The 56,150-nt window shown below is 66.7% G+C and carries 51 protein-coding genes and 3 tRNA genes (1 of these 54 cut by a window edge); 27 read left to right on the top strand and 27 right to left on the bottom strand.

The window, feature by feature from the left end; all coding sequences use genetic code 11:
* Window positions 1–100: 100 nt before the first annotated feature.
* The 4 genes from puuE (at window position 101) to BLA15945_RS17640 (ending at window position 3,157) form a co-directional block, all read left to right on the top strand.
* Window positions 101–1,054: an allantoinase PuuE gene (gene puuE / locus BLA15945_RS17655; protein ID WP_059233891.1), complete on the top strand. Its 954-nt coding sequence runs from the start codon at window positions 101–103 to the stop codon at window positions 1,052–1,054.
* Complete coding sequence (uraD, locus tag BLA15945_RS17650) at window positions 1,051–1,572, top strand: 2-oxo-4-hydroxy-4-carboxy-5-ureidoimidazoline decarboxylase (protein WP_059233892.1); 522 nt, start codon at window positions 1,051–1,053, stop codon at window positions 1,570–1,572. Before puuE ends, uraD begins: the two co-directional genes overlap by 4 nt.
* A 62-nt stretch (window positions 1,573–1,634) precedes the next feature.
* On the top strand, window positions 1,635–2,648 hold the full coding sequence (gene alc / locus BLA15945_RS17645) for an allantoicase (protein WP_174993021.1): 1,014 nt from the start codon (window positions 1,635–1,637) through the stop codon (window positions 2,646–2,648).
* Window positions 2,645–3,157, top strand: coding sequence for an ureidoglycolate lyase (locus BLA15945_RS17640; protein ID WP_059233894.1), 513 nt, complete (start codon window positions 2,645–2,647; stop codon window positions 3,155–3,157). Before alc ends, BLA15945_RS17640 begins: the two co-directional genes overlap by 4 nt.
* Window positions 3,158–3,254: 97 nt before the next feature.
* Here BLA15945_RS17640 and BLA15945_RS17635 read toward each other — a convergent pair whose 3' ends face one another.
* Complete coding sequence (locus BLA15945_RS17635) at window positions 3,255–4,217, bottom strand: LysR family transcriptional regulator (RefSeq protein ID WP_174993020.1); 963 nt, start codon at window positions 4,215–4,217, stop codon at window positions 3,255–3,257.
* 152 nt (window positions 4,218–4,369) lie between these two features.
* On the opposite strand from BLA15945_RS17635, the gene BLA15945_RS17630 reads away from it, so the two are divergent.
* Complete coding sequence (locus tag BLA15945_RS17630; RefSeq protein WP_059233896.1) at window positions 4,370–4,774, top strand: RidA family protein; 405 nt, start codon at window positions 4,370–4,372, stop codon at window positions 4,772–4,774.
* 16 nt (window positions 4,775–4,790) lie between these two features.
* On the opposite strand, the gene BLA15945_RS17625 is transcribed toward BLA15945_RS17630, so the two are convergent.
* Window positions 4,791–5,606, bottom strand: coding sequence for an aminotransferase class IV family protein (locus BLA15945_RS17625; protein ID WP_174993019.1), 816 nt, complete (start codon window positions 5,604–5,606; stop codon window positions 4,791–4,793).
* A 133-nt stretch (window positions 5,607–5,739) separates the two neighbouring features.
* Between BLA15945_RS17625 and BLA15945_RS17620 the strand changes: the two genes are divergently transcribed.
* Both BLA15945_RS17620 and BLA15945_RS17615 read left to right on the top strand, forming a co-directional pair.
* Window positions 5,740–6,660, top strand: coding sequence for a LysR substrate-binding domain-containing protein (locus BLA15945_RS17620; RefSeq protein WP_174993018.1), 921 nt, complete (start codon window positions 5,740–5,742; stop codon window positions 6,658–6,660).
* A gap of 71 nt (window positions 6,661–6,731) precedes the next feature.
* A complete protein-coding gene (locus BLA15945_RS17615; protein WP_174993017.1) occupies window positions 6,732–7,142 on the top strand; it encodes an ACT domain-containing protein in 411 nt (136 codons plus the stop codon).
* Window positions 7,143–7,235: 93 nt separating this feature from the next.
* Here the strand turns inward: BLA15945_RS17615 and BLA15945_RS17610 are convergent, their stop codons facing one another.
* Complete coding sequence (locus BLA15945_RS17610) at window positions 7,236–8,429, bottom strand: urate hydroxylase PuuD (RefSeq protein ID WP_059233900.1); 1,194 nt, start codon at window positions 8,427–8,429, stop codon at window positions 7,236–7,238.
* Window positions 8,430–8,481: 52 nt separating this feature from the next.
* A complete protein-coding gene (gene uraH, locus BLA15945_RS17605) occupies window positions 8,482–8,835 on the bottom strand; it encodes a hydroxyisourate hydrolase (RefSeq protein ID WP_011352401.1) in 354 nt (117 codons plus the stop codon).
* A gap of 509 nt (window positions 8,836–9,344) precedes the next feature.
* Between uraH and BLA15945_RS17600 the strand changes: the two genes are divergently transcribed.
* Window positions 9,345–10,757, top strand: coding sequence for an 8-oxoguanine deaminase (locus BLA15945_RS17600; protein ID WP_059233901.1), 1,413 nt, complete (start codon window positions 9,345–9,347; stop codon window positions 10,755–10,757).
* 107 nt (window positions 10,758–10,864) lie between these two features.
* Here the strand turns inward: BLA15945_RS17600 and BLA15945_RS17595 are convergent, their stop codons facing one another.
* A complete protein-coding gene (locus tag BLA15945_RS17595; RefSeq protein WP_006490213.1) occupies window positions 10,865–11,794 on the bottom strand; it encodes a LysR substrate-binding domain-containing protein in 930 nt (309 codons plus the stop codon).
* Between the two features lie 220 nt (window positions 11,795–12,014).
* Window positions 12,015–12,224 (bottom strand): dodecin, encoded by a 210-nt coding sequence (locus BLA15945_RS17590; protein WP_011352399.1) that lies wholly within the window; start codon window positions 12,222–12,224, stop codon window positions 12,015–12,017.
* Between the two features lie 135 nt (window positions 12,225–12,359).
* Here BLA15945_RS17590 and BLA15945_RS17585 point away from each other — a divergent pair, with 135 nt between their 5' ends.
* The gene (locus tag BLA15945_RS17585) at window positions 12,360–13,253 is read left to right on the top strand and encodes an NAD(P)-dependent oxidoreductase (protein ID WP_174993016.1); all 894 of its coding nucleotides are present in this window, start codon (window positions 12,360–12,362) and stop codon (window positions 13,251–13,253) included.
* Between the two features lie 66 nt (window positions 13,254–13,319).
* On the opposite strand, the gene BLA15945_RS17580 is transcribed toward BLA15945_RS17585, so the two are convergent.
* From BLA15945_RS17580 to BLA15945_RS17565, 4 genes are all read right to left on the bottom strand, one after another.
* Window positions 13,320–13,766 (bottom strand): hypothetical protein, encoded by a 447-nt coding sequence (locus BLA15945_RS17580; RefSeq protein ID WP_027784713.1) that lies wholly within the window; start codon window positions 13,764–13,766, stop codon window positions 13,320–13,322.
* Window positions 13,767–14,099: 333 nt separating this feature from the next.
* Entirely contained in the window at window positions 14,100–14,531 is a 432-nt protein-coding gene (gene mscL, locus BLA15945_RS17575) for a large conductance mechanosensitive channel protein MscL (protein WP_059233903.1), read from the bottom strand.
* Window positions 14,532–14,754: 223 nt separating this feature from the next.
* Window positions 14,755–15,918: a tetratricopeptide repeat protein gene (locus BLA15945_RS17570; protein ID WP_174993015.1), complete on the bottom strand. Its 1,164-nt coding sequence runs from the start codon at window positions 15,916–15,918 to the stop codon at window positions 14,755–14,757.
* A gap of 84 nt (window positions 15,919–16,002) precedes the next feature.
* Window positions 16,003–16,683 carry a PspA/IM30 family protein gene (locus BLA15945_RS17565; protein WP_059233905.1) on the bottom strand — a complete coding sequence of 227 codons (681 nt, stop codon included), beginning with the start codon at window positions 16,681–16,683 and terminating at the stop codon, window positions 16,003–16,005.
* 443 nt (window positions 16,684–17,126) lie between these two features.
* Here BLA15945_RS17565 and BLA15945_RS17560 point away from each other — a divergent pair, with 443 nt between their 5' ends.
* Window positions 17,127–19,649, top strand: a complete 2,523-nt coding sequence (locus BLA15945_RS17560) for a penicillin-binding protein 1A (protein ID WP_059233906.1) — start codon at window positions 17,127–17,129, stop codon at window positions 19,647–19,649.
* Window positions 19,650–19,734: 85 nt separating this feature from the next.
* Here the strand turns inward: BLA15945_RS17560 and BLA15945_RS17555 are convergent, their stop codons facing one another.
* The 4 genes from BLA15945_RS17555 to mfd form a co-directional block, all read right to left on the bottom strand.
* Complete coding sequence (locus BLA15945_RS17555; protein ID WP_174993014.1) at window positions 19,735–20,169, bottom strand: DUF3574 domain-containing protein; 435 nt, start codon at window positions 20,167–20,169, stop codon at window positions 19,735–19,737.
* A gap of 145 nt (window positions 20,170–20,314) precedes the next feature.
* Window positions 20,315–21,334: a threonine/serine dehydratase gene (locus BLA15945_RS17550; protein WP_174993013.1), complete on the bottom strand. Its 1,020-nt coding sequence runs from the start codon at window positions 21,332–21,334 to the stop codon at window positions 20,315–20,317.
* Between the two features lie 60 nt (window positions 21,335–21,394).
* A complete protein-coding gene (gene argE, locus BLA15945_RS17545) occupies window positions 21,395–22,615 on the bottom strand; it encodes an acetylornithine deacetylase (RefSeq protein ID WP_059233909.1) in 1,221 nt (406 codons plus the stop codon).
* Between the two features lie 105 nt (window positions 22,616–22,720).
* A complete protein-coding gene (gene mfd / locus BLA15945_RS17540; RefSeq protein ID WP_059233910.1) occupies window positions 22,721–26,191 on the bottom strand; it encodes a transcription-repair coupling factor in 3,471 nt (1,156 codons plus the stop codon).
* A 107-nt stretch (window positions 26,192–26,298) separates the two neighbouring features.
* On the opposite strand from mfd, the gene ispD reads away from it, so the two are divergent.
* Together ispD and ispF are read left to right on the top strand one after the other, a co-directional pair.
* Window positions 26,299–27,009 carry a 2-C-methyl-D-erythritol 4-phosphate cytidylyltransferase gene (gene ispD / locus BLA15945_RS17535; protein WP_059233911.1) on the top strand — a complete coding sequence of 237 codons (711 nt, stop codon included), beginning with the start codon at window positions 26,299–26,301 and terminating at the stop codon, window positions 27,007–27,009.
* 29 nt (window positions 27,010–27,038) lie between these two features.
* Window positions 27,039–27,524, top strand: coding sequence for a 2-C-methyl-D-erythritol 2,4-cyclodiphosphate synthase (gene ispF / locus BLA15945_RS17530; protein WP_174993012.1), 486 nt, complete (start codon window positions 27,039–27,041; stop codon window positions 27,522–27,524).
* 135 nt (window positions 27,525–27,659) lie between these two features.
* On the opposite strand, the gene BLA15945_RS17525 is transcribed toward ispF, so the two are convergent.
* The 4 genes from BLA15945_RS17525 to ompR form a co-directional block, all read right to left on the bottom strand.
* The gene (locus BLA15945_RS17525) at window positions 27,660–28,187 is read right to left on the bottom strand and encodes a carboxymuconolactone decarboxylase family protein (RefSeq protein ID WP_011352388.1); all 528 of its coding nucleotides are present in this window, start codon (window positions 28,185–28,187) and stop codon (window positions 27,660–27,662) included.
* A gap of 76 nt (window positions 28,188–28,263) precedes the next feature.
* Window positions 28,264–28,812, bottom strand: a complete 549-nt coding sequence (locus BLA15945_RS17520) for a peroxiredoxin (protein ID WP_011352387.1) — start codon at window positions 28,810–28,812, stop codon at window positions 28,264–28,266.
* Between the two features lie 189 nt (window positions 28,813–29,001).
* Window positions 29,002–30,363 carry an ATP-binding protein gene (locus BLA15945_RS17515; RefSeq protein ID WP_059233913.1) on the bottom strand — a complete coding sequence of 454 codons (1,362 nt, stop codon included), beginning with the start codon at window positions 30,361–30,363 and terminating at the stop codon, window positions 29,002–29,004.
* 40 nt (window positions 30,364–30,403) lie between these two features.
* Entirely contained in the window at window positions 30,404–31,138 is a 735-nt protein-coding gene (ompR, locus tag BLA15945_RS17510) for an osmolarity response regulator transcription factor OmpR (RefSeq protein ID WP_006478565.1), read from the bottom strand.
* A 258-nt stretch (window positions 31,139–31,396) separates the two neighbouring features.
* Between ompR and BLA15945_RS17505 the strand changes: the two genes are divergently transcribed.
* From BLA15945_RS17505 to BLA15945_RS17495, 3 genes are all read left to right on the top strand, one after another.
* Window positions 31,397–31,675 (top strand): hypothetical protein, encoded by a 279-nt coding sequence (locus BLA15945_RS17505; protein WP_059233914.1) that lies wholly within the window; start codon window positions 31,397–31,399, stop codon window positions 31,673–31,675.
* Between the two features lie 133 nt (window positions 31,676–31,808).
* Window positions 31,809–33,311, top strand: a complete 1,503-nt coding sequence (locus tag BLA15945_RS17500) for a DUF1800 domain-containing protein (protein ID WP_174993011.1) — start codon at window positions 31,809–31,811, stop codon at window positions 33,309–33,311.
* 67 nt (window positions 33,312–33,378) lie between these two features.
* Entirely contained in the window at window positions 33,379–34,599 is a 1,221-nt protein-coding gene (locus BLA15945_RS17495) for a DUF1501 domain-containing protein (RefSeq protein ID WP_059233915.1), read from the top strand.
* Window positions 34,600–34,609: 10 nt separating this feature from the next.
* Here BLA15945_RS17495 and hpnD read toward each other — a convergent pair whose 3' ends face one another.
* On the bottom strand, window positions 34,610–35,443 hold the full coding sequence (hpnD, locus tag BLA15945_RS17490; RefSeq protein ID WP_059233916.1) for a presqualene diphosphate synthase HpnD: 834 nt from the start codon (window positions 35,441–35,443) through the stop codon (window positions 34,610–34,612).
* 237 nt (window positions 35,444–35,680) lie between these two features.
* On the opposite strand from hpnD, the gene BLA15945_RS17485 reads away from it, so the two are divergent.
* A tRNA-Leu gene (locus BLA15945_RS17485) sits at window positions 35,681–35,767 on the top strand.
* 182 nt (window positions 35,768–35,949) lie between these two features.
* Entirely contained in the window at window positions 35,950–36,246 is a 297-nt protein-coding gene (locus BLA15945_RS17480; RefSeq protein WP_059233917.1) for a hypothetical protein, read from the top strand.
* A gap of 105 nt (window positions 36,247–36,351) precedes the next feature.
* On the opposite strand, the gene BLA15945_RS17475 is transcribed toward BLA15945_RS17480, so the two are convergent.
* From BLA15945_RS17475 to BLA15945_RS17460, 4 genes are all read right to left on the bottom strand, one after another.
* Window positions 36,352–36,582 carry a hypothetical protein gene (locus tag BLA15945_RS17475; protein WP_059233918.1) on the bottom strand — a complete coding sequence of 77 codons (231 nt, stop codon included), beginning with the start codon at window positions 36,580–36,582 and terminating at the stop codon, window positions 36,352–36,354.
* Window positions 36,583–36,692: 110 nt separating this feature from the next.
* Complete coding sequence (locus tag BLA15945_RS17470) at window positions 36,693–37,802, bottom strand: class II histone deacetylase (protein WP_174993010.1); 1,110 nt, start codon at window positions 37,800–37,802, stop codon at window positions 36,693–36,695.
* 16 nt (window positions 37,803–37,818) lie between these two features.
* Window positions 37,819–39,027, bottom strand: coding sequence for an MFS transporter (locus BLA15945_RS17465; protein WP_174993009.1), 1,209 nt, complete (start codon window positions 39,025–39,027; stop codon window positions 37,819–37,821).
* 21 nt (window positions 39,028–39,048) lie between these two features.
* Window positions 39,049–40,095 carry a porin gene (locus BLA15945_RS17460; RefSeq protein ID WP_174993008.1) on the bottom strand — a complete coding sequence of 349 codons (1,047 nt, stop codon included), beginning with the start codon at window positions 40,093–40,095 and terminating at the stop codon, window positions 39,049–39,051.
* A gap of 302 nt (window positions 40,096–40,397) precedes the next feature.
* On the opposite strand from BLA15945_RS17460, the gene BLA15945_RS17455 reads away from it, so the two are divergent.
* Window positions 40,398–41,546, top strand: coding sequence for a helix-turn-helix transcriptional regulator (locus tag BLA15945_RS17455; protein WP_174993007.1), 1,149 nt, complete (start codon window positions 40,398–40,400; stop codon window positions 41,544–41,546).
* A 100-nt stretch (window positions 41,547–41,646) separates the two neighbouring features.
* A complete protein-coding gene (locus BLA15945_RS17450) occupies window positions 41,647–42,645 on the top strand; it encodes a 2-dehydropantoate 2-reductase (RefSeq protein WP_174993006.1) in 999 nt (332 codons plus the stop codon).
* A 172-nt stretch (window positions 42,646–42,817) separates the two neighbouring features.
* On the opposite strand, the gene BLA15945_RS17445 is transcribed toward BLA15945_RS17450, so the two are convergent.
* Window positions 42,818–43,267 (bottom strand): MarR family winged helix-turn-helix transcriptional regulator, encoded by a 450-nt coding sequence (locus BLA15945_RS17445; protein WP_174993005.1) that lies wholly within the window; start codon window positions 43,265–43,267, stop codon window positions 42,818–42,820.
* Between the two features lie 62 nt (window positions 43,268–43,329).
* Complete coding sequence (locus tag BLA15945_RS17440; RefSeq protein WP_059233925.1) at window positions 43,330–44,475, bottom strand: glycerate kinase; 1,146 nt, start codon at window positions 44,473–44,475, stop codon at window positions 43,330–43,332.
* Between the two features lie 400 nt (window positions 44,476–44,875).
* Between BLA15945_RS17440 and tig the strand changes: the two genes are divergently transcribed.
* The 7 genes from tig (at window position 44,876) to BLA15945_RS17405 (ending at window position 53,663) form a co-directional block, all read left to right on the top strand.
* Window positions 44,876–46,222 carry a trigger factor gene (gene tig / locus BLA15945_RS17435; protein ID WP_059233926.1) on the top strand — a complete coding sequence of 449 codons (1,347 nt, stop codon included), beginning with the start codon at window positions 44,876–44,878 and terminating at the stop codon, window positions 46,220–46,222.
* A 140-nt stretch (window positions 46,223–46,362) separates the two neighbouring features.
* Window positions 46,363–47,016: an ATP-dependent Clp endopeptidase proteolytic subunit ClpP gene (clpP, locus tag BLA15945_RS17430; protein WP_010092137.1), complete on the top strand. Its 654-nt coding sequence runs from the start codon at window positions 46,363–46,365 to the stop codon at window positions 47,014–47,016.
* Window positions 47,017–47,179: 163 nt separating this feature from the next.
* The gene (clpX, locus tag BLA15945_RS17425) at window positions 47,180–48,451 is read left to right on the top strand and encodes an ATP-dependent Clp protease ATP-binding subunit ClpX (RefSeq protein ID WP_006489345.1); all 1,272 of its coding nucleotides are present in this window, start codon (window positions 47,180–47,182) and stop codon (window positions 48,449–48,451) included.
* Window positions 48,452–48,648: 197 nt separating this feature from the next.
* Window positions 48,649–51,072, top strand: coding sequence for an endopeptidase La (gene lon / locus BLA15945_RS17420; protein ID WP_059233927.1), 2,424 nt, complete (start codon window positions 48,649–48,651; stop codon window positions 51,070–51,072).
* 204 nt (window positions 51,073–51,276) lie between these two features.
* Window positions 51,277–51,352: transfer RNA gene (locus BLA15945_RS17415), tRNA-Val, on the top strand.
* Window positions 51,353–51,375: 23 nt separating this feature from the next.
* Window positions 51,376–51,452 (top strand) — tRNA-Asp (locus BLA15945_RS17410).
* A 276-nt stretch (window positions 51,453–51,728) separates the two neighbouring features.
* A complete protein-coding gene (locus tag BLA15945_RS17405; protein ID WP_174993004.1) occupies window positions 51,729–53,663 on the top strand; it encodes a SurA N-terminal domain-containing protein in 1,935 nt (644 codons plus the stop codon).
* A gap of 68 nt (window positions 53,664–53,731) precedes the next feature.
* Here the strand turns inward: BLA15945_RS17405 and BLA15945_RS17400 are convergent, their stop codons facing one another.
* Window positions 53,732–54,400, bottom strand: a complete 669-nt coding sequence (locus BLA15945_RS17400) for an arylesterase (RefSeq protein ID WP_174993003.1) — start codon at window positions 54,398–54,400, stop codon at window positions 53,732–53,734.
* Here BLA15945_RS17400 and BLA15945_RS17395 point away from each other — a divergent pair.
* Window positions 54,399–55,100 (top strand): ABC transporter ATP-binding protein, encoded by a 702-nt coding sequence (locus tag BLA15945_RS17395; RefSeq protein WP_059233930.1) that lies wholly within the window; start codon window positions 54,399–54,401, stop codon window positions 55,098–55,100. The two genes, BLA15945_RS17400 and BLA15945_RS17395, sit on opposite strands and share 2 nt — an antisense overlap.
* 73 nt (window positions 55,101–55,173) lie before the next feature.
* On the opposite strand, the gene pgi is transcribed toward BLA15945_RS17395, so the two are convergent.
* Window positions 55,174–56,150, bottom strand: partial view of a glucose-6-phosphate isomerase gene (pgi, locus tag BLA15945_RS17390; RefSeq protein ID WP_059233931.1) — the 3' portion only. It continues 646 nt past the right edge of the window; 977 of the gene's 1,623 nt are visible here — the last part of the coding sequence; its start codon lies beyond the right edge, outside the window; the stop codon is at window positions 55,174–55,176.

Below are 56,150 nucleotides of genomic sequence, written 5' to 3'. Positions count from 1 at the left end.
ACTGGGCCGTCATCGCATCGGCTTGTGCGGTCGGCCTCCGGGCGCCGCGCAGTCGATGCGAACCCATTATTTCAGCCCGCTTTCGCCGCATTTCGAACCCATGTCACTCGATCCCAACTATCCTCGCGACCTGATCGGCTACGGCCGCCATCCCGTTCAGGCGAACTGGCCGGGGCGCGCCCGCGTCGCCGTGCAATTCGTGCTGAACTACGAGGAGGGCGGCGAGAACTGCGTGCTGCACGGCGATCCGGGCTCCGAGCAGTTCCTGTCCGAAATCGTGGGCGCGGCCGCGTATCCGGACCGCCACATGAGCATGGAGTCGATCTACGAATACGGTTCGCGGGCCGGCGTGTGGCGGATCCTGCGCGAATTCGAGAAGCGCGGGATGCCGCTGACGGTATTCGGCGTCGGCATGGCGATCGAGCGTCATCCGGAGCTCGCGCGCGCCTTCGTCGAGCTGGGCCATGAAATCGCGTGCCACGGCTGGCGCTGGATCCACTACCAGAGCATGACGCCGGAACTCGAAGCCGAACACATGCGCCTCGGGATGGAAGCGATCGAGCGCGTGACGGGCGAGCGCCCGCTCGGCTGGTATACCGGCCGCGACAGCCCCAATACGCACCGCCTGGTCGCCGAACACGGCGGCTTCCTGTACGACTCCGACAACTACGGCGACGACCTGCCGTTCTGGATGGACGTCAAGGTGTCGGGCGGCGGCACGTCGCCGCAACTGATCGTGCCGTACACGCTCGACACGAACGACATGCGTTTCGCGACGCCGCAGGGCTTCAACACCGGCGATCACTTCTTCGACTACCTGCGCGACGCATTCGACGTGCTGTACGCGGAAGGCGACGAGGCGCCGAAGATGCTGTCGATCGGCATGCACTGCCGGCTGCTCGGCCGGCCGGGCCGGTTCCGCGGGCTGCAGCGTTTCCTCGATCACATCGAGAAGCACGAGCGCGTATGGGTGACGCGCCGTGTCGATATCGCGCGTCACTGGCGTGAACATCATCCGTATCAGCCCAATCATCAAAACGAAGGGAAAGCATGAAGGCGATGCGCTACACGTTGGAACAACTGAACACGATGGCGCCGAGCGCATTTGTCGCGGCGCTGTCGGGGATCTTCGAACATTCGCCGTGGGTGGCCGAGGTCGCCGCGGGCGAGCGGCCGTTCGCGAGCATCGACGCGCTGCACAAGACGATGTCGGGTGCGGTGGAAGCAGGCGGCGAAGTGCGCCAGCTCGCGCTGATCAACGCTCACCCGGAGCTGGCCGGCAAGGCCGCCGTGCGCGGCGAGCTGACGGCCGAGTCGACGCGCGAGCAGAGCGGCGCGGGCCTCGACCAGTGCACGCAGGAAGAGTTCGACAAGCTGCTGACGCTGAACCGCACGTATCGCGAGAAGTTCGGCTTCCCGTTCATCCTCGCGGTGCGCGGCTATGACCGTCACGGCATCATCGCGAACTTCGAGTCGCGCGTGAATCATTCGCGCACCGAGGAACTGCGTGCGAGCCTGGACCAGATCTACCGGATCGCGCGCTTCCGCCTCGACGACCTGATCGACGCCTGACACCGCAATGCGGCCTGCTGCGTCGCAGCGGCCTGATCGCATCACTGAAACAAGGAAACATCATGGCTGTTCCGCTTCTCGATCCCAACGCACCCGATTTCACGCGGCGCTACGTGAATCTTGCCGACCCGCGTCTCGGTGCGCAGGCGCTCGAGGCCAGCGACGATTTCTTCGCGCCGAAGGACCGGATGCTGAACCCCGAGCCGGCCGTCTTCATTCCCGGCAAGTACGACGACCACGGCAAGTGGATGGACGGCTGGGAAACGCGCCGCAAGCGCACGACGGGCTTTGACTGGTGCATCGTCAAGCTCGCGCGCCCGGGCGTGATCAAGGGCTTCGACATCGACACGAGCCACTTCACCGGCAACTTCCCGCCGGCTGCGTCGATCGAGGCCGCGTTCGTGGCCGACGGCGCGCCGACGCATGCGACCGAGTGGGTCGAGATCGTGCCGTCGACGACGTTGCAGGGCAACAGCCATCACTACGTCGAAGCGAGCGACGCGCGAGCGTTCACGCACCTGCGCGTGAACATCTACCCGGACGGCGGCATCGCGCGCCTGCGCGTGTACGGCCAGCCGCAGCTCGACTGGGCCGGTGCGAGCGCGACCGAGCAGTTCGACCTCGCGGCGATGGAAAACGGCGGTTACGTCGTGGCCGCGAACAACCAGCACTTCGGCGTCACGTCGAACCTGCTGCTGCCGGGCCGCGGCGTGAACATGGGCGATGGCTGGGAAACCCGCCGCCGTCGCGAACCGGGCAACGACTGGGCGATCATCGCGCTCGCGCAGCCGGGCGTGATCCGCAAGATCGAAGTCGATACCGCGTTCTTCAAGGGCAACTACCCGGACCGCTGCTCGATCCAGGCCGCGTACGTGTCGGGCGGCACGGACAGCTCGCTGATCACGCAGTCGATGTTCTGGCCGGTGCTGCTCGGCGAACAGAAGCTGCAGATGGACAAGCAGCATTACTTCGAACACGGCATCGCGTCGCTCGGCCCCGTCACGCACGTGCGACTGAACATCATTCCGGACGGTGGCGTGTCGCGCCTGCGTCTGTGGGGGACGCTCGACAAATGAAGACGCTTGCAATCGAACCGCTGACCAAGGAAGCCTTCGCGCCGTTCGGCGACGTGATCGAAACGGAAGGGGCGAAGCAGATCCCGATCAACCTCGGCACGACGATCCGCTTTCACGATCTCGCGACAGTCGACGTGACCGATGAAGACGGCCGCACGCTCGTGAACCTGTTCCGCGGCCAGCCGCGCACGCTGCCGTTCGAGGTGAAGATGCTGGAGCGGCACCCGCTCGGCAGCCAGGCCTTCGTGCCGCTGAACGACCAGCCGTATCTCGTCGTCGTCGCGCCCGCGGGCGACCTCGATCCGGCGCAGATCCGCGCATTCGTGACGAGCGGCTGGCAGGGCGTCAACTATGCGAAGGGCGTGTGGCATCACCCGCTGATCGCGCTCGGCGGCGTCAGCGACTTCATCGTCGTCGATCGCGGCGGTGATGGCCTGAACCTGAACGAGCAGGATCTGCAGGAATCGCTGTGGCTCACCGACGAAGCGCTGCATGCGCTGACGGCCTGAGTCGCCGGCGTTCTCGCGACTGACAGGCTGTTTGCATGCCTGCCGAAACCCGCGCAAGGTGCGCGGGTTTTTTTATGTGCGGTCGCTGTCTCGCGATTCAGGTTGCCACGGCCTTGCGCGTGTCGCGCGAACCGCCGCCGCGACGCCGGTTCGCGATCGGCGCATGCTGCGCCATCAGGTCGGCGACCCAGTCGACGAATACGCGCAGCTTCGCGCTGACGTGCCGGTTCGGCGGGAACGCGACGTACATCGGCATCGGTTCGAGTTGCCACTGCTCGAACAGCGGCACCAGTTCGCCACGCGTGCGATACGCGCTGGCCATGTAGTCGGGCAGCCACAGGATGCCGAGCCCCGCGAGACCGGCTTCGAGATACGCATTGCCGTCGTCGACCGCGAGCACGTAGCGTCCGCGCACGGTGATCTGCTCGCCGTCGCGCGCCATCGCAAACGGCAATGCCTTGCCGGTGCGCGCCCACAGAAAACCGACGATGCGGTGATGCGTATCTTCGAGGTCACCCGGATGTGTTGGCGTGCCGGCGCGCGCGAGATAGGCCGGCGATGCGTACACGCCGAGCCGCAGGTCGCCGACGCGGCGTGCAACCAGCGATCGATCGGCCGGTTCGCCGCCGCGCACGACGCAGTCGACGTTCTCGCCGATCACGTCGACCACGCGGTCGCTCACGCCCATGTCGAGCTGGAGGTCCGGATAGCGCGCATGGAACGCGGGCAGCGCGGGGATCAGGATCAGGCGCGCGAACGGGCTCGGCACGTCCACGCGCAGCCGCCCCCTCGGCGACGCCGACGCAGCGGACAGGCTCGTTTCGGCATCGTCCATGTCGGCCAGCAGGCGCACGACGCGGTCGTAGTACGCGGCGCCGTCGGCCGTGACGACGACCTTGCGCGTCGTGCGATTGAACAGCTTCACGCGCAGCCGCGCTTCGAGCTGCTGCACCAGTTGCGTGACGGTGGTGCGGCTCATGTGCAGCGTGTCGGCCGCTTTCGTGAAGCTGCCGGCTTCCACCACGCGGGCGAACGCCTGCATTGCGTCGAATCGATCCATCGGGTCAGGGCTCCGCGTCGCTCGGACATTGTTTGGAGAGCGCAAACAGTGTTGGACAAGGTTGCCGGTTTATCCGCCGCGCAACGGTCCTTAAAGTGCCTTCATCGTTGAGACAGGGGCGGTGTCGCCCCGCAGACCGATGGAGGGGTTGAATGGCAAAGCGTAGCGTAGTTTTTCCGCCTGGTCGCCAGGCGCTGTATGACCGCAACCGTTATTCGCCGGCAGTGCGCTCGAACGGCTTCCTGTTCGTGTCCGGGCAGGTCGGCAGCCGCGACGATGGCTCGCCCGAGCCGGAACTGGGCGCGCAGGTCCGCCGCGCGTTCGACAACCTGAATGCGGTGCTGTACGCGGCGGGCTGCACGTTCGACGACGTCGTCGACGTGACGGTGTTCCTCGTCGATCCGGAGGCGACGTTCGAGCGGATCTGGGAGATCGTTCCCGAATACTGGGGCGATGCCCCGCATCCCGCGCTGACTGCCGTCGGCGTGACCTGGCTGTACGGCTTCCAGTTCGAGATCAAGGTGATCGCGCGGCTGCCGGAGGCTGTCGACGGTTGAGCAGGGCGTGCGCATGTCACGGCGCGACGGGCGGCTCCTGTTCATATGCGTGACGCAGCAGCACGGCGAGCGACGACGACTCGGGCAGCGCCGCCGTGCCGAGCCGGTGCACGGCGATTCCTGGTGTCCACGAATTCATCACGACGGCGCCGGCCATCGACGGCAGGTCGGACGGCGTCACTTCGCGATCGTGCTGCGCGATGCCGAGGCGCGCCAGTTGCCGCCGCAGGATGCCCATCGTGACGCCGCCGAGCATGTCGGCCACCGGCCATACGACCGCGTTGCCGTCCCAGAACGCGACGTTCCAGATCGAGCCTTCGCTGATGCGCCCGCGGCGATCGATGAACGCCGCATCGTCGAAACCCTGCGCGACCGCACGGCGCAGGAAGTGCGTCTTCGCGACTTCGCCGACGTGCTTGATGTCCGGCAGCACGCGCTCGTGTTCGAACAGCGCGAGATCGAGCGGGCCGGCCGGCCCCGACGACGGCGCGGCCGTGCGGACCAGCACATCGAGCGCTTCGTCATCGCGCGGCGCGACGAATTCGCCCGTCGTCGCGTGCACGGTCGCGGTCAGCGACAGCGCCGGCGGCGCGCGATCGAGCGCGGTGCGCAGGAACGCGCGAATCCGCTCGTCGGGCAGGGCACGACCGAACAGCGCGTGCGACGCGTCACGCAGCCGTGCGAGATGCAGGTCGAGCCCGCGCACGCGGCCGTCGCGTATCTGCATCGCGGTGAAATGCGCATGCCCTGCGAAGGCCAGCGCGGCGAGTGTTTCGCATGTAGCGGCCACGCCGTTGATCTGGGCGACGGACGGGAAGGGGGCAGCGGTCATCGACGAATCTCCAGGTTGGCCGCGCGCACGGGCCGGCGCACGGCATCTTCAAGAAAGCCTATTGTTTGCCGATTGATGGCGACATGAAAAACGAGTAGTTTTGTCACGGTCATCAAATTCTGTTTGAAGATCGATGGAACGCATGTGGCCTGGTACGCGCGCGCTGAGAACGTTCGATGCGGCGGCGCGGCACCTGAATTTTTCGCGGGCGGCCGACGAGGTCGGGCTGACGCCGGCAGCCGTCAGTCACCAGATCAAGGAGATCGAGGCGCAGCTCGGCATGGAGCTGTTCGTCCGTACGAGCCGCAGCATCCGGCTGACGCCGGCGGGTGCCGTGCTGGCTGCGGCGGCCGCCGATGCGCTCGCGGGCCTGCAGCACGCGAGCGCACGCGCACGGCGCATCGCGCGCGAGCAGACGGAATTGCGCGTGTCGGTCGGCGCGCGCTTCGCGACGCATTGGTTGCTGCCACGCCTGCCGCGCTTCAAGGCCGCGCATCCGGCGCTCGAACTGACGTTCGACATCACCGACCGGCTGCGCGATTTCGATGGCGACGATGTGGATGTCGCGATCCGTTTCGGCACCGGGCGTTACCGGGACGCATGTACGCAGCGCCTGTTCGGCACGTCGGTCGTCGCGATAGGCAGCCCCGCGCTGTTGTCGGCCGGCCCACCGTTGCGCAAGCCGCGCGACCTGCTTCGTCACACGCTTTGCCACGCCAACTGCGAAGTCGACGGTGTGATCTGGCCGCGCTGGTCGGCCTGGATGACCGCAGCGGGCATCGACGGTTTCGACGATAGCCGGTGTGTCGCGTTTCCGGATTCAGGCCACGTCGTGCAGGCTGTCATGGACGGTACGACGGTCGGGCTGGCGGAGCCGCACATGATCGCGCGCGATCTCGCGGACGGGCGCCTCGTACGGCTGTTCGACGTGAACGTCGAGGTGGCGCCGGGGCTCGCGTATCACGTCGTGTATCCGGAGCACACGCAGGGCGATCCTCGCATCGTTGCACTGTGCGACTGGCTTGCGGACGAGGTGGCGATGGTGCGTGCGTGACGCGATCGCCGCACGTGCTATCGTGCCCGCATCGCCACCGTACGACGTCCGGTTCCGGACGCGATTCTCCGATGAGCCAACCTGAAAACGACCTCGCGATCCTGCTGCGCACGATGCAGCCCGACCTGCATCCCGGCGCGTTCGCCTTCGTCGCGCTGCCGTCTGACGCAGACGTATCGTTATCCGAAGTAGTTGCCACGTTCCGTGAAACGGAAGGGCTGACGGTCGTGGTCGACGAGGAAGCGGCTGCCCGTTACGGCTGGCCCGTGCTGTTCCGCGCCGCATGGATCACGCTGACCGTCCATTCCGACCTCGCGGCCGTCGGCCTCACGGCCGCATTCGCGCGGGCGCTGGGTGCAGCGGGCATCAGCTGCAACGTGATGGCCGCTGCATACCACGATCACATCTTCGTACCGTTCGGCGACGGCCCGCGCGCACTCGAGGCGCTCGTCGCACTGCAGCGCGACGCGCTGCGCGGCTAGCGCACGAAACGCATTGCGCGCACGCAAAAAAAACGGGCCCGTCACCGGGCCCGCGAACGGAGAGGATTGCGCCGGCAACCGGCGCACGGCGGCTTACTTGACCGCGCCACCCTCGAACCAGGCGGCGAGCTTGGTCCGCTCGTCGTCGGTCATGTGCGTGACGTTGCCGATCGGCATCGCCTTCAGGCGCACGGCCTGTTCGTAGATGCGCTGCGCGTTCTTCGACACTTCGTCCGGCGTGTCGAACATCACGCCTGCGGGAGCGCTGCCCATCAGCGTCGGCTTCGACGAGTGGCACTCGACGCAGCGCTGCTGCAGGATCGGCATGATGTCGTTGATCACGATCTTCGGCGCGTTTGCAGCTTGCGCTTCCGGTGCGACCGGCTTGGGCATCGTCCAGACCAGCGCGCCCGACAGCAGCGCGACGCCGCCGATCGGCAGGTACCACAGCTGCTTGCCGCGGTGACGCATCACGAAGAACTGGCGAATCAGCGCGCCGGCCAGCATGATCAGCACGAGCACGATCCAGTTGAACTTGTTCGTGTACGTCATCGCGTAGTGGTTCGACAGCATCGCGAACACGACCGGCAGCGTGAAGTACGTGTTGTGCACCGAGCGCTGCTTGCCGCGCTTGCCGTAGATCGGGTTCGGTTCTTCGCCCTTGAGCATCTTGTCGACCATCTTGCGCTGGCCGGGGATGATCACGAAGAACACGTTCGCCGACATGATCGTCGCGAGCATTGCGCCGACGATCAGATAGGCGGCACGGCCCGAGAAGATGTGGCATGCGAGGTACGCTGCGACGACGACGTAGATCCCGACGCAGATGCCGAGCACGCGATCGTTGGTGCCGAGGACGCGGCACAGCGAGTCGTAGACGATCCAGCCGGCCGCGAGGAAGCCGAGTGCGGAAGCGACGGCGACGACGGGGCCCATGTCGAGCACGCTCTTGTCGATCAGGTACGTGTTCGGTGCGAGCAGGTACAGCACGAAGAACAGCGAGAAGCCCGACAGCCAGGTCGTGTACGACGGCCACTTCGACCAGTGCAGGTCATCCGGCATTTCCGGCGGGGCGACCGTGTACTTCTGCATGTTGTAGAAACCGCCGCCGTGGACGTGCCACAGCTCGCCGAACACACCGCGCTTGCGCTGGTTCGGGTCGGTCGGCGGTTTCAGGCTGTTGTCGAGCGCGACGAAATAGAAGGACTCGCCGATCCACGCAATGGCGACGATGACGTGCAGCCATCGCAGCGCGAGGTTCAGCCAGTCGGTGATGAAGCCTTCCATGAAACTCCTCCAGACTCAAATCGTTTGTTTGATGTGGGCGCTGATGCGTATGTCAGCTGCCGCGATAGGTGCTGTACGACCACGGCGACACGAGCAGCGGCACGTGGTAGTGCGAGCCGGTGTCGGCGATGCCGAAGCGGAGTACGACGCGGTCGACGAAACGGGGTTCGGGCACCTTCACGCCGAGCGACGCGAAGTAGTCGCCGGCATGGAACACGAGTTCGTATTCGCCGGCGGCGAGCGCGGCGCCTTCGAGCAGGGGTTCGTCGCAGCGGCCGTCGCTATTGGTCAGCACGGTCTTGATCGCGCGGCGCGATTCGCCGTCCAGCGCGTAGAGGTCCACCTTGATTGCAGCGCCGGGACGGCCGTGCGCCGTATCGAGTACGTGGGTAGTGAGCTTTCCCATTCGCAATTGTCCTTGTGTGAATGCGAGGTTCGGCGGCGACTCGATCCATTGACTGTGCGGCGGATCGAGGCTCCACGTCACGTGGCTACATACCCGTCGGCGAGATTGAAGCGAGCGCCGTGCAGGCATTGTAAAAAGGTTCCCCGCGCAAATACGGGCGCGATATCAAAGATAATGCGCCGCGCATGAGCGGCTGTCGACGGCACGCCGGGCGTGGCTTCCGGCGGGCTTTCAGGCGCTCGGGGAGGGCCTGCGCGGCGTACCATATCGGAACCCTGAAGCGCGGTATTCCGGATCGCGCATTGTGTGCGGCGCGCGCTTGGGCGATCCTCCCGCCGTGCGCGTCGGCCGGTGGCCCGCGCGTACCCCGAAGACGGCGAGCACGCCGGGTAACCGGGCCAGGGCGTTCGAACGGACGCAGGCACCGGAGCGTGCCGCGATTCAGCGTTCGAATGGCTGTGTGACCGCCTCCAGGACAGCCCCTGGGGGCAGACCGACGCGGAGAACGCATGAACCTCGAGCAGCACGCTGGCGCACGCGCGCCGAACACCTCCTCATCCCGCCCGAAAACCCTGCTGGTCAAGCACGCCGACGTGCTCGTGACCATGGACGACACGCGTCGCGAGCTGCGCGATGCCGGGCTCTATATCGAAGACAACCGGATCGTCGCGGTCGGCCCGACCGCCGAGCTGCCCGATACGGCCGACGAAGTGCTCGACCTGCGCGGCCACCTCGTGATCCCGGGGCTCGTGAACACGCACCACCACATGTACCAGAGCCTCACGCGCGCGGTGCCCGCGGCGCAGAACGCCGAGCTGTTCGGCTGGCTCACGAACCTGTACCGGATCTGGGCGCACCTGACGCCCGAGATGATCGAGGTGTCGACGCTGACCGCGATGGCCGAGCTGCTGCAGTCGGGCTGCACGACGTCGAGCGATCACCTGTACATCTACCCGAACGGCAGCCGGCTCGACGACAGCATCGGTGCCGCGCAGCGGATCGGCATGCGCTTTCACGCGAGCCGCGGCTCGATGAGCGTCGGCCAGCGCGACGGCGGGCTGCCGCCCGATTCGGTCGTCGAGCGCGAGCCCGACATCCTGCGCGACACGCAGCGCCTGATCGAGACCTATCACGACGAAGGCCGCTACGCGATGCTGCGCGTGGTGGTCGCGCCGTGCTCGCCGTTCTCGGTGAGCCGCGACCTGATGCGCGACGCGGCCGTGCTCGCGCGCGAGTACGGCGTGTCGCTGCACACGCACCTTGCGGAGAACGTCAACGACATCGCGTACAGCCGCGAGAAGTTCGGGATGACGCCGGCCGAATATGCGGAAGATCTCGGCTGGGTCGGCCACGACGTGTGGCATGCGCACTGCGTGCAGCTCGACGATGCGGGTATCGGCCTGTTCGCGCGCACCGGCACGGGCGTCGCGCACTGTCCGTGCTCGAACATGCGGCTCGCGTCGGGCATCGCGCCGGTGAAGAAGATGCGGCTCGCGGGCGTGCCGGTCGGTCTCGGCGTTGACGGCTCCGCGTCGAACGACGGCGCGCAGATGGTCGCCGAAGTACGTCAGGCGCTGCTGCTGCAGCGGGTCGGCTTCGGGCCCGATGCGATGACCGCGCGCGAAGCGCTCGAGATCGCGACGCTCGGCGGTGCGAAGGTGCTGAACCGCGACGACATCGGCGCGCTGAAGCCCGGCATGGCCGCCGATTTCGCCGCGTTCGACCTGCGCCAGCCGCTGTTCGCGGGTGCGCTGCACGATCCGGTGGCGGCGCTCGTCTTCTGCGCGCCGTCGCAGACGGCGTACACGGTGGTGAACGGGAAGGTGGTGGTGCGGGAAGGGCGGTTGGCGACGCTCGATCTGCCGCCCGTCATCGAGCGTCACAACGCGCTGGCGCACGCGCTCGTCGAGGCGTCGCGCTGAAGCAGGACTGAAGCCGTGCGGCGGCCGCCTTGCCGGGCGTGCCGCCGGCCGTCGTCGCGCCGCGAGGTTGTCGCGACGCGCCCCGCCGGCGCGGGCAGCGTGTGCCGTTACGGCTCGATCAGCGTGCGGGTGGCTTCGGCGACGAGGCTGCGCAGCCAGCGCACTTCGTCCGAGTAGTGGCAGCGTTCGTGCCACAGCTGGTAGTACTGCATCGGCGGGAAGTCGAGCGGCGCCGGCACGACCGACAGCGGCAGGAACTTCGCGTAGTGATCGGCGAACAGGCGCGTCGTCGTGAAGATCAGGTCGGACTTCACGAGCACGTACGGTGCGAGGTTGAAGTACGGCAGCGTGACGACCACGTGGCGCTTGAGGCGTTCGCGCGCGAGATGCACGTCGATCGCGCCGCGCTGGCCGACCGAGTACGGCGTCGGCGCGAGATGCGGTGCGTTCAGGTACTGGTCGAGCGTCAGCCCACCGCGCTTCGCGAACGGGTGCGTGTTGCTCATCAGGCAGACGATTTCGTCGACGAACAGGTTCGACAGGTGCAGCTGCTCGGGCGGCTCGGGCCAGTTGCCGACGACGATGTCGAGCTTGCCGTCTTCCAGCGCGAGCTCGTAGTCGAACGCGGGGCCGAGCGAATGGAACTCGAGCGTCGCGTTCGGCGCGGCCTGGCGGAAGCGTTCGACGACGGTCGGCACGAACAGCACGTTCAGGTAGTCGGGGCAGCCGATCCGGTAGCAGCGGATCGACGTGGCCGGGTCGAAGTTGTGCTGCTGGAACTTGATGCGCTCGATTTCACGCAACGCGTTCTGCACGGGCTCGAGCAGGCGCAGCCCGTATTCGGTCGGCACCATGCCGGATTTGCCGCGCACCAGCAGCGGATCGCCGGTGATGTCGCGCAGGCGCCGCAGCGCGGCGCTGATCGCCGGTTGCGACTGGTTCAGTTTGACGGCCGCGCGCGTGACGCTGCGCTCCATCAACAAGGTGTGCAAGACGCGCAAGAGGTACGTGTCGATCGCCTCGCGTTGCTGACTCATGATATCTCCGTTTTATATGGCTGGGCTGATCGAGGGGTAAGGGGGGTATATCGTTTTTAATATGAAGCCGGCCCAGCGTCAAGAGATGGATACCCGCAGACACCCGCCGGCCGGGCCACGACAAGGGGCCCGAGCGGGGTGGGAAGCGGGGAGCGCGGCGCCGCACGGATCCGTATTGCGCGGATCCGGATCGCAGCGCGGCGGGTGAGGCGGAGACGCGTCAGTCGTCGATGCGCATGCCGACCTTCAGCGTGACCTGCCAGTGCACGACCTGGTCGCCTTCGATGTGGCCGCGCGTTTCGGTCACCTGGAACCAGTGCAGGTTGTGCAGCGTCTTGCCGGCTTTCGAGATCGCGTTGCGGATCGCGTCGTCGCTCGATTGCTTCGACGAACCGGTCAGCTCGATCATCTTGTACACGTGGTCGCTCATGATGCGCTCCCTGGGATATCGGTCTGTATTGCCGGTGCAAGCCGCGGTCCCGAAGCGGTGCCGTGCGTGCCCGGCTTCTTGAGTGATAGGTATGATGGGCGGCAAGTGCAACCCATATTGGAGACGAGGAACATCGTGGAAGTCGGATTTTGCGGACCGGGATTGATGGGCGCGCCGATGATTCGGCATTTGCTGGCGGCCGGGCATCGCGTCAGCGTGTGGAATCGCTCGCGCGACAAGGCCGAGGCGCTGGTCAAGGACGGCGCGCAGGTGGTCGGCACGCCGCGTGAGCTGGCCGAACGCGTCGAGACGGTATGCGTGTGCGTGCTCGACGGCCGTGCGGTTGGCGACGTCGTATTCGGCGAGCACGGGCTGCTTTCCGGCGATGCCGCCGCGCGCCGTCTGAAGCGCATCGTCGATCATTCGAGCATTCCGCCCGCGGCGACGCGCGACTACGCGGCGCGCGCGGCTGCACTCGGCGTCGGCTGGGTCGATGCACCGGTGTCCGGCGGCGTGCCGGGCGCGCAGGCCGGCACGCTCGCGGTGATGGCCGGCGGTCGCGCGGCCGATCTCGACGCGGTGCGGCCGCTGATCGACACGTACGCGTCGCGCATCACGCACATGGGCGACGCGGGCGCGGGCCAGACGGCGAAGCTGTGCAACCAGGCGATCGTGACCGCGACGGTTACGGCCATCGCCGAGGCCGTCGGCCTCGCGCAGGCGAGCGGCATCGACGCGGCGCGTCTGGCCGAGGCGCTGGCCGGCGGCTGGGCCGACTCGGTGCTGCTGCAGACGTTCGTGCCGCGCATGACGTCGGGTGGTCATGCACCGATCGGCGCGCTCAGCACGTTCCAGAAGGATGTCGATGCGATTGCCGACGCCGCGCGCGACACGGGCGCGGTGATGCCCGTATCGGCCACGGTCCAGCAAGTGTTGCGGCTCGGCGCCGCGCAAGGGCTCGCCGGCGCCGATTTCGCGGCGTTCATCGACATCGTGCGGCCGGGCAACGGCCGTCAGCAGGCGTCGTGACGCACAAGCGGGGCACGTGAATGGCAGATGGGCCGCCCGGAGGCGGCCCATCGAATGGCAGGCGGATCAGCCGAGCGAGCGAGGTGTCGTGTCGCCGGCGTTCTGGCGGCCGAGGCCGCCGCGCAGGCTTGCCTTCGTGCCTGCACCAAACTCGGGCAGGATGCGCGCGCGCGCACGGCTTGCGAATACGAGGAAGCCGAAGCCGTTCGCTTCGTACCAGTAGCCGCCGTTCTCGAGACCGTCGAGCGGTTGCTCGAGTGCGTTGGCGATCGATTCGATGCAGCGCTTGCGCAGCTCGGCGATCGCCGGATAGGGCGGCTGGGCGCCGCGCACGCTGCACAGGAGCACGTCGAGACCGGGCAGCACGTGCGCATACAGGACGGGTTCGTCCTGCGCACGGGCGCGGGCAATCTTGGTGTCGAGTTGAGCAAACGGTTTCGAGTGGCGCAAGACCGCGAGGAATGACTCCTGGCCATCTTGCTGCGCACGCCGACGTTTTTTCGGGAAGGACATAAACACTCGCCTCAAAAACAATTGCAAGAAATGCGGCACTTTCATGCGACCCACTCCCGGCTATGTACGCCGCATGTCGATCCTTTATAGCACACGAAAATGCTGCATTCGTGCAGTACGACGATCAATGTCTCCCGTCGACCTGCTCGCCTTGATCGACACAGCCAGCGTCTTGGCGCCCGTACTGTCGTTTAGTCTCCATCATAGACCTGCTTTTCCCGCGCGTGCATTCGCCCGTCACAAAAAAGTGAGATGGGCCGCTTGCGGCGGCGCATCGCGCGCGCAATAAAAAGGCCCGCACGCGGCGGGCCTGGCGGGCGGAGCGCGCGGCGATCAGCGCTGCTTCAGCGAATCGCGGATCTCGCGCAGCAGCACGGTGTCTTCCGGCGTCGCGGCCGGCGCGGCTTCGTCCGGCTTGCGCAGCTTGTTGATGAATTTCACCATCAGGAAAATGATGAACGCGAGGATGACGAAATTGATCGCCACGGTGATGAACGAGCCGTAACCGAATGCGGCGACGCCCGCGGCCTGCAGGTCCTTGAACGAATCGGGATTACCCTTGAACGTCGGGGGGATGGTGCCGAGCAGAACGAACTTGTTCGAGAAATCCAGACCGCCGGTCAGCACACCGATGACCGGCATGATGAGATCTTTCACGACCGAATCGACGATCTTCGAGAACGCGCCGCCGATGATCACGCCGACGGCGAGATCCATCACGTTGCCCTTGACGGCGAACTCCTTGAATTCCTTGATGATGCTCATGAGCGGCTTTCTCCTGGTTGGGGCGAGGGGAAGCGTGCCGCGACGCGCGGGATTGCATTGCGTCGAATGAGGGTCGGTGGCACGCCGATGGCCGCATGATAGCGAACGCTCCCCATTGCCGGTAGTCCATCTTGAAATGATTGACAAATCCGCGCGTCGGCGCGGCCGGCCAGGCAGGGGAGCGTGGCGTGCGTGGCAGCGCGTGGCGACGCGCTGCGCAGGGTCAGGTGTTGTCGTCGGTCCAGCCGTCGTCGTTGCTGCCGAGGTCCATGCCGCCGCCGCCTCCGCCGTTGCCGTCGCTCCAGTTCGACGCGTCGCCGCGGCCGAGGTCGAAGCCCGGGTCGGCTTCCTGCCGGCGGCGCTCGCCGTCGACGATCACGTCGCGCTCGACCACGCGCTCGCGGCCGCCCGACATCGCCTCGCCGAGCAGCACGCCGGTCAGCAGCCCGCCCATCCCGCCGCCGAAACCGCCGCCTTGCTGGATCACGACGGGCGGCTGCTGTTGCGGATAGGGTTGTGGCGGGTAGGGCTGGCCCTGCGCGCCCGTCATGCGATCGGCTTCCTGCGCGTACACGGAGCCGCTGCCGTTCGCCGGCGCTGCGGGTTGCGCGGCCGGGTCGGGGCGGCCCTCGACACGGGCCTTCACGCTCGCATGGCGCTGTTCGAGCTCGTCGACGCGATACGGCGGCACCGGATTCTTGCCGTTCGACAGCGCCTCGACGAGCGTGCGCGCGTCGGTCTCGACCGCCTCGATTTCGCCCAGCAGCGCCGCGGCGCCGGGCGCCGTCGACAGCTTCGCGTCGAGTTTCAGCGGACGGATGTCGTTCAGCACGTCGGTCGCGCGCTTGAGCTGCGTGCGGCGTTCGTCGTCGGCACGGCCGTCGTCGGCCGTGCGTGCGCGCCGCAGCGTCCAGCGCAGCACCAGCGCGACGATCGCGACGATCAGCCCGAGGCCGATCCACATGCCGGTCGACGGACCGTGTTTTTCAGCCGGTACGGCGGGCGCGAGCGACGATTGCAGCGTGCCGGCCTGCGTGGCGGACGGCGCGTTGCCGCTCACGCGCGCGGCGTCGGCGCGAATGCGCGACTCGGTCTGCGCGAAGTGCGACGCGTCGGTGAAGCGCAGTTGCGGATCGAGCGTTTTCGCCTGCTGCAGTTGCGCGAGCGCGTCGGACGCGCGGCCTTCACGGTCCAGCACCTGCGCATACAGGTAGCGCGCATGCGCGTTGTTCGGATGGGCGTCGATGACTTGCGACAACTGCGTGTCGGCTTGCTGCCAGTTGCGCTGCGCGATCGATTGCTCGACCTGCTGCAACGACGGCACCGCAAACGCGGCGGACGACAGCACCATCAGCGAGAGGCCGAGTGCGGCGAGAGATTTCTTCATGGTCGAACCGGGCACCGGGGCCCGTCTCCTGACGATCGGTTCGCGCCGCGCGCCCGGGCGCGGCGCGGTTGCCCGCAGTGGCCGTTACTGCGCGGGCGTATCGAGCTGCTTCTTCAGCGCGGCGAGGCGATCCTCGACCGAGGGGCCCTTGTTCAGCGCGGCGAGCTTGTCGTCGAGCGCCTTGCCGCTCGACGTGTCGGCCGAATTCAGGCGGGCGTCCGAGCGGGCGTTCTGCAGCGCGACCTTGTCCTCGAGCTTCTGGAAATCCTCGGACAGGTTCTTGCCGCCGATGCCGCCCAGCGCGCTCGCTGCGACATCCTTCGCCTGCGCGATTTCCTGCTTGGCCTGCAGGATGTTCGAGCGCGCATTCAGGTCGTTGCGGCGCTGGCGCATGTCGGCGATCTGCCCCTTCAGCTTGTCGACCGACGGCTCGAGCGTCGTCAGCTCGGCCGCGAGCGCATCGCGCTCGGCTTCCGCGTTCGACTGCGCGGCGAGGGCCTCGCGGGCGAGCGCTTCGTCGCCGGACTGCAGCGCGCGCTTCGCGCCGTCCTCGTACTTCTTCACCTTGTCGTCGGCCGCATCGCGCTTGCTGCGCTGGGTCGCGACCTGTGCCTCGATCTCGATCAGCGAATTCTCGGCACGGCCGATGCTGTCGTCGAGCTCCCGCACGATCTGCCGTGCGTCGCGCGACGGATCCTGTACCGAATCGGCCGCATCGTTCAGCAGGCCTTTGATCGTGCGCGAAACAGAGTCGAAAAGCGACATGAAATCCTCCGTGGTTGATAGGCGCCGCGTGACCGCGGCAGTGCCCGCTGCGGGCCGGTTCCGACCCGCGTGAGCCGGTGAATATTAGACCACCGGCTCACTTAAATACGGCTTAAACGCGAGAGTTCAAGCGGCGCGTGTATCGGGATGCCGAACCTTTCGCAATTGAAAGAAAGAATCGGTAACGCGCGATATTGCGTGTCCATCATAGGCCGAGGATGCCGACAATACGTTCCGCAAATCACGGCATTGCGGGAATTTTTACAAAAAATCGCGAAGGCACCCGGTCGATTTCATTAAAATGCGCTGTCACGTCGCGGGAACGGATCGCCGCGCGGCGGGGTCTGTCGACGTGACAGCCGCATCTCGATGCACTCAATCTGATTCATCCGCTTGCATTTCCGCATGCGTCCGAGGGCGCCACGTACGCCCGCCATTCCGACATGCCAATTATCAAACGACCGCCTTCTTCTTCCGACAGGAACGAACCCCACTACACGCTGCGCCGTTCGCCGTCCGGAGCCTATTACCCCGATGACGACGATCGCGACGACGACCGCCGCGCGCAGCAGCGCAGCGGCGGCGGCGGGGGCCGCCGTCGCACGTTCGGCTCGCGCGTCGCGCTGTGGTTCGCCGGCCTGTTCGTGACGCTGGCGATCGTCGGCGCGCTGATCGTCGGCTATGCGCTGGTCGTGATGGCGCCGCAGCTGCCGTCGCTCGATGCGCTGACCAACTACCAGCCGAAGGTGCCGCTGCGCGTGTTCACGGCCGATCACGTGCTGATCGGCGAATTCGGCGAGGAGCGCCGCAGCCTCGTGCGCTTCCAGGACATTCCCGACGTGATGAAGAAGGCCGTGCTCGCGATCGAGGACTACCGCTTCTACGAACACGGCGGCGTCGATTTCGTCGGCATCCTGCGGGCGGGTGTGGCCGACCTGATGCACGGCGGCGCGCGCCAGGGTGCGAGCACGATCACGATGCAGGTTGCGCGCAACTTCTTCCTGTCGAGCGAAAAGACCTACACGCGCAAGATCTACGAAATGCTGCTCGCGTACAAGATCGAGAAGGCCCTGACGAAGGACCAGATTCTCGAGCTGTACATGAACCAGATTTATCTCGGCCAGCGTTCGTACGGTTTTGCGGCCGCCGCACGCGTGTATTTCGGCAAGGACCTGAAGGACATCACGCTCGCGGAAGCGGCGATGCTCGCGGGGCTGCCGAAGGCGCCGTCCGCGTATAACCCGGTCGTCAATCCGAAGCGCGCGAAGGTGCGTCAGGAATACATCCTGAAGCGCATGCTCGAGGTCGGCTACATCACGCAGCCGCAGTACGACGAAGCGATCAAGGAAGAGATCCACGTGCGCACGCCGGGCAACCAGTACGCGGTGCACGGCGAATATGTCGCCGAGATGGTGCGGCAGATGATGTATCAGCAGTACAAGGACGAAACCTATACGCGCGGGCTGACCGTCACGACGACGATCAACTCGGCCGATCAGGAGGCCGCGTACCAGGCCGTGCGTCGCGGCATTCTCGACTACGAGCGCCGCCACGGTTATCGCGGCCCGGAAGCATCGATCAACCTGCCTGCGGCCGGCGACGAGCGCGACGAGGCGATCGACGACGCGCTCGCCGATCACCCGGACAACGGCGACCTGCAGTCGGCGGTCGTGCTGTCGGCGTCGCCGAACGCGGTCGAGGTGCAGTTCGTCGGTGGTGCGACCACGACGATCGGGCCGGCCGGGCTGCGCTTCGTGTCGGCTGCATTGGGGCCGCGCGCGAACAACGCGCTGCGCATCAAGCCGGGCTCGGTCGTGCGCGTGCTGAAGGACGGCAAGACGGGCTGGCAGGTCGTGCAGCTGCCGCAGGTCGAAGGCGCGCTCGTCGCGATTGCCCCGCAGGACGGCGCGATCCGCTCGCTCGTCGGCGGTTTCGACTTCAACAAGAGCAAGTTCAACCACGTGACGCAGGCGTGGCGGCAGCCGGGCTCGTCGTTCAAGCCGTTCATCTACTCGGCGTCGCTCGACAAGGGTATGGGGCCGGCGACGATGATCAACGACGCGCCGCTGTACTTCCCGCCGAGCGTACCGGGCGGCACCGCGTGGGAGCCGAAGGACGACGACCAGCCGGACGGCCCGATGACGATGCGCACCGGCCTGCAGCGTTCGAAGAACCTCGTGTCGATCCGGATCCTCGCATCGATCGGCACGCAGTATGCGCAGCAGTACGTAACGCAGCGCTTCGGCTTCGATCCCGCGAAGACGCCGCCGTACCTGCCGATGGCGCTCGGCGCGGGCCTCGTGACGCCGCTGCAGCTCGCGACCGGCTATGCGGTGTTCGCGAACGGCGGCTACAAGGTCGATCCGTACCTGATCGCCGAAGTCGACGACGCGCGCGGCCAGGCACTGCAGAAGTCTCAGCCGGTGATCGCGGGCGGCACGGCGCCGCGCACGATCGAAGGCCGCAACGCGTATGTGATGAACAGCCTGCTGCACTCGGTCGCGACGGCCGGCACGGGCGCGGGTACCAACGCACTGGGCCGTAGCGACCTGCAAGGCAAGACGGGTACGACGAACGACGCGAAAGACGGCTGGTTCGCCGGTTACCAGCAGTCGCTCGTCGCGGTCGCGTGGATGGGCTTCGACCAGCCGAAGAGTCTCGGCAGCCGTGAATTCGGCGCGCAGCTCGCGTTGCCGATCTGGGTGAACTACATGCGCACCGCGCTGAACGGCGTGCCCGAGCAGCAGATGCCGATGCCGGACGGCCTGACCTCGATCGACGGCGAGCTGTACTACGCCGATCGCACGCCGGGCAACGGCTTCGTCGCGAACGTCGACATCAACCCGGCCGAGAACGCGATCAGCGCGAACGACGCGCTGGGTTCGGCCGGCGCGGCAGGGCTTGCGCCGCCGCCTGTCACGCCGCAGGAGAAGCAGCAGATCATGGACATGTTCGAGAGCAAGTAAGCGGTACGCTGTTCTTCAGACATGAGACGGGCGCCTTCGGGCGCCCGTTTTTTTGCGCGAACGGCCGGCAGCGGGAGAAGGGGCGTCAGAACGATGCGCAGGCCGGCACGACCGTGATGCCGACCGATTGCTGGTGGAAGCGCTGCAGGTACGCTTGCCGGATCGCGGCGAGCCGCGTACGCGTGTCGGGCGTATCGTCGGCGATGATCCGGATCACGAAGCTGTCTTCGCGCGTGACGCCGCCGGTCGTGCGGTCGCGCCACTGGCCGTGCGTGTCCCAGTAGGTGAGGCCGTCGGGAAAGCGTGGCGTGACGGTGTCGGCGAGAAACGCCGCGCGTTCCGCATCGGTGACGGGGCCGCGCCCCGTGATGTCGCGCCCGAACAGCAGGTCGGCCTGGAGCATGCGGCTTTCGCCCGGTTGCGTGCAGGACGCCGGTTGCGCGTTGGCGACGGGCGAGGGCGCCGTCGCGCAACCGGCGAGCAGCGTGAGCGCCACCGCGCATGCGACCAACGGCCGCATCTGCCCATTTCGTGACGATTGACCTTCGCGCGCGCAAAACGCTGCGCGCTCAACCACTTGCGTGCTTGTCCGGCGGGTTATCAACAGGGCTGTCAACATAATCTGGGGATAACCCTAGGTTGGCCTGCGTGTGCCCGATGTGGGGTCAGTGCTGCAGTTTTGCGTGCGCGAGATGCATGCCGAGCGTGCCGGGGTCGGTGTTCGTGCCCGACAGCAGCACGCCGACGCGCTTGCCCTGCAGCGTTTCGCGCAGCGGGCCGAGGAGTGCTGCGAGCGCGGCCGCGCAGGCCGGCTCGACCGACAGCTTCAGGTGCGTGAACAGGAACAGCATCGCGGCGCGCAGCGCGTCGTCGGATACGGTGACGATGCGGTCGACGTGACGCCGGCACAGCTGGTAGCTGTATTCCTCGGTATGCGGCGCCATCAGCGAATCGGCGATCGTCTGCATCGCGCTCATCTTGATCGTGTGGTTGGCCGCAAAGCTGCGGCTCATTGCGTCGGCGCCTTCCGGCTCGACGCCGTACACGTGCACGCGCGGATTCGCGAGCCGCAACGCGGTCGCCATGCCGGCCGCGAGCCCGCCGCCGCCGATCGGCACGATCACCGCGTCGAGGTCGGGCGTTTGCGTCGCCCACTCGTAGCCGAGCGTCGCGGTGCCGAGGATCGTGTGATAGCCGTTGAACGGATGGATGAAGAAGCGGCCTTCCTCGGCCTCGATGCGCCGCACGAGATCGAACGCCTGCGACGCGCTGCCCGCGAGCACCACTTCCGCGCGGTATTGCTTGCATTGCGCGATGCGCGCCGGGCTCGCGGTATGGAACATCACGACCTTCGCGCTGCTGCCGAGCCGCATGGCCGCATACGCGACGGCCGCCGCGTGATTGCCGGCCGACACGCAGGTCACGCCCGCGTTCTTGCGCGCCTCGTCGAGCGCGAGCAGGTGCGTGAACGCGCCGCGCGCCTTGAAGCTGCCGCTCGCCTGCAGCAGCTCGAACTTGAAGTTGACGTGCGTGCCTTCGAGGGACGGCAGGTCGGCGCGCTCGAACACGGGCGTGCGCGCGACCCACGGCGACAAAGCGAAATGCTGCGCGGCGATTTCGTCGAGCGTCGGAATCGGCTCGCCGTCGATCGTCGTATGGGCCGTGCCCTGTTGTTCAGTCGACATGACGTGGCGGGTGGCGGAGTGGGTCGGCCCGCACACGCGAGCCGGCGTGGCGGGAGGCAGTCAGTGCGCGTCGACCGACATGCTGCGGATGAACTTGCGCAGGAACTGCTCGCAGCCGGCGAGCTGCGCGAGCTCGACATACTCGTTCGGCTTGTGCGCCTGCTCGATGTTGCCGGGCCCGCACACGACGCTCGGGATGCCCGCGCGTTCGAACAGGCCGGCCTCGGTGCCGTACGCGACCTTGCGCTTGTCCTGGTCGGCCGTCAGCGCGCGCACGAGCTGCGTGATCGCGGCCTGTTCGGTCGCGTCGAGGCCCGGCGCCGCGGCGATCTTCGAGAATTCGATCGCGGCGTTCGGATGCTCGCGCAGCATCTGCGGCAACAGCGTTTCCCGCGCATACGCTTCGATGCGCGTGAAGATCTGCTCGGGATCGAGCGTCGGCAGGTTGCGGAATTCGAAGTCGAAGCGGCACTCGGCCGGTACCGTGTTGATCGCGTTGCCGCCCTGGATCGTGCTCGTCTGCGCGGTCGTGAACGGCACGTCGTACAGTGCGTCGAACGGGCCTTCGGCGCGGAAGCGGTCGGCGATGTCGCGAATATGGCAGATGAGGCGCGCCGCATACTCGATCGCGTTGAGCCCCTTCGGCGTCAGCGACGAATGCGCCGCGTGGCCGCGTACGCAGCAGCGGTACGCGTTGATGCCCTTGTGCGCGATGATCGGCCGCATGCTGGTCGGTTCGCCGACGATGCAGCCGGACGGCTGCACGCCGCGCTTCACGAGGTCGGCGATCATCAGCGGCGCGCCCGCACAGCCGATTTCCTCGTCGTAGGACAGTGCGAAATGGATCGGCTGCGCGAGCCTGGTTGCCTGCATCTCGGGCAGCAGCGCGAGGGCCGTGCCGATGAAGCCCTTCATGTCGCAGGTGCCGCGGCCGTACAGGCGGCCGTCGCGGATTTCCGGCGCGAACGGGTTGCTGTCCCATTGCTGGCCGTCGACCGGCACGACGTCGGTATGCCCCGACAGCACGATGCCGCCGTTGGTCGAGCCGTCGTGCGCGGGCACGGTCGCGAACAGGTTCGCCCAGCCTTCGCGCGGATCGTGCGTGATCGTCGACGCGATCCCTTTCGCGGCGAGTGCGTCGCGCACCGTTTCGATCAGGCCGAGGTTCGGCACGCGGCTCGTCGTGTCCATCGACACCAGTTGCTTGACCCACGGCAGGCTGACAAGGGATGCATCGCCCTGGGTTGCGGCGGACGGCGCCGTCGCGTCGAGAGTGGACATGGCAAAACTCCGTCTGATGAATGGGAAAATCATACTCAAAAACGCGCCGGCCCGCCTGCGTCGGGCGCGATGCGGTGCAGCAACGTCGCGCCCGTCAGTATCGCGTCAGCGCGCCGCGGCGGCCGCGCCCTGTTTCGGGCCGAGCGCGCGCAGCGTTTCCTTGATCGTCGACACGCGGATCGCGAGATCGGGCGAGCGCGTTTCGATGCGCAGCTTGTCCTGCCCCGCGAGCTTGATGTGGCGATGCTTCTGCACCATCTCGATGATCCGCATCGGATCGATCGGCGGATTCGGCTCGAACTGCAGCCCGATCGCCACCTCGCTCGCGTCGATCTTCACGATGCCGAGCGGCTTCGCGGCGATCCGCAGCCGGTGCGTCTCGACGAGTGCGTGCGCCTGCGGCGGCAGCTTGCCGAAGCGGTCGATCAGTTCTTCCTGGATGCCGTCGATCGCGTCGCCGTGTTCGCAGTTCGCGAGCCGCTTGTACAGCGACAGCCGCTCCTGCACGTCTGCGCAGTAGTCGGCCGGCAGGATCGCCGGCGCGTGCAGGTTGATTTCCGTCGTGGCGGCGAGCGGGGCGGTGAGGTCGGGCTCCTTGCCGTTCTTCAGCGCCTTCACCGCGTCGTTCAGCATGTCCGTGTAGAGCTGGAAGCCGATCTCGTGGATCTCGCCCGACTGCTTGTCGCCGAGCACTTCGCCGGTGCCGCGGATCTCCAGGTCGTGCATCGCGAGATAGAAGCCCGAACCGAGTTCCTCCATCTGCTGGATCGCCTCGAGCCGGCGCTGCGCCTGCTTGGTCAGCGACTGCGGATCGTGGACCAGCAGGTACGCATAGGCCTGGTGGTGCGAGCGGCCGACGCGGCCGCGCAGCTGGTGCAGCTGCGCGAGGCCGAACTTGTCCGAGCGGTGCATGATGATCGTGTTCGCGCTCGGCACGTCGATGCCGGTCTCGATGATGGTCGTGCACAGCAGCACGTTCGCGCGCTGCGCGACGAAATCGCGCATCACGCGTTCGAGTTCGCGCTCGTGCATCTGGCCGTGCGCGATCACGATCCGCGCCTCGGGCACGAGCGCCTCGAGCATCGCCTTGCGGTTCTCGATCGTCTCGACCTCGTTGTGCAGGAAGTACACCTGGCCGCCGCGCTTCAGTTCGCGCAGCATCGCCTCGCGGATCACGCTTTCTTCCTCGCGGCGCACGAAGGTCTTGATCGCGAGCCGCTTCTGCGGCGCGGTCGCGATGACCGAGAAATCGCGCAGCCCTTCGAGCGCCATCCCGAGCGTACGCGGGATCGGCGTCGCGGTGAGCGTCAGCACGTCGACTTCCGCGCGCAGCGCCTTCAGCGCTTCCTTCTGGCGCACGCCGAAGCGGTGTTCCTCGTCGATGATCACGAGGCCGAGGCGCTTGAACTGCACGTCCGACGACAGCAGCTTGTGCGTGCCGATCACGATGTCGACGCTGCCTTCGTTGATCTGCGCGATGGCCGCGTTCACTTCCTTCGCGGTCTTGAAGCGCGACAGCTCGACGATCCGCACCGGCCAGTCGGCGAAGCGGTCGGCGAAGGTTTGCGTGTGCTGTTCGGCGAGCAGCGTGGTCGGCGACAGCAGCGCGACCTGCTTGCCGCCCAGCACCGCGATGAACGCGGCGCGCAGCGCGACCTCGGTCTTGCCGAAGCCGACGTCGCCGCACACGAGGCGATCCATCGGCTTGCCGCTCGTCATGTCGCCGATCACGGCCGCGATCGCGGCGGCCTGGTCGGGCGTCTCCTCGAAGCCGAAGCTTTCCGCGAATTTCACGTAGTCGCGCGGGTCGAGCGAGAACGCGTGGCCTTCGCGGGCCGCGCGGCGCGCGTACAGGTTCAGCAGTTCGGCGGCCGTGTCGCGGATCTGCTGGGCGGCCTTGCGCTTCGCGCGCTCCCACTGGCCGGAGCCGAGCGCGTGCAGCGGTGCGCTGTCGGGATCGGCGCCGCTGTAGCGCGAGATCACGTGCAATTGGGCGACGGGCACGTAGAGCTTGCTGTCGCCCGAGTATTCGAGATGCAGGAATTCGGTTTCGCCTTCGCCGAGGTCCATCGACACGAGGCCCATGTAGCGGCCGATGCCGTGCTGCGCATGGACGACCGGGTCGCCGACCTTCAGCTCGGACAGGTCGCGCACCATCGCGTCGACGTTGCTGGCCTGTTCCTGCCGGCGGCGGCCCGCGCGGCGGCCGAGCGCGCCGTACAGCTCGGTTTCGGTGACGATCGCGTAGCCTTCGCCCGGCACCGAGAAACCGCTCGACAGCGGCGCGACGCCGAGCGCGAAGCGTTCGTCGCTCGCGAGCCAGCCCGCGAAGTGGTCGTTCGATGCGGGGCGCAGGTGGTGCTCGGCGAGCAGTTGCAGGATCGTTTCGCGGCGGCCGGCCGATTCGACCGTCAGCAGCACGCGCTTGCCCGACGATTCGACGAAGGTGCGCAGCGACGCGAGCGGGTCGTCCGCATGGCGGTCGACGGTCAGCTCGGGCAGCGCGGTCGCCCAGCCGCCGGGCGGCTGCGCGGGCAGCACGACGCGCGCGAACGGCTTCGCGAACGCGAAGAAATCCTCGTCGGACAGGAACAGCCGCTGCGGCTCGAGGATCGGCCGCTCGCGATCGTGCGCGAGGAACGCGTGGCGCTGCTTCGTATCGGCGGTGAAGCGGCGGATCGACGCTTCGAGATCGCCGGTGAACACGAGGTGCGCGTCCTGCGGCAGGTAGTGGAACAGCGTGGCCGTTTCGTCGAAGAACAGCGGCAGGTAATACTCGATGCCGGCCGACGGCACGCCGTTGCCGATGTCCTTGTAGATCGGCGCGCGGCTCGGGTCACCCTCGAAAGTTTCGCGCCAGCGGCTGCGGAAGGCCGTGCGCGCGGCTTCGTCGAACGGGAACTCGCGGCCGGGCAACAGGCGCACGTCGCGCACCGGGTAGAGGCTGCGCTGCGTGTCGGGGTCGAACGCGCGGATCGAGTCGACCTGGTCGTCGAACAGGTCGATCCGGTACGGCAGCGGCGAGCCCATCGGGTACAGGTCGATCAGCGAGCCGCGGACGCAGTATTCGCCGGGCCGCACGACCTGGCTCACGTGCTCGTAGCCGGCCAGCGTCAGCTGCGCCTTCAGCTTCGCCTCGTCGAGCCGCTCGCCCTGCGCGAACGCGAACGTGTACGCGGCCATGAACGACGCAGGCGGCATCCGGTACAGCGCGGTGGTCGCGGGCACGAGCAGGATGTCGCAGCGGCCTTCGCCGAGGTCGTGCAGCGTGGCAAGCCGCTCGGACACGAGGTCCTGGTGGGGCGAGAACGTGTCGTACGGCAGCGTTTCCCAGTCCGGCAGCAGGCGCACGCGCGCGTCGGGCGAAAAATAGCGGATTTCCTGCGACAGCCGTTGCGCGTCGACCGCGTTCGCGCAGATCACCGCGAGGAGCGGCACGTCCTGGCGATTGTCGGCGAGATAGCGGGCGATGGCGAGCGCGTCGGCGGAGCCGTGCGTGCCGTCGAAGGCGAAGCGCTGGCCGGGTTTGACGCGCGCAACGGGTGAGGCGGACGGGTTGGAGGCGTTATCTGGCATAGGGACGACAGGGGTGGCGTGCACGGGCGCATCGCGGTGCGCCGGTCGAGACGAAAGACCTATTATAAAATCCGCTTCTCGATTTCATCTTTCCGGCGTTTCCCTTCGTGACTCCCCGACTTTTCGCCCTGATTCCCTGTGCCGGCACCGGCAGCCGTTCCGGCTCCGCCGTGCCGAAGCAATACCGCACGCTGGCCGGCCGCGCGCTGCTGCACTACACGCTCGCCGCGTTCGACGCGTGCAGCGAGTTCGCGCAGACGCTCGTCGTGCTCGCGCCCGACGATTCCCATTTCGACGCGCGCCGCTTCGCGGGCCTGCGCTTTGCGGTACGCCGCTGCGGCGGCGGCTCGCGGCAGGCGTCGGTGCTGAACGGGCTGCTTGAGCTGGCCGAATTCGGCGCGACCGACCAGGACTGGGTGCTCGTGCACGACGCGGCGCGCCCCGGCATCACGCCGGAGCTGATCCGCACGCTCGTCGCGACGCTGAAGGACGACCCGGTCGGCGGCATCGTCGCGCTGCCGGTGGCCGATACGCTCAAGCGCGTGCCGGCCGGCGGCGACGCGATCGCGCGCACCGAGTCGCGCGACGCGCTGTGGCAGGCGCAGACGCCGCAGATGTTCCGCATCGGCATGCTGCGCGAGGCGATCCTGCGCGCGCAGCGCGAAGGGCACGACCTGACCGACGAAGCCAGCGCGATCGAATGGGCGGGCCACACGCCGCGCGTCGTGCAGGGCAGCCTGCGCAATTTCAAGGTCACGTACCCGGAAGATTTCGCGCTCGCGGAGGCGATCCTCGCGCGCCCCGCGAACGCTTCCTGACTTTCACCCCCATCTCAATCGGAACACGCATGGATTTCAGAATCGGACAAGGCTACGACGTGCACCAGCTCGTCGAAGGGCGCCCCCTCATCATCGGCGGCGTGACGATTCCGTACGAGCGCGGCCTGCTCGGCCACTCGGATGCGGACGTGCTGCTGCACGCGATCACCGACGCGCTGTTCGGCGCGGCGGCGCTCGGCGACATCGGCCGCCATTTCTCCGACACGGACGCGGCATTCAAGGGCGCGGACAGCCGCGTGCTGCTGCGCGCATGCGCCGAGCGCGTGAAGGCGACCGGTTTCACGATCCAGAACGTGGACAGCACCGTGATCGCCCAGGCGCCGAAGCTCGCGCCGCATATCGACGGGATGCGCGCGAACATCGCGGCCGATCTCGGGCTGCCGCTCGATCGCGTGAACGTGAAGGCGAAGACCAACGAGAAGCTCGGCTATCTCGGCCGCGGCGAAGGCATCGAGGCGCAGGCCGTCGCGCTGCTGGTGAAGCAGGGCGCCTGACGGCCGCGTGCGGCGGCGCGCGGTTCGCGCCGCGCACCGGGCCGCGGAAATGAAAAATGCCACGCATCAGCGTGGCATTTTCGTTTGAAACGGACGCCGCGCGCGGCATCGCTGCCGGTCGGGCGGCGCAACCGCTTATTCGCCTTCGGCGGCGATCACTTGCGCGGCGGCATTGATCACCGACGCGATGCGGCCGACGTCGCGCAGTTGCGTGACGGTCATCCCTTGCTCGTTCTTCAGCAGCGCATAGTGCGACTTCACGCAGAAGTGGCACTTGCCGACGATCGACGCGGCGAGCGCGTACATCTCGAACTTGCGCTTGTCGACGCCACCGTGCGTCGCATACGCGCCCATCCGCAGCTCGGCGCGTTGCGTCTTCAGGTCGGCGTCGTCGGCCATTTCGACATACGGATACCAGGTGTTGTTCATCCCCATCAGCGCGGCCGCCGTCAGCACGGCGTTCGTTTCTTCGGGCGACAGGACGCCGGCTTCGCGGATCGTCTTGATGAGCACCGTGCTCTTCGCGGCGATGGCCGCCGCCAGCGCGACGCCGACCGCGTCGGTGCCTTCGAGCGACGAGCGCGAGATCGTGCCGTCGAGGTTCAGGCGAATGTCCTTCGCGTAGTCGGGGATACGTGCCTTAATCGAGTCGATGAATTCCATTGATATCTCCTATGGGTTGGCCGTTAAAAAAGCCCGCAGGCAGGACGTGCGCCGCGGGCTTCGTGCATCGATGCGCTTACAGCGTTGCGCCGCCGACTGCACGGTTGCACGGGCACAGTTCGTCCGTTTGCAGGCCGTCCAGAATACGCAGGACTTCTTCCGGGCTGCGGCCGACGTTCAGGTTGTTCACCGAAACGTGCTGGATCGTGTTGTCCGGATCGACGATGAACGTTGCACGCAGGGCCACGCCGGCTTCCTTGTCGCGCACGCCGAGCTGGTCGATCAGCTCGCCCTTGACGTCGCCGAACGCGTAGTGGTTCAGCTTGTCGAGGTCCTTGTGCTCACGGCGCCATGCGAGCTTGACGAATTCGTTGTCCGAGCTGCCGCCCAGCAGGATGGCATCGCGCTCTTCGAACTGCTTCGTGAGCTTCGCGAACTCGACGATTTCCGTCGGGCACACGAACGTGAAATCCTTCGGATAGAAGTAGATGATCTTCCACTTGCCCGGGAACGACGCTTCGGTGACGGTCTCGAATGCCGACTGGCCGTTTTCCTCGTGATGGTTGAAGCCCGGCTTCGCGGCTACGACGGTGAAAGCTTCGAGTTTATCGCCCACGGTTTTCATGCGGATACTCCTGTATGAGTTGGGAAGAAGACTGAGTCAAGCTACCTCGGTGCTGCAACGATGATGTGACAGCATGGGCAAAACTATAACACTATTAGTAAAGTACTTCAATAGATTTTGACTAACGATCTTCATAGCTTTTTTCAACCGGATCGATAGTGTGACGTGCAGGATGCGTGCGCGAGCGCGTCACGCGGTCGCACGCGCCTTGCCGGCGCCGGGGAATTCGACCGTGGCTTCGAGGCCCGCTTCGGGGTTGCGGTTGCGCAGGCGCAGCGCGCCGCGATAGCGGCCGACGAGCCGCAGCACGATCGCCATCCCGAGGCCGGTGCCGTCCGCCTTGGTGCGCGCGGTGTCGACGCGGTAGAACGGCCGCATCACGAGCGGCAGTTGATCCTCGGGGATGCCGGGGCCTTCGTCGCTCACCGACAGCTCGACGCGCGCATGCGTCACGCGCGTCTCGACCGTGATGCGCGAGATGCCGTCGTGCTTGCTCTGGCCGTACTTGCGCGCATTCTCGACGAGGTTGCCGATCACGCGGCGCATGTCGGTCTCGTCGGCTTCGATGATCGCGCTCGGCGCGAGCCGCGTGCGGATCTCGACGCCGTCCTCGCCCGACACGCGCGCGGCAACTTCCTGCGCGATCGACGACAGGTCGATCGGCTCGGGCTTGCGCTGCGACGGGCGCGCGTAGTCGATGAAGGCCGCGATGATGCGGTCCATCTGCTCGATGTCGTCGACCATTGCGTCCTTGGTCGCCTGGTCGGACGGGCTCATCTCGGTTTCGAGCCGCAGCCGCGCGAGCGGCGTGCGCAGGTCGTGCGAAATGCCCGCGAGCATCAGCGCGCGATCGGCCTCGAGCTGTTCGAGATCGCGCACCATCTGGTTGAAGCTGCGGTTGGTCTCGGCCGCGACGCCCATGCCGCGCTCGGGCAGCAGCTCGGGTGTCTGGCCCGAGCCGATCTGCCGCGCGGCGAGCGCGAGCCGCGAGAACGGCCGGTTCACGAGGCTCGTGATGAACGCGGAGCCGAACAGCGACAGCGCGAGTGCGAACAGCCCCCAGCCGGCCCACTGCAGGCCCGTGACGTTGTCGAGCTGGTCGCGGTCGAGCGCGACCCAGTAATCGTCGTCGTCGATCTTGAAGCTGATCCACACGCCGGGAATGTCGTTGACCGACTGCGCGATCACGGTGTCGTCGCCGAGGCGGCTGCGGATGTCGTGTTCGATCAGGCGGTTCAGCGATTCGTCGGGCTGCAGCTTGAACTTGTCGGTTTTCTCGCGCGGGTACACGCGCACGCCCTCGTTGCTCTCGAGATCCTGCAGCAGCGCGCGCCGCAGATCGGGATCGGAATAGAGCAGGGCGGTGCGCGTGAGCTTCACGACCGCGACGAGCTGCAGCGCGACGCGCTGCGCACGCGGCTCGCGCTCGATCACGCGAAAGCTCTGGAACCACGCGGCGAGACTGACCGAGATCAGCAGCGCGATCAGCAGGAAGGTGCGCCAGAACAGCCCGCCGAACGCGAGCTGCAGGAGGCGCCGGTCGATACGCATGGGACGGGCCGTGGGCGGGCGAAACCGGGAAGGAAAAAGGTCAGGCGGCGCCGTCGGGGATGAACACGTAGCCGAGGCCCCAGACGGTCTGGATGAAGCGCGGGCTGCCCGGATCCGGTTCGATCAGCTTGCGCAGGCGCGAGATCTGTACGTCGAGGCTGCGGTCGAACACTTCGTATTCACGGCCGCGTGCGAGCTCCATCAGCTTTTCACGCGACAGCGGCTGGCGCGGATGGCGTGCGAACACCTTCAGCACCGAGAATTCGCCGGTCGTCAGCGGAATTTCCTGGCCCGACTTCGTCAGCGTGCGCGTGGCGAGGTTCAGCGAGAATTCGCCGAACTCGAACACCTCGGTGGTTTCCGACGGTGCGCCCGGCAGTTCGGCCGGCGCCTGGCGGCGCAGCACCGCATGAATGCGCGCGACGAGTTCGCGCGGGTTGAACGGCTTCGGCAGGTAGTCGTCGGCGCCCATTTCGAGGCCGACGATGCGATCGACGTCCTCGCCCTTCGCGGTGAGCATGATGATCGGCGTGCGGTCGTTGCTGCCGCGCAGGCGGCGGCAGATCGACAGGCCGTCTTCGCCAGGCAGCATCAGGTCGAGCACGAGCAGGTCGAAACGCTCGCGTACCCAGAGCTTGTTCATCGCGGTCGCGTTTTCCGCGACGTATACGTTGAAACCCTGCTCGCCGAGATAGCGGCGCAGCAGATCGCGCAGGCGAGGGTCGTCGTCGACGACGAGAATCTTGGAGGGGTTTTTCGTTTCCATGATCGGCATCTTATCGCGAATGGGAATTGACGCACGGCCACGTATTTTCGTGCGTTACAGTCGGTTACAAAATTTACCCGTAGTGTCGCGCCGAGTAAAGGCAGGCTATAGAGATTCCTTTACTCGAAGCCGAAATTCGGTAGATACTCCCCTGCACTCCATCATTCATCTTTGTACACCCGATTTCCGCAGGGTTTTTCAAGTACCAGAGGTAGCCGGTTGCCGCGTGACGAAGGGAACAAATCGACCAAAGAAGCGAGGACGGTCATGCGATCTGCCCGGATTGCACTGATGCTGACGATCGCGCTTGCCGGTCCGTATGCGTCGAACTTCGCGTATGCGCAGCGCCCCGAGCAGGGCGCACCGTCGCGCAAGCTGCCGCGCGGCAAGGCGCCGCAGTCCGACCGTACCGCCGAGATGACGGTTCGTTCCGCCGTGCCTCCCGATCTCGATCAGCACCGCCGCGACGGGCACATGACGCCCGAGGAGCGGCACCTGCTGCGCCAGCACATCGAAGACGCCGTTCGCGAGCTGTACAAGCGCTGACATGCACCGTCTTTCCCCCTGCGCGGCCATCCCGCGCGGAAAGAATTCGTAGCACTTTTTCCGTCAACTTTCGCCTGCCGAATGCCGTTGTACTGGCATCCGCACCGCCGGTGCGTTCCGGGAGTCCATGACGATGAAAGCGAACGCTGCCGCACCGGCGCCGTCGCCTGCCATGCAGTCGCCGCTCGATGCCGACGACGCACTGTTTTTCCTGAGCCGCACCGGTTTCTCCCCCGCGCCCGCCGACGTCGCGCGCATCGTCGGCATGACACGCGCGCAGGCCGTGGCCGACACCCTCGGCGGCGTGCGGCACGAACCCGTCACGACCTGGCCCGACTGGATCGCCGAGCTGCCGCCGACGCGCGCGCAGCGCCAGGCGCTGACCCCCGACATGCGGCGCGACGAGCAGCGCGAGCGCAACGTCCGCTACGATGCGTTGCGCGCGGCCTGGGTCAACGAGATGGTCGTCACGCCGTCGCCGCTGACCGAGCGCATGACGCTGTTCTGGCACGGGCACTTCACGTCGGGGCAGGACAAGGTGCCTTACCCGCAGACGATGGCCGCGCAGAACGCGCTGTTTCGCCGCGAGGCGCTCGGCAACTTCGGCACGCTGCTGCACGCGGTCGCGAAGGATCCGGCGATGCTGCAGTATCTCGACGGCGCGAGCAATCGCAAGGGGCGTCCGAACGAGAATTTCGCGCGCGAGGTGATGGAGCTGTTCACGCTCGGCGAAGGGCATTACACGCAGTACGACGTGACCGAAGCCGCGCGCGCGATGACGGGCTGGACGATCGATCCCGACACGCTGCGCTTCGAGGCGCGGCCCGAGTGGCACGATGCCGGCGACAAGACGATCCTCGGCGAAACGGGGCCGTTCGACGGCGACGGCTTTCTCGACGTTCTGCTGAAGCGGCCGGGCACTGCACGCTTCATCGCCGGCAAGCTGTGGCGCGAGTTCGTGTCCGATACGCCCGATCCCGGCGCGCTCGATGCGGTGGCCGAACGGTTTCGCGCGAGCGGCTACGATATTCGCGCGGCGCTCGCCGCGCTGTGGTCGACCGACGCGTTCTGGGATCCGCGCAACCGCGGCGTGCTCGTCAAGTCGCCGGCGGAATTCGTCGTCGGGTCGGTGCGGCTGTTCGACGTGGCGTACGGCGATCCGCAGATGCTCGCGAACACCGTGCGCACGCTCGGGCAGAACCTGTTCTATCCGCCGAACGTGAAGGGCTGGCCGGGCGGTGCGCTGTGGATCAACAGCACCACGCTGCTGTCGCGCAAGCAGTTCGTCGAGCAGTTGTTCCGTGCGACGGAGACGGCCGGCATGCACCCGCCGGCGCACCCGATGGCGCCGCCGCCGAATGCGCGTGCGCACGCGATGCCGGTGGCCGACACGGCGTCCGCGGCCGGCATGCGCGGCACGCCCGCGAAACCGGCGCGCGGCGGCCTGCGTTTCGACCTCGAACGCTGGCTGGCACAGTATCGTGCGCGGCCGCAGGCGATCGCGGGATTGTCGACCGAGCTTCAACTGCAGCACGCGGTGCTGCAGCTGTCGCCGGTCGCGGCGATCGACACGGATTCGACCGGCAGCGCGTACCTCGAGGCGCTGCTGATGGATCCGGCCTATCAACTGAAATGATTCGAACGACGACGAAGCGGGGCGCCGCCGCGGCAAAGGTGCCGGACGGCGAACCAAAGGATGCGCGATGAACCGACGTGATTTTCTGACGCTGACGGGCGCTGCGGCCGCGGCCGGCGTGTCGATGTGGCAAGCGCCCGCGATGGCGGCTGCCGCGACGCAGGCGGGGCGGCAGCCGGCGGCCGGGTATGCGAACGTGCTGATCCTCGTCGAGCTGAAGGGCGGCAACGACGGCCTCAACACGGTGGTGCCGTACGCGGACCCGCTGTACTACACGTTCCGGCGCAGCATCGGCATCAAGCGCGAGCAGGTGCTGCAGCTCGATGCGCACACGGGGCTGCACCCGTCGCTTGCGCCGCTGATGCCGCTGTGGCGCGACGGGCAGGTCGCGGTCGTGCAGGGCGTCGGCTATCCGCAGCCGAACCTGTCGCATTTCCGCTCGATCGAGATCTGGGACACCGCATCGCGCTCGGACCAGTACCTGCATGAAGGCTGGCTCACGCGCACGTTTGCGCAGGCGCCCGTGCCGCCCGGTTTCGCGGCGGACGGCGTCGTGCTCGGCAGCGCCGAAATGGGGCCGCTGTCGAACGGCGCGCGTGCGATCGCGCTCGTCAATCCCGCGCAGTTCATCCGGGCGGCCCGGCTCGCCGAGCCGTCGTCGCTGCGCGAGCAGAACCCTGCGCTCGCGCACATCATCGACGTCGAGAACGACATCGTGAAGGCGGCCGACCGGCTGCGCCCGCGTGGCGGGATGCGTGAATTCAGGACGGCCTTTCCGGCCGGCGCGTTCGGCACGTCGGTGAAGACCGCGATGCAGGTGCTGGCCGCATGCGAGGCGTCCGGGCCCGGCGCGCAGGATGGCGTCGCGGTGCTGCGCCTGACGCTCAACGGCTTCGACACGCACCAGAACCAGCCGGGGCAGCAGGCCGCGCTGCTCAAGCAGTTCGCGGAAGGGATGAGTGCGATGCGCGGCGCGTTGATCGAACTCGGGCGCTGGAACCAGACGCTCGTGATGACGTATGCGGAATTCGGGCGGCGCGTGCGCGAGAACCAGAGCAACGGCACCGATCACGGCACGGCCGCGCCGCATTTCGTGATGGGCGGCCGCGTGGCCGGCGGGCTGTACGGTGCGCCGCCGGCGCTCGGCCGGCTCGACGGCAACGGCAACCTGCCGGTCTCGGTGGATTTCCGCCAGCTCTACGCGACCGTGCTCGGGCCGTGGTGGGGGCTCGACGCGACGCGCGTGCTGCAGCAGCGCTTCGACACGCTGCCGCTGTTGAAGGCGTGACGCGTGGGGGTCAGCGGCGGCGCGACGCGCGCCACGCGATCCACAGCTTGCGGATCGGCGTCAGCGCGATGCGCTGGTGCAGCACCTGGTAGCCGTCGCGCTCGATTTCGTCGAGCAGCGCGCCGGCCAGTGCGAGCTGCGCGCGCAGCGTGCGCTGCGCGCGGCGTTCGGTCGCGGGGATCGCCGCTTCGGCGGCCGCGAGCGCTTCGCGTGCGCGGGCCGTCTGGAATTGCAGCAATTCGGTGAAGGCCGGGCTGTAGCGGCCATTCAGCAGATCGGCCGCGGTCACGTTGTAGCGTTGCAGTTCGTCGATCGGCAAATAGATGCGGCCGTGGCGCGCGTCGTTGCCGAGTTCCTGCACGAACTGCGCGAGCATCAGCGCGCGGCCGGCATCCGCGGCCCACGGTTGCGGGTCGGCCGGGTTCGTGGAACTGGCGCGCGCAACCAGCGACGCGAACGTGCCGCCGACCTGCGCGATATAGCGCTGCAGGTTCGCGAAATCGAGGTAGCGCGCCTGTTCGAGGTCCATCCCGTAGCCGTTGACGAGTGTGCGCAACGCATCGGCCTCGGCGGCGATCGCCGGATGATGTTGCGCGAGCGCCTTCGTGACGGGGTGCGACGGCTGGCCGTCGGCGAGCGCTGCGAGTTCCTTGTGCCACCACGCGAGCTTCGTGTGCCCGACGGTCGGGTCGCTGGTTTCCTTGACGGTTTCCTCGAGTTCGCGGCGCAGCGCGAACAGCGCGGTGAGGCGCGGCTGCGTGGCGAGTGGCGCCTGGCGTAGCGCGTAGTAGGCGCTGGAGCCTGCGGGGGCAGCCTTTTGCTGACAGTAGTCGTCGAAGTTCACGGGCGGAATCGGGTGGGGGCGGGTTCGGGGGACGCGCGGCGGCGCGGTGCCGAAACGTCGAGCGCGGCATTCTAGCACCGCGGCACGACGGGTGCCGGCAGGGCGAGACAAGGCCGCGCGGATCGGGTAGAATCTCGCGCTCGCCTGATCGGGCGTGCCGGTTTTCGGGCCGGCGTGATGTCCCGGGCGCGTGGCGCATGTATCTTGCGTGCCGCGCGGTCAGGCGACGGAAATTGCGCGTGAGTGGCGAAATTGGTAGACGCACCAGGTTTAGGTCCTGACGCCCGCAAGGGTGTGCCGGTTCGAGTCCGGCCTCACGCACCAGAAGTCGGACGCCCCCCGTCAGGGGTCGTTCACGAAAAAGCGCTGCCGGTCGGCTGACCGCAGCGCTTTTTTGTTGGTGCGAATATTCTCCGGACAGGCAGGCCTCTCACGGAAAACCGAGTCGCGTGTAATATCGTGCTCACGTTTCATGCAAGACGCACAACAAAACCGAGAGGCCGCCGATGAAAAACACCATACGCATCCCGATTTCCGTTCTGACGCTGATGCTGGCCGCGCCGGCATTCGCCAATACGCCTGCCGACAACATCGCGTGGAGTGCCAAACCGGTACAGACGGTTACGTCGACGTCGTCGGCGTGTTCCGCGTACTCGGGGCGGGTGATGTCGAGCGGCGAGTCGCTGTCGGCCGAGAACGTGCTGAAAGCGCTCGGCACGTCGCTGGCGGGCGCCTTGCTGGGCGTCGTCACTGGCGGATATCAGGGCGGGGTCTCCAATCCGTGCCCGCGTCCCGGCCTGTGACCGGCGTGCATGCGAATCGCGGTGCCCGCCGCGTTATCTAGGACAAGCCCGATACCCGGCGCCGCGCGTCACCCGACCCGCTGCGCTTCATCATTACAGGCGCGCCTACTCCCAGAAGCTCCGGATTGCGACGGCCACGATCACCGGCACCGAGAACACCAGCGGAATCGCGAAATACTGCGCTTCGCGATCGACGACCCAGCTGTAGATCACCCACGCCGCGCCGATCGCGAACGTGATGAGGCCGACCGTGACGGCAGCGATGTTCAGGACCAGCTTCGATGGCTGGCGGCGCGTTTTGGCGTTGTCGTTGTCATCGCGCGGGGACGATTTCATCGGATGAGTGCGGCATCGGGCCGGAACATGGATAAAAGCACAGCAAACCCCATCCGCGCGGATCGCGCAAGGGCCGGCGCCTGCCGGCCCCTCATGTCCGTTCCCGCGCGTCAGAACCCGAACGATGCCGCCAGTTCGTCGAGCAGCTCGCGCTGGAACGCAACGAATCGCTCGCCGGGTTGCTGCGCGATCGCGAGATCGAGCATCGGATCGTCGACATCGGTGCGAATGCCGGCCAGTTCCTCGACGATCGCGAGCCCGCAGAAAGGCACGTACGCCTCCGAATACCCGCCTTCGTGAACGATCACGAGCCGCCCGCCGCAATGGCGCTGCGCGGCATCCTTCACCGCGCGCGTCATGAACCGGTAGCTGTCGGTATGCAGCTGCATGCGCGCGAGCGGATCGACCGCGCTCGCGTCGAGGCCGCTTGCCACGACGATCAGCTCGGGGCGAAAGCGCTCCAGCGCGGGCACGACGATCCGCTCGAACGCGTAGCGATACGCATCGTCGCCGCTGCCCGCGAGCAGCGGCACGTTCAGGTTCGCGCCCACGCCCGCGCCTTCGCCGCGATCGTCCGCACCGCTGTAGCCGGGCGGGAAGCAGCGGTCCTGGTGCAGCGAGATCGTCAGCGTGTCCGGATCGTCGTAGTAGATCGACTGCGTGCCGTTGCCGTGATGCACGTCCCAGTCGATCACGGCAACGCGCTCGATGCCGTATTTCGCGCGGGCGGCCTCGATCGCGATCGGGATGTTCGCCAGCATGCAGAAGCCCATCGGCCGGTCGCGCAGGCAGTGATGGCCGGGCGGCCGCGACAGCGAGAACGCATTCGCCGCGCGCTCGCCGACGACCGTATCGACCGCCGCGATCGCGAGGCCGGCCGACAGCGCGGCGATCTCGTAGCTGCCCTTGCCGAACGGCGCGAGATCGCCGAGGTCGCCGCCGTTCGCGTCGCTGAGGGCGCGGAACGCGTCGAGATAATGCGCCGGATGAATCCGCAGCAGGTCGGCGGTCGTGGCCGGCTCGGCGCCGCGCAGGTCGAGTTGCGCGGCGAGGCCCGACGCCTGCACGAGCGACAGGAAGCGGCGCTTCGAATCGGGAGATTCCGCGTAGCCCGCGCTCGACGGCGGCTGCACCCAGCCGCCGACCGGGAAGAACAGCGCGTGCGTGCCGCCGGTGTGCCAGAAGGTGCGTTCGTCGGTGAAAAAGGCAGTGCGATTCATGGATGTGCGTGACCTGTCACGGTTGGGGAGAAAGGGTGGGGCGCGCGCGGCGATCGATATGGCGCAGCGCGGCGAACGACACGATCGCGACGGCCGTCGCGGCCACGAACAGCGCGCGCATCGTGCCGCCGGCGTCGAGCATCAGGCCCGCAAGCAGCGGGCCGGCGGCAAGGCCTGCGCCGATCACGAAATTGAGCGTCGCGACGAGGCGGCCCGACGTGTCGATCTGCGCGACGGTCGCGAGGATGAACGGCAGCACGAACGTCCACGCGAACTTGAACGCGAAGATCGCCGCGCTGTAGCCGCCGGTGTGACGCATCGTGGCAAGCGCGACGAGTGACGCCGCAAGCAGCGCATAGCCGGCCGCCAGCATCGCGCGCCGCGCGAGCCGGCCGCCCGCGCACGAGGCGAGCACCGCGCCGGCGATCCCCATCACGCTCGCGATCGCGAGCATGTTGCCGGTCGACTGCGGATCGAGCCCGGCCTCGGCCGCCGCGCGGCTCGCGAACGTCCACACGCTGCCGATCGCGAGATAGAACGTCAGCACGGCACCGATGGCGAGCACGACGAAGCTGCGCGGCGTTTGCGTCGCGTCGCCGCGCGCCGTGTGCGCGGCTGCCGGCTGCGTGCCGAGCGACGACGGGAAGCCGCGCGACAGCGGCGCCGCGAGCAGGGCGAGCGCGGCGAGCGCAACGTACAGCGCGCGCAGCCCGAATGCGGCGAACACGTGCGGCAGCACGAACAGGCCGACCGCGCCCGCGATCAGCTGGCCGACGACCCACAGGCCGTATACGCGGTCGCTGTTCCTGCTCGTTGCCGCACTCGTCATGCAGAGCACCATCAGCGAGCCGCCGCCGAGCGCGGTGACGGCGCGCAGCGCGAGCAGCGCGGCAAAGCCCGGCATCCACAGCGCGGTCAGCAGGTTGCCCGCGCCGAACAGCGCGACGGCGAATGCCGCGACGCGGCGCGCGTCGACACGACCGAGCCACAGGTACGACGGCACGGTCGCGAGGCTGAACGCACCGAGTTCGACGAAGAAGTACGTGCCGATCTGCGACGCGGACAGCCCGAGCTGCGTCGCGAGCTGGCCGGCGACGGCCGGTGCGACGAGCAGCAACAGCGGCGTGATCGCCGCGAACACGACGAGTGCGGCGAGCGTCGAGCGCGCGAATGTCGACGCGCGGCCGTCGGGCGAGAGTGCGGCATCCGGAGACAGGGTTTTCATGGCGGAATCTCGTTGGAGGAATCAGAACAGGTGGTACATCCCGACCATCGCGCCGAACTGCGACGCACCGGCGAGCGGCGTCGGATCGTATTCGTAGACGGTCTGCGAGCTCTGGCCGCTGTTGCGCGCGTAGCCGAGGTTCACGTACGCGACGGTGCGTTTCGACAGCGCGTACGTGGTGCTCGCGATGAACAGCGTCGGGTGGCCGATCGCCGGCGTGCGCGAATCGGTGTGGTAGACGCCCGCGTTCAGGCCGATGCCGTTCGACGTCAGGTAACGCGCGCCGCCCCAGACGATCGTGCGTGCCGCGTCGAGGTCGCCGGTCAGTCGTTCGACGCCCGCATAGACGGTGAGCGGCAGCGTCGCGAACGCATAACGCGCGGCGAGCGTGCCGAGTTCGCGACGTCGTGAGGACGTGTCGTCGGCTGCCGACACATCGCCGTATGCCTGATGCAGCACCGCGCTGACCGACAGTCCGTTGCTCGTGTACTGGCCGCCGAGTTCGAGCACGCGTCCGGCGCGCGTATTGCCGGCGACGCCGGACGTCGCGGCGAGCGCCTCGACGTCGAAGCCCGCGAACGTCGGCGACTGGTACTTCACCGAATGGTCGATGAAGTTCGCATTCAACGGCACGAGCACGCCCTGGCCGCTATACGACGCATACCAGAGCGGGTCGTAGAACAGCGTCTTGTCGAACAGCACGCTGAACTGCCGGCCGAGCGTGACGGTGCCGGCGGGCCCCGCGATGCCGACGTAAGCGCCGCGGAAGAACGCGTAGCCCGGCACGGTCGCGGTGCCGTCGTTGACGTTGAGGCCCTGTTCGAGCTTGAGCAGCGCCCGCCAGCCGCCGCCGAGATCCTCGTGGCCCTTGATGCCGATCTGCGACGGCAGGATGCCGTAGTTCTGCAACTGCACGGCCGAGTGGCGTCCGTCGGCGTGCGTCAGGTATTGCACGCCGGCGTCGAGCGCGCCGTACAGCGTGAGGGCGGACTGCGCATGCGCGGCGGCGCTGCACGCGGCAAGCGTCGCGGCGGCCGCGGCCGTACGGATGAAGCGGGGTGTCGTCACGTGGGGTTCTCCATACCGTCCTGCATCGGTGTGTCGTTGGTGTTGTCGCGACGCAGTGTCCGCAGCGGGAAAGCCTTCGAACAGTCGTCCAGATGAACGGTGTGGAAAACCCGCGGTGCGCGGCACGGACGCGGTGGCATGCCGCAGTGCGGCGTGCTGCGCAGCAGCAACGCGATGCGCACCGTTCAAATGGATGGGGTTGGCGCCCGTTCCGGCACCTTGGCCTGCCAAAAAAGCCGCTCGCTATAATCGACCGGTGTCGTAGCGCACATCGGCAGCCCGATCGGGCAGGGGAGCGAAAGGTGAGGATCACGACGGATATCGGGCAGGATCTCGAAGCGCTGCGCGACGTGCCGGCCGCCATCGTGCTCGACGAATTCGCATGGCCGCCGCTACCGTCCCGGCGTGCCGATTTCGACGGCGTCGCGCGTGGCGACGCGTCGCAGCGCGAACTCGGGCTGATGCTGCTCGACCTGTACGCGGTCGCCGCGCAATCCGGCATCGGCGAATTCGAGTACCGGTTCTTTTCGTTGCTGCAGGCGCTCATTCCGTTCGATGCCGCGTGGACCGGCGTCGCGACCCATGCACCGACCGGCCCCGTGATGCACAACAGCTTCCTGTACCGCCTGCCGCACACGTTCTTCATCGACTGGAAGCGCGTGCGCGATTGCGACCCGCTCGCGCACCGCACGTTGCACGGCGCGCACGGCCGCGCGGTGCGGCTGACGGTCGTCGAGCCGGGGCTCGACGTGCGGTTTCGCGACTGGTGCGTGAAGTACGGGCTCGCACAGCTGATGTGCGTGTGTACGCTCGATCGCCGTTTCGGCCTGACGACGTTCATGTCGATCTACCGTCAGGGCCTGAACCGGCCGTTCAGCGAAGACGACGCGCGCCGTTTCGAGGAAGTGATTCCGCACCTCGCGGCTGCGCTGACGATCAATCGCGCCGCGCAGCTCACGCGCGAGCGCGCCGACACGGTTGCACCGGCGGCGCGTGCACTGTGCGACAACTTCGGTGTGCTCCACCATGCCGATCACGGCTTCGACGACGTGCTGCGCACCGAGTGGCCGGCCTGGGCCGGCGCGCGCGTGCCGGAGCCGCTCGTCGCGCACCTGCGGCGCCAGTCGGGCCAGCCGTTCGTCGGCGGCGCACTGCGCATCCAGTGCGTGCCGGTCGCGGGGCTGTTCCAGATCGAGGCGCGGCCCCGTTCGCTGCTCGACCGGCTGAGCCCGCGCGAGCTTGCGGCGATCCGTTATTACGGCTCGGGGCGCTCGCACAAGGAAGTCGCGCAGCAGATGGCGATTTCGCCGACGACCGTGCATCACTACCTGCGTTGCGCGTACCGCAAGCTCGGCATGCACGACAAGAGCCAGATCGCGGGCGTGCTCGGCGCGACGGGCGGCAGCATGGCCGACGATGAACCCGTCGAAGCCGGCAGCATGCCGCGCTGAAGTGAACGAACGCGGGCGCACGGCGCGCTTCCGCACGAATGGTTGTGCCCGCAACCATTGAGCGTTATGCTCGTCAGCTCCCAGGAGACGGAATTCCATCATGAACGACACGAATTCAGGGTCGGTGCGCGCGGCGGTGGTCGGTGTCGGCGCGATCGGCGGGTTGCTCGCGGCCGCGCTGTCGCGGGCCGGCATGACCGTGAGCGCCTATGCGCGCGGCGCAACGCTCGACGCGCTGAACACGTACGGCGTGCGCGTGATCGACGAAGCGGGCACCACGTCGTCGGTGCCGGTGCGGGCAAGCGATGACGCGGCCGCGCTCGGCGTGCAGGACTACGTGGTGATCGCGCTGAAGGCGCAGGCGCTGCCGGCGCTGGCCGCGCGCATTGCGCCGCTGGTCGGGCCGGACACCGTGATCGTCGCGGCGATGAACGGGTTGCCGTGGTGGTTCACGCACGGCCTCGCAGGGCCGGTCGACGGCGTGCCGCTCGATGCGGTGGATCCGGCCGGCGCGGTGTCGGCGGCGTTGCCGCCCGCGCAGGCGATCGGCTGCGTCGTGCACCTGTCGTCGAGCACCGACGCGCCGGGCGTCGTGCGCCGCGGGCGCGGCAACCGGCTGATCGTCGGCGCGCCGGACCAGCGGCTCGCCGCCGCCACGGCGCGGTTTGCCGCGGCGCTTGCGGCAGGCGGCTTCGACGTCGAGTCGACGCCCGCGATCCGGACCGAGATCTGGACGAAGCTGTGGGGCAACATGAACATGAATCCGCTGAGTGCGCTGACGGGTTCGACGGCCGAGCAGTTGCTCGACGATCCGTTCACGCAGGAACTTGCGCTGCGGATGATGGAGGAGGCGGCCGCGATCGGCGCGAAGCTCGGCCTGTCCACCGGGATGACCGGGCCCGAGCGGATCGCGGTGACGCGCAAGCTCGGCGCATTCAAGACGTCGATGCTGCAGGATGTCGAAGCAGGGCGTTCGCTTGAGATCGGGCCGATCCTCGGCGTGTTTCCGGAGCTCGGCCGCAAGCTTGGCGTGCCGACTCCGTACTGCGACGCGGTGCTCGGGCTGTTGCGCCAGCGCGCGACGAACAGCGGGCTGTAATACGCGCGGGGCCGCTGAATTCGCGGCCGCCGGCAACGCGCGATGCCGCCGCATGATGCAAAACGGGCCGCCCGGATCGCGCATGACGCGACGCGGGCGGCCTGTCTGATTCGTCGGATCAATACTGCCCGCTGCGTTCGGCCGTCCGGCGATGCCGGGGCCGTGACTCGGCTCAGTCGTCCCGTTCGGTGGCGTGCACGACGACCTTGTCGAGCAGCCGCTCGAACGTCTGGCGTTCGCTGTCGGACAGGCACGCGAGCAAGCCGTCGTTCCACTTGCGCACGATCGGCATGATCTTGCGATGCAGCGCGCGGCCGTCGGCGGTCAGCGCGATCAGCACGATCCGGCCGTCTTCCTCGCTCGCGCTGCGCTCGAGCAGGCCCTGGCGCAGCAGCGCCTCGGCCGCGCGGCTCGCCTGGCTCTTGTCGAGATTGGTGTGGCGCGCGAGATCCATGATCGAGAACGGGCCGAACGCGCCGACGGCGGCGATCACGCGCGCCTCGGGCAGCGAGATGTCGAGCTTGTGCCGGTACACCTCGCCGATCCCGCGGTCGGAGCGCTTCGTGAGCGCGTGGAGGCGATAGGTCAGAAACTGATCGAGCCCGGCTTGACGGCCTTTCATGTCGAATCCTGAAAAAAAAGGGCGGGCCCGATTGTTCCTGTATCGCGCGCTCGGGTCAACGGTCAGTGTGCGCCGTACTTCAGGCGTGTCAACTGTTCTGCTTCGTTCGCGAGCAGATTGGCCGCGTCGCGGATCGCGACGTCGAGCGTGATCGGCCCGGGGGCCGGCGAGAAGCAGCCGGAAAAATGTTCGGACAGGCGCGGCAGCGCGGCCGAATCGACCGCGCCCGACAGCAGCGACGCGGGGACACCGGCGGCCTGCGCATGCCGGCATGCGATGAACGGCGCCTTGCCGTGCAGCGTCTGCACGTCGGAACGGCCTTCGCCGGTGATCAGCCAGTCGGCGCCGGCGAGGGCGGCGTCGAGCCCGACCTGCCGCGCGACCACTTCGGCGCCGGCTTCGAACTGCGCGCCGAGCATGTGCAGCGCGAAACCGAGGCCGCCCGCGGCGCCCGCGCCCGGCAGGTCGCGGCTGCGGCGGTCGAGTGCGGCTTCGAGCAGGTCGGCGAAGCGGGCGAGGGCGGCGTCGAGGGTCGCGACCTGCGCGGGCGTCACGCCCTTTTGCGGACCGAACACGGCGGTCGCGCCGTGCGCGCCCGTCAGCGGGTTGTCGACGTCGGACATGCCGACGAATTCCGTTTCCTTCAGGCGCGGGTCGAGCCCCGACGCGTCGATGCGCGCGATGTCGGCGAGTCGCGCCGGCACCGGCTCGACCGGCTGGCCGCTTGCATCGAAGCATTGCAGGCCGAGGCCGGCGAGCAGCCCGGCGCCGGCGTCGTTGGTGCTGCTGCCGCCGAGCGCGACGAAGAAGCGGCGCACGCCTTCGTCGAGCAGCGTGCGGATCGCCTCGCCCATCCCGCGCGTGCTGCGCGCGTCGACCGGCACGCTCATGCCGACCGGATCGGTAATGCCGACGATTTCGGCCGTCTCGACGATCGCGGTGCGCGCGTCGATCACGCCGACTGCCGCGTCGCGTGCCGCGAGCGACGCACCGGCTACCCGCAGCGTGCGGCGCGTGCCGCCGCCTGCCAGCATCGCATCGAGCGTGCCTTCTCCGCCGTCGGCCATCGGGCAGCAGCGCACGACGGCGTCGGGCCGGGCGCGGCGAATGCCGGTGGCGATCGCGTCCGCGACCTGCTCGGCGGAAAGCGAGCCTTTGAACGAATCGGGCGCGATGACGACGACAGGCGCGGACGGGTGTTGCGGCATGGTGTCTCCGGAAGGCGTGATTAGTGTGAAGAATGGCGGGGCCGCAATGGCGGCTCACTCTCTATCGGAGCTTACAGGATGGCGGGCCCGTGGTGGATACGGCGTTCGGCATAGCGGCGATCCGCGCGCATTGCCGTGCAAGGGGCCGTCGACACGGCGGGGACACGCGTGTGTCGCGCTGATCTGGCGGTGAGAGGAAAATTGTTTGCTAGAATAGTCGATTCTTCCGGCCAAAGCCGTGCTCCGAGCCGCTTGCGCTAGCCATCCGGCACGTGCAGGGATGGCGTGGCGCTCCGGCGCGGCGTGTGAAGGTGACGCTTGATGTGACGCACTTCACGCCGCAGGCAGGCACGGCAAGGAAAACCCGATTCGCTCGAATAATTTTAGGACGATTGAAGCCATGGCTAACGTTGTTGAGAACCTCGGCAAGCTTGAACGCCGCGTGACGATTTCCCTGCCGAAAGACACCGTGCAGAAGGAAATCGACGCCCGTATCCAGAAACTCGCGAAGAACGTGCGCATGCCGGGTTTCCGCCCGGGCAAGGTGCCGCTCAAGATGGTCGCGCAACAATACGCGGGTCAGGTCGAGGCAGAAGTGCTGAGCGACAAGATCGGCCAGGAATTCTTCACGATCAGCCGCGCGGAAAACCTGCGCGTCGCCGGCCAGCCGAGCTTCGAGCCGAAGCAGGAACAGGCTGAAGATGCGTACGCGTTCGACGCGACGTTCGAGGTCTACCCGGAAGTGCAGATCGGCGATCTGGCGACGGCTGAAGTCGAGCGCTCGACGACGTCGATCGGCGACGCTGAAATCGACCGCACGCTGGACATCCTGCGCAAGCAGCGCGTCCACTTCCACGCACGCGGCGAAGCCGGCGAGCACGGCGACGGCGGCGCGGACACCGCAGCGAAGAACGGCGACCGCGTGACGGTCGACTTCGTCGGCAAGATCGACGACGTCGCGTTCCAGGGCGGCACGGCCGAAGATTTCCCGTTCGTGCTCGGCGAAGGCCGCATGCTGCCGGAATTCGAAACCGCCGCACTGGGCCTGAAGGTCGGTGAAGCGCGTACGTTCGACCTGAAGTTCCCGGACGATTACCACGGTGCCGACGTCGCGGGCAAGACCGCGCAATTCACGGTCACGATGAAGAAGATCGAGTGGCCGCACCTGCCGGAAATCGACGGCGAATTCGCGAAGTCGCTCGGCATCGAAGACGGCGACCTCACGAAGATGCGCGGCGAGATCAAGGACAACCTCGAGCGCGAAGCGAAGCGCCGCACGCAGTCGATCGTCAAGAACCAGGTGATGGACGCGCTGCTGAAGATCTCCGAACTCGACGTGCCGAAGGCACTGATCGAGCAGGACCAGCAACGTCTCGTCGAAATGGCTCGCCAGGATCTGGCGCAGCGCGGCGTGCCGAACGCGAAGGACGCACCGATCCCGGCGGAAATGTTTGCCGAGCAGGCCGAGCGCCGCGTGAAGCTGGGCCTCGTGCTGGCCGAGCTGGTGAAGTCGAACGGCCTGGAAGCGAAGCCGGAACAGATCCGCGCGGAAGTCGACGAGTTCGCGAAGAGCTACGAAGACCCGAAGGAAGTGGTCCGCTGGTATTATTCCAACCAGCAGCGCCTCGCCGAGATGGAAGCGTTCGTCGTTGAAAGCAACGTCGTCGATTTCGTGCTGGGCAAGGCGAAGGTGACGGACAAGGAAGTGAGCTTCGAGGCACTCGCGAGCGCATCGGCGCAAGCGTAAGTGTTGCTCTAGCGGCGTGCCGGCTGTCGGAGCGACGGCCCGCACGCCGTTTTTACGTCAAGCGCACGGTTGCCATTAATATGGCGATTGAGCGGGCGGCTTCCTTCCGTTCAATTTTCCATTCGAACAAGGTTCATTGAATGATCACTCGCGCTGAATTGCTGGACATGCTTGCTTCGAACGCGCCGCAGGGTTTCGAGGCGCAAGCGCTGGGGCTGGTGCCGATCGTCGTCGAAACGAGCGGCCGCGGCGAGCGTTCGTACGATATCTACTCGCGTCTCCTGAAGGAGCGCCTGGTGTTCATGGTCGGCGAAGTGAACGACCAGACCGCCAACCTCGTGGTCGCGCAATTGCTGTTCCTCGAGAGCGAGAATCCCGACAAGGACATCAGCCTCTACATCAACAGCCCGGGCGGCTCGGTGTCGGCCGGCATGGCGATCTACGACACGATGCAGTTCATCAAGCCGGACGTGTCGACGCTGTGCATGGGGCTCGCGGCCAGCATGGGCGCGTTCCTGCTCGCGTCGGGTGCGAAGGGCAAGCGCTTCGCGCTGCCGAACTCGCGCGTGATGATTCACCAGCCGCTCGGCGGCGCGCGCGGCCAGGCATCCGACATCGAGATCCAGGCACGCGAAATCCTCTACCTGAAGGAGCGGCTGAACCAGTTGCTCGCGCAGCACACGGGCCAGGACGTCGAGCGCATCGCGCGCGACACCGACCGTGATAACTTCATGTCGAGCGAGGATGCGAAGGCATACGGGCTGATCGATCAGGTGCTGCTGAAGCGCCCGTGAGCATAAGTGGGGTGCCGCCCCGATTCGTGCGGCGGCCCCTGCTGTCCCGAACGCCCTGAGCATCTGCGGCAAGCACATCCAGCCGGCTCCGGTCGCGCCCTAGGCGCGGCGTCCGGAGCATTCGGCGTATCATGTCATTTACCTGTCCGGAGGCTCTACATTCATGGCGGACAAAAAAGGTTCGAACAGCGAGAAGCTGTTGTATTGCTCGTTTTGCGGGAAAAGCCAGCATGAGGTGAAAAAACTCATCGCGGGCCCGTCGGTGTTCATCTGCGATGAATGTATCGACCTCTGCAACGAAATCATTCGCGACGAGGCGGCTGCCGCCGGCGTCGAGGCCAGCCTGTCCCGGTCGGATTTGCCGAGCCCGCAGGAAATTCGCGACATCCTCGATCAGTACGTGATCGGCCAGGAGCGCGCGAAGAAGATCCTCGCGGTGGCCGTGTACAACCACTACAAGCGCCTGAAGCATCTCGACAAGAAGGATGACGTCGAGCTGTCGAAGAGCAACATTCTGCTGATCGGCCCGACGGGCTCCGGCAAGACGCTGCTCGCGCAGACGCTCGCGCGGTTGCTGAACGTGCCGTTCGTGATCGCCGATGCGACGACGCTGACCGAAGCCGGCTACGTCGGCGAAGACGTCGAGAACATCATCCAGAAGCTGTTGCAGAACTGCAACTACGAGGTTGACAAGGCCCAGCGCGGGATCGTCTACATCGACGAAATCGACAAGATCAGCCGCAAGTCGGACAACCCGTCGATCACGCGCGACGTGTCGGGCGAGGGTGTCCAGCAGGCGCTGCTGAAGCTCGTCGAAGGCACGATGGCGTCGGTGCCGCCGCAGGGCGGCCGCAAGCACCCGAACCAGGATTTCATCCAGGTCGACACGACCAACATCCTGTTCATCTGCGGCGGCGCGTTCGACGGTCTCGAAAAGGTGATCACCGATCGCACCGAGAAAACCGGCATCGGCTTCGGCGCAACGGTCAAGAGCAAGCAGGAGCGCGACGCGGGCGAAGTGCTGCGCGAGACGGAACCGGAAGACCTGATCAAATTCGGGCTGATCCCCGAATTGATCGGCCGCCTGCCGGTGGTCGCGACGCTCGGCAAGCTCGATGAAGCCGCGCTGATGAAGATCCTGGTCGAGCCGAAGAATGCGCTCGTCAAGCAGTATCACAAGCTGTTCGCGATGGAGCGCGTCGAGCTGGAAATCCGGCCGGGCGCGCTGCAGGCAGTCGCCCGCAAGGCGATCCGCCGCAAGACCGGCGCGCGCGGTTTGCGTTCGATCATCGAACAGGCGCTGCTCGACGTGATGTACGAGCTGCCGACGATGAAAGGGGTCAGCAAAGTCATCATCGACGAGAACGTCATCGATGGCGACGGCAAGCCTTTGCTGATCTACGAGGACACGCCGAAGGTGGCGGGTTCGAACTGACCGGCTTGCCGACGATGTTCTGCGAAAAAGGCCGTTCATGAGACCGTGGGCGGCTTTTTTTCGTTTATCTTGTGGGTAACTCTGACTCGACACGCGGTGGTTACTTTCTTACCGAATATTTCCCGCACTTGAAGGCTTGCAATTCGTTGTGGCGGCCTCAATTACCGAACAATTGATTCCACTCATGGGGAAATGAAATGTCAGGCACCCAACTTCTCCCGCCGGAACGCATCACGCTCCCGCTGCTGCCGCTGCGGGACGTCGTCGTTTTCCCGCACATGGTCATTCCGCTCTTCGTGGGCCGGCCGAAATCGATCAAGGCCCTCGAAGCAGCGATGGAAGGTGGCAAGCACATCATGCTCGTCGCCCAGAAAACCGCGGCCAAGGACGAACCGACCGAAAAGGACATGTACGAGGTCGGTTGTATCGCCAACATCCTGCAGATGCTGAAGCTGCCGGACGGCACCGTGAAGGTGCTCGTCGAGGGCCTGCAGCGCGCGAAGGCGTTGTCGATCGAAGAACAGGAGACGCAGTTCTCCTGCGAAGTGATGCCGCTCGAGCCCGATCACGCCGACAGCGCTGAAACGGAAGCGCTGCGCCGTGCGATCGTGTCGCAGTTCGACCAGTACGTGAAGCTGAACAAGAAGATCCCGCCGGAGATCCTCACGTCGCTGTCGGGCATCGACGAAGCCGGCCGCCTCGCCGACATGATCGCCGAGCGCCTGCCGCTGAAGCTCGACCAGAAGCAGCACATCCTCGAGATGTTCCCGGTCATCGAGCGCCTCGAGCACCTGCTTGCGCAGCTCGAAGCCGAGATCGACATCCTGCAGGTCGAAAAGCGCATCCGCGGGCGCGTGAAGCGCCAGATGGAAAAGAGCCAGCGCGAGTACTACCTGAACGAACAGGTCAAGGCGATCCAGAAGGAACTGGGCGAAGGCGAAGAGGGTGCGGATCTCGAGGAACTCGAGAAGCGCATCAACGCCGCGCGCATGCCGAAGGAAGCCAAGAAGAAGGCCGACGCCGAGCTGAAGAAGCTGAAGCTGATGTCGCCGATGTCCGCGGAAGCGACCGTCGTGCGCAACTACATCGACACGCTGATCGGCCTGCCGTGGCGCAAGAAGAGCAAGGTCAACAACGACCTGTCGAACGCCGAGCAGGTGCTCGACGAGGATCACTTCGGCCTCGAGAAGGTCAAGGAACGGATCCTCGAGTATCTCGCGGTGCAACAGCGCGTGGACAAGGTCAAGGCGCCGATCCTGTGCCTCGTCGGGCCTCCGGGCGTCGGCAAGACCTCGCTCGGCCAGTCGATCGCCCGTGCGACGAACCGCAAGTTCGTCCGGATGGCGCTCGGCGGCGTGCGTGACGAAGCCGAGATCCGCGGCCACCGCCGTACGTACATCGGTTCGATGCCGGGCAAGATCCTGCAAAGCCTCGCGAAGGTCGGCGTGCGCAATCCGCTCTTCCTGCTCGACGAAGTCGACAAGATGGGTATGGATTTCCGCGGCGATCCGTCGTCGGCGCTGCTCGAAGTGCTCGATCCGGAACAGAACCACACGTTCGCCGACCACTACATCGAAGTCGACTTCGATCTGTCGGACGTGATGTTCGTTGCGACGTCGAACTCGCTGAACATCCCGCCGCCGCTGCTCGACCGGATGGAAGTGATCCGTCTGTCGGGTTACACGGAAGACGAGAAGGTCAGCATTGCCCAGCGTTACCTGCTGCCGAAGCAGAAGAAGAACAACGGGCTGAAGGACGGCGAGATCGACGTCACCGAACAGGCGATCCGCGACATCATCCGCTACTACACGCGCGAAGCCGGTGTGCGTTCGCTCGAGCGGGAAGTGTCGAAGATCTGCCGCAAGGTCGTGAAGATGCTGCTGCTGAAGAAGGCATCGGGCGCGATCAAGGTCGATGGCGAGAACCTCGACACGTTCCTCGGCGTGCGCAAGTACGACTTCGGCCTCGCGGCGAAGGAAAACCAGGTCGGTCAGGTGACCGGCCTCGCGTGGACGGAAGTCGGCGGCGATCTGCTGACGATCGAAGCCGCGGTGATGCCGGGCAAGGGCAACGTGATCCGTACGGGTTCGCTCGGCGACGTGATGAAGGAGTCGGTCGAGGCTGCGCGTTCTGTCGTGCGCTCGCGCTCGCGCCGTCTGGGCATCAAGGACGAAGCGTTCGAGAAGCAGGACATCCACATCCACGTGCCGGAAGGTGCGACGCCGAAGGACGGTCCGTCCGCCGGCGGTGCGATGACGACCGCGCTGGTGTCGGTGCTGACGGGTATCCCCGTGCGTGCCGATGTCGCGATGACGGGCGAAATCACGTTGCGTGGCGAAGTGCTGCCGATCGGCGGGCTGAAGGAAAAGCTGCTGGCTGCGCATCGCGGCGGCATCAAGCTCGTGCTGATTCCGGAAGAGAACGTGAAGGATCTCGCGGACATTCCGGACAACGTGAAGAACGCGATCGAGATCGTGCCGGTTCGCTGGATCGACAAGGTGCTGGAACTCGCGCTCGAGCGTTCGCCGACTCCGCTGCCGCCGGAAGAAGAGGCGAAGGCAGCAGCGCCGGTCGGCGAGGCGGCGAAGGATGCCGGCTCGACGGAAGTCGTCAAGCACTGAGACCTGGAGCGCCGTCGTTGCTGACGGTTGTTCACGAAACCCGCGACATGTCCGCGGGTTTTTTTATGCGCTTCGGAAGCGTGCGCGCGAATGTTAAAAAAATTCGCGGATGGGCTTGGCAAAATGATCGGGGATGAATTAAACTTGCGGGCTCGCTGATTGTTGATGCGGAAACGCAGATCGCAGTCAGAACGAATCGGAAACGGGTGCTTAGCTCAGCTGGTAGAGCGGCGCCCTTACAAGGCGTAGGTCGGGGGTTCGAACCCCTCAGCACCCACCAGTTTCACGATTCAGCCAGACCAAGGAGCGGTAGTTCAGTCGGTTAGAATACCGGCCTGTCACGCCGGGGGTCGCGGGTTCGAGTCCCGTCCGCTCCGCCAGAAAATAAGAAAGCCCGCCTTGTGCGGGCTTTTTTATTTTCATCGTCGATTGCGCCCGTAATCGGGCGTGTGATTGCGGAGTGGAGGAAGCCGCCTGCGCGGCCCGCACGATGTAGGCGAGTCCCGTCCGCTTCGCCAGAAAAATGAAGAAGCCCGCCTCGCGCGGGCTTTTTCATGGGTGTTTCCGGCTGCGCTCGCGCGCAGTACGTCTGCTTTTCTCCCGTCCCACCCCGTATGTTGTAATATCGGACGTTTTGTCCAATTTTCCCGTCACGCATGCTCGATTTCTTCCGTAATCACCAGCGCCTGATGATGGCGCTCCTGCTCCTGATCGTGTTGCCGGGGCTGGGTTTCGTCGGGATCCAAGGCTTCCGCGGTTTCTTCGACGACAGTGCGAACGTCGCGGCGGTCAACGGGCACAAGATCACGCGGGTCGAATTCGACGGCGCGTTCCGCCAGCAGATCGACCAGGCCCGCCAGGCACTCGGCGGGCAGTTCGACGTCAAGATGTTCGATACGCCCGAGCATCGCAAGCAGGTGCTCGACGGCCTGATCCAGCAACGTGTGCTGGCCGACGAGACGCAACGTCTGCACCTGACTGCGTCCGACAATGCCGTGCGCGATGCACTGATGAGCGATCCGATGATCGCTTCGCTCAAGAAGCCCGATGGGTCGATCGACGTCGAGCGTTATGCGCAACTGCTGTCGTTCCAGGGGATGACGCCCGAGCAGTACCAGGAGCGTGTGCGCTACAGCCTGTCGCTGCAGCAGATTCCGGCCAGCATCGTGTCGAGCGCATTCACGCCGAAGAGCCTCGCGCAACGTCTGTCCGAACTCGCCGCGCAGCAGCGCGAAGTGCAGGCGCTGGTGCTGAAGACGAGCGACTTCGCCGCGAAGGTCCAGCCGACCGACGCGCAGCTCAACGCGTACTATGACGCGCACAAGCAGAGCTTCGCGACGCCGGAAACCGCGACGATCCAGTACCTCGTCTATTCGCCGGCCGCAGCGGCCGCGAGCGCGCAGCCGACCGACGCGGACATCAAGAAGTTCTACGACGACAACCCGACGCACTTCCGCACCGAAGCGCAAGTGCGCGTGAGCCACATCTTCATCGCGGCGCCGGGCAGCGCCAGCGCGGCCGACAAGACGGCAGCGAAGACGAAGGCCGAGCAACTGCTCGCCGACGTGAAGGCGCATCCGGACCAGTTCGCGCAAATCGCGCAGAAGAATTCGCAGGACGCGCCGTCGGCAGCGAAGGGCGGCGACCTCGGCTTCATCACGCGCGGTTCGACGGCCGGCGGCAAGGCGTTCGACGATGCGGCGTTCGCACTCAAGCAGGGTGACGTGAGCGGTGTCGTGCAGTCGGATCTCGGCTTCCACATCCTGAAGGCGACCGAAGTGAAGCCGGCAGTCGTCAAGCCGTTCGCGGAAGTGAAGGACGAGATCGCCGCCAGCCTGAAGCAGCAGTACGCATCGAAGGCGTTCACGGACAACGCGGAAGGCTTCACGTCGACCGTGTACGAAAAGGCGAAGACGCTGCAGCCGGCCGCGGACAAGTACAAGCTGACGATCCAGACGGCCACCGTCACGCCGACGCCGAATCCGCAACTGCCGCCGACGAGCCCGCTGAACAATCCGAAGCTCCTGGCTGCGGTATTCGCAAACGACTCGGTGAAGAGCCAGAACAACACGCAGGCGATCGACGTCGGCAACAACACGCTGATCTCGGCGCGCGTGACCGACTACAAGCCGGCTGCCGTGCCCGCGCTCGACGCGATCAAGGACGTCGTGCGCCAGAAGGTCGTCGCCGAGCAGGCCGCGGAACTCGCGAAGAAGGATGGCGTGGCGAAGCTCGCCGAGCTGCAGAAGTCGAAGTCGGCTGACGGGTTCTCCGTTGCGCAGAAGGTGTCGCGCACGCAGTCGCAAGGTCTGACGCCGGCTGCACTGAGCGCCGTCTACAAGGTCGATGCAAAGACGCTGCCAGCTTACGTCGGTGTCGATCTCGGCGCGGACGGCTACGCGATCTACCGTGTGAACGCGGTGATCCCGGGTTCGGCAGTCGATCCGCAGCAACTGGCGGCCGCACAGCAGCAGATGGCGCAGGTCGACGCACAGAGCGAAGGCGAGGCCTATCTCACCGCGCTGCGCGATCGCTCGAAGGTGAAGCTGTACGGTTCGACGTCGAGCCAGAAGCAGGACGGCGACGACTGAACACCGTTTCGCCCGCAATCCAAACAGCCCCGCTTCGAGCGGGGCTTTTTGTTTTCCGGCAGGGGGCGTCAGCCGCGGGGCTTGCCGAGCAACGGCTTCAGCGCCGGCCACACATTGTCGAGCAGGATGCCCTGTGCCTGCTGCGCGGGATGCATCTGGTCAGCCTGGAACATCTCGGGCTTGTTCTCGATGCCGGCCAGCAGGAACGGCACGAGCGGCACGTCGAGATCTTTCGACAGCCGCGTGTAGACGGCGTGGAACTTCTGCGTGTAGTCGGGGCCGTAATTGGGCGGCACGTACATGCCGACCAGCACGACCTTCGCTTGCACACGTCGCGCGCCGGCAATGATGTCGCGCAGGTTCTGCTCGGTCGTCGCGAGCGGCACGCCGCGCAGTGCATCGTTCGAACCGAGTTCGACGACGACGATCGAAGGTTTGAGCCGCTGCAGCACCGCGGGCAGCCGCGCACGACCGCCGCTCGTGGTGTCGCCGCTGACGCTGGCGTTCGCGACGCTATAATCGATTCGCTCGGTCGTGAGCCGTTGCCGCAGCAGCGCAACCCAGCCGGTGTCGCGCGGCAAGCCGTATTCGGCCGACAGGCTGTCGCCGAGCACGACGATCACGGGCGGGCCCGATGTCGGCGCCGTCGCGGCGTGTGCCGGCACGGTGACGGCCAGCAGCGTGCCCAGCAGCGCGGCGACCGCCGTGCGTCTTTTCCAGCGAAATGTCGTGTCCATGTTCAAGATTACCGATCCGATCATCGAAGTCCATGACGTGTGCAAGCGGGTTGCCGATGCAACGGGCGAGTTGACGATCCTCGACGGCATCACGCTTGCCGTGCGGCCGGGCAGCAGCCTCGCGATCGTCGGCGCATCGGGGTCGGGCAAATCGACGCTGCTCGGCCTGCTTGCAGGGTTGGACAGCGCGACGAGCGGCACGGTTCGCCTGCTCGGCCGCGCGCTCGACTCGCTCGACGAGGACGCGCGCGCCGCGCTGCGCAACGGCGCGGTCGGGTTCGTGTTCCAGTCGTTCCAGTTGATGCCGCACCTGACGGCGCTCGAAAACGTGATGCTGCCGCTCGAACTGCAGGGCGGCATCAGCGCACGCGATGCGGCCGACCGTGCCCGCGCGCTGCTCGTGCAGGTCGGGCTCGGCGAACGCACCGCGCATTATCCGAAACTGTTGTCGGGCGGCGAGCAGCAACGCGTCGCACTTGCGCGCGCCTTCGTCACGCGCCCGTCGATCCTGTTTGCCGACGAGCCGACCGGCAGTCTCGACGCGGCGACGGGCCATGCAGTCATCGACCTGATGTTCGAACTGAACCGCACGCACGGCGCCACGCTCGTGCTCGTCACGCACGATGCCGAACTCGCGCGCCGCTGCGAGACGACCGTGACGCTCGACACCGGCCGCATCGTCGCGCCGCATACGGCATAGCGCCGCGCATGCGTTTTTTCTGCCGGCCACGCAGGACGTACTGCGCGGCCGGCACGGGCATGAGCCCGTTGCGTCAGCGCTTCAGCGCCGCACGGGCGCGCTCGATCAGCGCCGTGGTCGACGAGTCGTGCTTCGCCGGATCGACCGATCCGGCCGACAGATCGGCTTCCACCACCTTGCCGAGAATCTTGCCGAGCTCGACGCCCCACTGGTCGAACGGATTGATGTCCCACACCGTTGCCTGCACGAGCACCTTGTGTTCGTAAAGCGCGATCAGCGCGCCGAGCGTACGCGGCGTCAGCGCATCGACGAGCAGCGTCGTGGTCGGGCGGTTGCCGGGGAACGTCAGGTGCGGCGCGAGCGCTTCCTTGCCCGGCCCGGCGACCTTGAGCGCTTCTTCGAGCGTGCGGCCGAGCATCAGCGCTTCGCTCTGCGCGAAGCAGTTCGCGAGCAGTTTCGGATGATGGCTCGCGAGCAGATGCTCGGGCGTCAACACCGCGATGAAGTCGATCGGCACGATCGTCGGCCCCTGGTGCAGCATCTGGAAGAACGCGTGCTGGCCGTTGGTGCCCGGCTCGCCCCACGTGACGGCCGACGTCGGGTAATCGACGAACGTGCCGTCCAGGCGCGCGGATTTGCCGTTGCTCTCCATTTCGAGCTGCTGCAGGTACGACGGCAGGTAGTGCAGCGCTTCCGAGTACGGCGCGACGAGATAGCTCTGCGACCCGAAGAAATTCCGGTACCAGATGCCGATCAGGCCGAGCAGCACCGGCAGGTTGCGTTCCAGCGGCGCTTCGCGGAAATGGCGGTCCATGTCGTTCGCGCCGGCCAGCAGCTCGTCGAACTGCTCGGGGCCGATCGCGATCATGATCGACAGGCCGACGGCCGACCACAGCGAATAGCGGCCGCCGACCCAGTCCCACATTTCGAACACGTTTTCTGCGGCGATGCCGAACTTCACGACTTCGGCCGGGTTCGCCGACACGCCGACGAAGTGCTTCGACAGCGCGTCCTCCGGGCAGCCGCGCGCGACGAACCAGTCGCGCAGCG

Origin of the sequence: Burkholderia arboris (assembly GCF_902499125.1) — a bacterium.
In the GTDB taxonomy this organism is placed as follows: Bacteria; Pseudomonadota; Gammaproteobacteria; order Burkholderiales; family Burkholderiaceae; genus Burkholderia; species Burkholderia arboris.
The sequence above is the reverse complement of the archived record's forward strand: the minus strand, read 5'-3'. Positions and strand labels throughout refer to the sequence as shown.

Coding starts and splice junctions, on each gene's coding strand:
- BLA15945_RS17625 (WP_174993019.1), bottom strand. CDS start 5,606: ATGACCGCTGCCCCCTTCCCGTCCGTCGCCCAGATCAACGGCGTGGCC.
- BLA15945_RS17465 (WP_174993009.1), bottom strand. CDS start 39,027: ATGAAAACCCTGTCTCCGGATGCCGCACTCTCGCCCGACGGCCGCGCG.
- BLA15945_RS17495 (WP_059233915.1), top strand. CDS start 33,379: ATGAACCGACGTGATTTTCTGACGCTGACGGGCGCTGCGGCCGCGGCC.
- BLA15945_RS17610 (WP_059233900.1), bottom strand. CDS start 8,429: ATGGAAGGCTTCATCACCGACTGGCTGAACCTCGCGCTGCGATGGCTG.
- BLA15945_RS17550 (WP_174993013.1), bottom strand. CDS start 21,334: ATGTCGACTGAACAACAGGGCACGGCCCATACGACGATCGACGGCGAG.
- lon (WP_059233927.1), top strand. CDS start 48,649: ATGTCAGGCACCCAACTTCTCCCGCCGGAACGCATCACGCTCCCGCTG.
- BLA15945_RS17405 (WP_174993004.1), top strand. CDS start 51,729: ATGCTCGATTTCTTCCGTAATCACCAGCGCCTGATGATGGCGCTCCTG.
- BLA15945_RS17580 (WP_027784713.1), bottom strand. CDS start 13,766: ATGTCCTTCCCGAAAAAACGTCGGCGTGCGCAGCAAGATGGCCAGGAG.
- BLA15945_RS17440 (WP_059233925.1), bottom strand. CDS start 44,475: ATGCCGCAACACCCGTCCGCGCCTGTCGTCGTCATCGCGCCCGATTCG.
- BLA15945_RS17515 (WP_059233913.1), bottom strand. CDS start 30,363: ATGCGTATCGACCGGCGCCTCCTGCAGCTCGCGTTCGGCGGGCTGTTC.
- BLA15945_RS17615 (WP_174993017.1), top strand. CDS start 6,732: ATGAGCCAACCTGAAAACGACCTCGCGATCCTGCTGCGCACGATGCAG.
- alc (WP_174993021.1), top strand. CDS start 1,635: ATGGCTGTTCCGCTTCTCGATCCCAACGCACCCGATTTCACGCGGCGC.
- BLA15945_RS17525 (WP_011352388.1), bottom strand. CDS start 28,187: ATGGAATTCATCGACTCGATTAAGGCACGTATCCCCGACTACGCGAAG.
- BLA15945_RS17395 (WP_059233930.1), top strand. CDS start 54,399: ATGTTCAAGATTACCGATCCGATCATCGAAGTCCATGACGTGTGCAAG.
- BLA15945_RS17565 (WP_059233905.1), bottom strand. CDS start 16,683: ATGTCGCTTTTCGACTCTGTTTCGCGCACGATCAAAGGCCTGCTGAAC.
- argE (WP_059233909.1), bottom strand. CDS start 22,615: ATGTCCACTCTCGACGCGACGGCGCCGTCCGCCGCAACCCAGGGCGAT.
- ispF (WP_174993012.1), top strand. CDS start 27,039: ATGGATTTCAGAATCGGACAAGGCTACGACGTGCACCAGCTCGTCGAA.
- BLA15945_RS17630 (WP_059233896.1), top strand. CDS start 4,370: ATGGCAAAGCGTAGCGTAGTTTTTCCGCCTGGTCGCCAGGCGCTGTAT.
- BLA15945_RS17480 (WP_059233917.1), top strand. CDS start 35,950: ATGAAAAACACCATACGCATCCCGATTTCCGTTCTGACGCTGATGCTG.
- BLA15945_RS17570 (WP_174993015.1), bottom strand. CDS start 15,918: ATGAAGAAATCTCTCGCCGCACTCGGCCTCTCGCTGATGGTGCTGTCG.
- BLA15945_RS17475 (WP_059233918.1), bottom strand. CDS start 36,582: ATGAAATCGTCCCCGCGCGATGACAACGACAACGCCAAAACGCGCCGC.
- BLA15945_RS17520 (WP_011352387.1), bottom strand. CDS start 28,812: ATGAAAACCGTGGGCGATAAACTCGAAGCTTTCACCGTCGTAGCCGCG.
- BLA15945_RS17595 (WP_006490213.1), bottom strand. CDS start 11,794: ATGAGTCAGCAACGCGAGGCGATCGACACGTACCTCTTGCGCGTCTTG.
- BLA15945_RS17500 (WP_174993011.1), top strand. CDS start 31,809: ATGAAAGCGAACGCTGCCGCACCGGCGCCGTCGCCTGCCATGCAGTCG.
- ompR (WP_006478565.1), bottom strand. CDS start 31,138: ATGCCGATCATGGAAACGAAAAACCCCTCCAAGATTCTCGTCGTCGAC.
- puuE (WP_059233891.1), top strand. CDS start 101: ATGTCACTCGATCCCAACTATCCTCGCGACCTGATCGGCTACGGCCGC.
- tig (WP_059233926.1), top strand. CDS start 44,876: ATGGCTAACGTTGTTGAGAACCTCGGCAAGCTTGAACGCCGCGTGACG.
- BLA15945_RS17555 (WP_174993014.1), bottom strand. CDS start 20,169: ATGCGGCCGTTGGTCGCATGCGCGGTGGCGCTCACGCTGCTCGCCGGT.
- BLA15945_RS17590 (WP_011352399.1), bottom strand. CDS start 12,224: ATGAGCGACCACGTGTACAAGATGATCGAGCTGACCGGTTCGTCGAAG.
- mfd (WP_059233910.1), bottom strand. CDS start 26,191: ATGCCAGATAACGCCTCCAACCCGTCCGCCTCACCCGTTGCGCGCGTC.
- BLA15945_RS17400 (WP_174993003.1), bottom strand. CDS start 54,400: ATGGACACGACATTTCGCTGGAAAAGACGCACGGCGGTCGCCGCGCTG.
- BLA15945_RS17640 (WP_059233894.1), top strand. CDS start 2,645: ATGAAGACGCTTGCAATCGAACCGCTGACCAAGGAAGCCTTCGCGCCG.
- BLA15945_RS17600 (WP_059233901.1), top strand. CDS start 9,345: ATGAACCTCGAGCAGCACGCTGGCGCACGCGCGCCGAACACCTCCTCA.
- BLA15945_RS17560 (WP_059233906.1), top strand. CDS start 17,127: ATGCCAATTATCAAACGACCGCCTTCTTCTTCCGACAGGAACGAACCC.
- uraH (WP_011352401.1), bottom strand. CDS start 8,835: ATGGGAAAGCTCACTACCCACGTACTCGATACGGCGCACGGCCGTCCC.
- clpP (WP_010092137.1), top strand. CDS start 46,363: ATGATCACTCGCGCTGAATTGCTGGACATGCTTGCTTCGAACGCGCCG.
- BLA15945_RS17445 (WP_174993005.1), bottom strand. CDS start 43,267: ATGAAAGGCCGTCAAGCCGGGCTCGATCAGTTTCTGACCTATCGCCTC.
- BLA15945_RS17620 (WP_174993018.1), top strand. CDS start 5,740: ATGGAACGCATGTGGCCTGGTACGCGCGCGCTGAGAACGTTCGATGCG.
- BLA15945_RS17470 (WP_174993010.1), bottom strand. CDS start 37,802: ATGAATCGCACTGCCTTTTTCACCGACGAACGCACCTTCTGGCACACC.
- clpX (WP_006489345.1), top strand. CDS start 47,180: ATGGCGGACAAAAAAGGTTCGAACAGCGAGAAGCTGTTGTATTGCTCG.
- mscL (WP_059233903.1), bottom strand. CDS start 14,531: ATGAGCATCATCAAGGAATTCAAGGAGTTCGCCGTCAAGGGCAACGTG.
- uraD (WP_059233892.1), top strand. CDS start 1,051: ATGAAGGCGATGCGCTACACGTTGGAACAACTGAACACGATGGCGCCG.
- BLA15945_RS17450 (WP_174993006.1), top strand. CDS start 41,647: ATGAACGACACGAATTCAGGGTCGGTGCGCGCGGCGGTGGTCGGTGTC.
- BLA15945_RS17505 (WP_059233914.1), top strand. CDS start 31,397: ATGCGATCTGCCCGGATTGCACTGATGCTGACGATCGCGCTTGCCGGT.
- BLA15945_RS17635 (WP_174993020.1), bottom strand. CDS start 4,217: ATGGATCGATTCGACGCAATGCAGGCGTTCGCCCGCGTGGTGGAAGCC.